Here is a 57671-nt window from a genome sequence, read left to right on the forward strand (position 1 = left end):
CACAGCCAGTCCAACCTCCGCACCGCAACAACAGACGCAGCGCCGAACTCACACTGCCCAGCAGGCCAGCCGCCTGGACACCGCCCAACCCATCCGCAGCGACATCCGCAACCTCGGCAGCACCACCATCATCACCGGCAGCACCGCGAGCGAACCCCACGCCCCCGCGCTGACGCTCATCCGAACCTGACCCCACCCGCCTCTGAGTACGCCCCGCTGTTCGCCGTTTGCTGGCGACCGCGGGTCCGCAGCACACGCTGATGGCTGCCCGCGCTCACCCGACCCCTGTGCGGGCCATTGTCAGCGTCTGCATCACAGGACTCTCGGAAGGCGACCCGGTAGCGCAAGACCTGACGCTGCGCCAGCTGTAGTCACGACATAGCCGACGCTGCAGTGCTCCGCTGGCTCTGCGCCGTACCGACGCCGCCTCTTGCTTCGCCGTCTCGCTGAATGCCATCTTGTCCATCGCCGCAATGGTTTGTGGCGGGCCTGGGTGGCAGGGAGCGGGCGGCTGGTTGGGTGGCGGGCCGATAGGGTGCTCGTGTGGACGCTGCGGGACGGCTTCGGGTCATGGTGGTGGATGACCATCCGATGTGGCGCGAGGGTGTCGCCCGGGATCTGGCCGAGGCAGGGTACGAGGTCGTCGCCGCGGTCGGGGAAGGGGCGCAGGCGATCCGGATCGCGGGGTCGGTGCGGCCCGACGTCGTGGTGCTCGACCTGCAGTTGCCCGACCTGTCCGGGGTGGAGGTCATCCAGGGGCTGCTCGCCTCGTGTCCCGAGGTGCGGATCCTGATGCTGTCGGCGAGCGGCGAGCAGCAGGACGTGCTCGACGCCGTCAAGGCCGGTGCCACCGGGTACCTGGTGAAGTCCGCGGCGCGGGAGGAGTTCCTCGCGGCGGTGCGCCGGACCGCTGAGGGTGACGCCGTGTTCACGCCCGGGCTGGCGGGGCTGGTGCTCGGCGAGTTCCGGCGGCTGGCCAGCGTGACGCGGGCCGAGGACCCGGACGCGCCGCGGCTGACCGAGCGTGAGACCGAGGTGTTGCGGCTCGTGGCCAAGGGCGTCACGTACAAGGAGATCGCCGAACGACTCGTGCTCTCGCACCGCACGGTCCAGAACCACGTGCAGAACACTCTCGGCAAGTTGCAGTTGCACAGTCGCGTCGACCTCGTGCGGTACGCGATCGAGCGGGGGCTGGACGAGTAGGGTCACACGCCGTAGATGTCCAGCAGGTAGTGGCCGAGGACGGTCTGCGTGTGCAGGTCGAGGACCAGGACCAGGAAGACGTTCGGGGTCTCACAGTTCACCAGGACGTGCTGCAGGCCGCCGTTGGGCATCTGCCACGCGTAGTTGACGCTTCCCTCGCTGAAGTCGTGCCCGCCCAGGTCCTCCTCGGGGATCGCGTCGAAGTAGGGCCAGAAGTCGAAGGGCGGCTCGTCGTCCGGGCCGATCTGCGTCGGCTCGGGCTCCATCGTCGCCTTGTACTCAGCCTCGGTGAGCAACCGCATCCAGCCAGCATGCCCCGTCACACACCGGACAGGAAGATCCTGTTACTCAGACGGGGATGAGTAGGGCACCGGATACCCGCAACCACCTTGCGGCGTCATCCTGATCAGCATGATGACGTACCCGTGCCCGTTCTGCGGCGGCCAGGCCGACCTCGACGCCGGCTGCTCCGGCTGCGGTCGCCCGCCGTTCCCTGACGCCGCGGAGGTGGTGCGGCTGGGTGCCCGCGCCGGCGAGCTGCTCGTCGAGGTCGAGGCGGCCCGCGCGGAGCTCGACGAGGCACGCTCCAAGTACCAGGCGGCGGTCCAGCGGCTGAACGCGGTCCGCGCACAGCGCAACATGCTTGCGGCACGGGTCAGCCAGGCGGTGGAGATGGCGCGCCGGGCACTCTCCGAGGCGGCAGCGGCGTCGGTACGGCCGGCGCCCGCACCCCCGCAGCCGCCGGTCCGCCCCGTGCTCGTGCCGGGCCCGGGCGGTCCGGCGGTCCACGGGCCGGCCGCGGTGCCCCCGGGCGCGGCGCCGGCGGCGGAGGCCAGCCCCCGCACGGTGCAGAACCTGCTGTTCATCCTTGGTGGCCTGCTGCTCGGCAGCGCGGCGATCGTGTTCGCGGCCGTCGCGTGGGCGAGCTTCGGGGTGCTGGGCCGGGCCGCGATCCTGGCGACGGTCACGGTCGTCACCCTCGCGGTGCCGCCGCTCGCGCTGGCGCGGGGGCTGCGGTCCACGGCCGAGACGTTCGCCGCGCTGGGGCTGCTGCTCGTGCTGCTGGACGGCTACGCCGCCTGGTACGTCAACCTCGCCGGGCTCGCCGACACGACCACACCGAGAACGTACGCGGGGCTGGTCTTCGGGGTGACCGCCGTCGTCGCCGGCGGGTACGCGCTCGCAACCGGCTTGCGGGGTCCCCGTTTCGCGGCCCTCCTCGCGGCGCAGCCGGTGCTGCCGCTGCTGGCGGCCGACCGGTCCTTCGAGGCGACGGGCTGGACGCTCACGTTCGTCGCGGTGGCGGCGCTCGACGTGCTGCTCGCCCGGACGGTGGAGAAGGCCGCCTGGGTCGGCGCCGGGATCGCGGTCGCGGCCGCCGCGCCGCTGGGACTGCTCGCACTGTCCACCGTGGACGGCGTGACCGGCGCGCTGGGCGCCGGTGGGGCGATGCTGGCCCTGGCCGCGGTCATCGTCGCCGCCGGCCTCGCCCACCGGACCACCGCGCACGTCGGCACCGCGGTGGCGGTCGGTATCGTCGCGCTCGTCGCGGTGCGGATCCTCGCGGAGGTGCTGCCGGACCACCGGGCCATCGCGTTCGCGTGCGTGCCGGTGCTGCTCGCGCTCGCCGTGACCGTGCTGCCCGACCGGGTCCGCGCGGGTGCCCGGGTCGGCGCGTACGTCGTCGCCGGCACGACCGCGGTCCCCTACGCCTACGCCGCCCTGTTCGCCGCCGGCTCGGCCGTCGACGTGGCCCTGCCCGCCTGGCACGGCCCGGCGTCCACCCTGGCGCGGATCTTCTCCTGGCAGGTGGCGGCCGCTCTGGTGCCCGTCGCCGCGGCCGTCTTCGTCCTGACCCGGTCCCGCCTGGTGGTCTGGCCGACGCTGGTGCTGCTCGCGTTCGCCGTCCCGGGCACGTTCGACGCCCCGCTGCCGGTCGTGTCCGCGCTCGACTTCGCGGTCCTGGCGGCCCTCACGGTCACCGCCCTGCGCTGGTCCGCCCGGCCCGCGCCCGCGCCTGCGCCGGTAGTCGGACTCGCCGGCCCGTCGCCTGCAACACCCTTGCAGGGGCCGGCGCCCGTCGCCGACCGGGCGCGGACGGCAATTCCGGCCGGGTGGTGGGCGGCGACGGCGCTGCCGGTGGTGGCGGCGCACGCGGTCCTCGTCGGGCTGGACACGCCCCTGGCGACGCTGCTCACCATGGCCGGGTTGACGGTGATCTGCGCGGTCTTCGCGGCGCGGAGCGGGTCGGCCAGGTTCGCGGCGCCGGGCGTCACCATCGGGCTGGCGGGGTTGCCGCTGCTCGCGGCCGCCGCGGTCCGGCTCGCCACCAACGGTGAGGCGTGGTCGGTGCCGGCGCCGATGTTCGGCGCTGCGGGCGGTCTGGCGCTGGCGACGGTCCTGGCCACCGTGGCCCTGGGCAGGTTCGCCCGGACCCGGGACGGACTCGGAGCAACGCAGGGCACGTCCGCAGCGCCGCACGGCGGGATCGGTCCGGCGCAGGGCGGGTTCGGTCCGGCGCAGGGCGGGTTCGGTCCGGCGCAGGGCGGAACTGGGGCAGTTCAGGGCGGAATTGGCGCAGCGCAGGGCACGTCCGAGGCGCAGCGCGGCGGGATCGGTTCGGCGCATGGCGAGGTCGGCGCAGCGCAGAGCGGGATCGGCGCAGTTCAGGGGGCGCCCGAGGCCCCGTTCGGCGGGAACGGCGCGGGGCAGGGGACGGCCGGGGTGGGACCGGACGGGTCGGGTGGGGTCGGCTGGGCGGGGGTGCTCGGGGTCGCGCTCGGCGGGCTGGGGGTGACGCTGGCCGCGGTCGGGTTGTCGGTGGCGGACGGGGGGCGGTTGCCGTTCGGGGTGTTCGCGGCCGGGGTGGTCCTCGCAGTGTGGTTCGCGGCGTCCGGCGCGGCCGGGTGGGGCCGGGGCCGCGACGGGGGTCCTGCCGCGGGAGGAGCGGCGGGCGCATGGTTGGTGACGGCGGTGCTTCCCGGGGTCGTCCCTGCGGCGGTCGTGCTGATCGCGGTGGTGCCGGCGGTGTTCGAGACGTTGGTGCGGCCGTACCGGTGGCTCGGGGCCGTCTGGCAGGGGGCGCCCGGCGGCGTGGGGCTGGATCCGGGCGGGCGTTGGTGGGCCGGGGAGGCGCAGGCGTTCGGGCCGGGGCCTGCCGCGGTGGCGCTCGGGCTGGTGGCGGTGCTGGCGGTCCTCGTCGCCCGGCGGACCCGGACGGCCGTGTGGACGCTCGCGGGGGCACCGCTCACCATGGCCGTTGTCCTGGGGTGCCTGGCTGTCGAGGCGCCGTGGCCGGTGGTGCCCGCGGTGACGCTCGCGGGCGGGCTCGGCACGGCGCTCGCCGCGGCGCTGGTCAGGCCCGGTGCGCGGGCGATGCGGGTGAACGTGGGGGCGTTCACGTGCTGGTTCACGGCCGGGGCCGGGTTCGCCGGGTGTCTCGCGACGAGACCGGCCACCCTTGCCGCTCTGGCGGCGGTGCTGGTGACGGGCGCGGTCGTCGGCGTGGCGGGGCGGACCGCAGCGGCAAGGACGGCCGGCTGGCTGGTCGGTGCGGTCAGCGCCGGCTGGCTGGCGTTCGCCTCGGCCCGCGCGGCGGAGCTGCCGTTGCGATGGGCCGGCTACTGGGTGCTGCTCGCGGCGGCCGCCGTCCTCGCGGCGTCGGTGGTCGTCCGCCGGCTGCGCCCGGCCGCAGCCGGCGTGCAGGACGGCGGCGCACAGGTCGTCCCTTGGCACGACGGCGCCGCACCGGCGGCCGCCCCGCATACGGGAGCCGCACCGGCACAGGCCACGCACGCATGGACCCCGCCCTCAGGGCCCGCGCACGAAGGGCCCGCGCAGGCAGGGGCCACACAAGCAGGGGCCGCACAGGCACAGGCCACGCACGAAGGGGCCGCGCAGGCAGGGATCGCGCAGACGGAAGCAGCGGCAGCGACAGGAGCAGCCGCCACGCACGTGGGTGCCGCGCAGACGGAAGCCATGCAACCGGCAGGAGCAGGCGCAGGCGCAGCGGCGGGAGCGGCGCAGGGCGGCTGGACCCAGGGCGGCGTCGGGCAGGTCCGGGACGGTCAGGGGCGGAACGCGCGGGCCCGGGAGGGGCTCGTGCTGGAGGTGGTCGCGCACGCCACGGCGGTGGTGGCGTTCCTGCTCACCAGCGGGGATCTCGCCGCGATGGCCGGGATCAGCAGCCTCTGGGGGCTCGCGCTCGGGCTGCGGGCGCTCGCCGGCGGCCCCAGGGTCGCGTTCGCGGGGGTGGCCGGGGCGGCGCAGCTGGTCGCGTACTGGTTGGTGCTGGCCTCGAACGAGGTGGCGCTGCTGGAGGCGTACACGCTGCCGGCGGGCGCGGTCGCGGCGGGCGTCGGCTGGTACGCGGCACGGAAGCGGGCGGCGGCGGGGCAGCAGCCGCTCGGGAGCTGGGTGGCGTTCGGGCCGGCGTTGTTCGCGGCGTTCGGGCCGAGCCTCGCGTCGGTGCTGGTGGTCGAGGGCGAACCCGTGCGCCGGCTGCTGCTCGGGGCCGGGGCGCTGGTCGTGGTCGTCGTGGGCGCGGTGCGGCGGCTCCAGGCGCCGGCCGTCACCGGCGGACTGGTGCTGACGGTCGTCGCGTTGCACGAGGTCGCCGTGTACTGGGACCTGCTCCCCCGGTGGGCCCCGCTCGCCGTGGCCGGGCTGGTCCTGGTGGCCCTCGCGACGACGTACGAGCGACGCATCCGCGACGTGCGACGCATCCGCGACGCGGTGAACCGGATGCGCTGAAACCTGGCGGACGGTCAGACGGTGACGATCGTCTGGGTGCGGCGGGCCTGGTCCGCCGCGCTCAGGATCCCGGTGATGAGCGCCGCGTAACGGACGTCGCACGGGTGCGGGGTGCCGGCGGCCGCGGCGATCAGGGCCGTGACCGCGTGCCCGAAGGCGTCGACGGGGGTGTCGTCGCCCCACGCGGGCAGCGTCAGGGCGCCGTGCTCGCCGAAGTACGAGAACCCGAACGACGTGGCGTCGGGGGCGGCGTCCAGGGTCAGCGACAGGGTGCTCGCGGCGCCGCTGTCGTGCCGGAGCAGGAGGTGCACGGTGTCGTGGGGCCCGTCGGCGGCGCTGAGGTCGACGACGGGGCCGAGCAGCGGCAGGATCACCGAGAGGGCGTGCGGGCCGAGGTCCCAGAGCCCGCCGTGCTCCTTGCGCCAGGTCGAGCCCGCATACGGGTTGCCGGGCTGGAAGATCGAGGCGTACATGGTGGCGTGCGCGGCGTACCAGCCGCCGAGCGCGGCGTTGTCCCGCAGGAACGCGTCGACCGCGGGGATGAAGCGGTTGGTGAAGAACACGACGGACGCGACCCCGGTCGCGTCGGCGGCCTCGACGACTGCGGCGGCGGACTCGACGGTCAAGGCGAGCGGCTTGTCGAGCAGCAGGTGCTTGCCGGCGCGGGCGGCCCGGGCGGCGAGGCTCGCCTGGATCTCGGGCGGGAGCGCGATCGCGACCGCGTCGACGTCGTCCAGGAGGGCGTCGACGTCGTCATACGCCTTGGCCCCGAAGGGCTCGGCGAGCGCGGCGGCCTTCGACGGGGAGCGGCCCCAGACGCCGGCGAGCGTGGCGCCGGGGTGCGCCGCCAGGGCCACCGCCTGTGTCTTCGCCGCCCAGTGTCCCGTGCCCAGCAAGCCGAATCGCATCGGGTCATTCTCCACGAGCGCCGCCCGCCGACGGCACGAGCCCCCGGGAAGGCCTTGTCAGTTGTGCCGGTCGATCCAGGTGTCGATGCGGGCCCACCACTCGTACAGCCAGTCGACCCGCTGCTCGTGACCGGCCGGCACCTCGGCGGCGTCGACGGACCACCAGCGCATGGTGATGGTCAGGTCCAGCGGCAGGTGCCGCCACACGTCGCCGACGGTGAGCAGCTTGTCGAGGCCGGTGTGCGCGACCCAGATGACCCCCGCCTCGGGAGCGGCGTCGAGGGCGGCGAGGGTCCCGCCGGGCCGGGGCGCGAGGACGTGCCGGAGGCGGGCGGCACGCTCGGCCATCGCGTGCAGGCCGAGGTCGCGCAGGCGCTGGATGGCGCGTTCGCGGCGGGTCGGGGTGAAGTTGCCGCCCTCGGGGAAGAGGACGAGGGCGTCGTTGTCGTCGAGGCCGGTGGCGAGCCGGGCGACGTGCGACGGGTCGCCGCCGCCGTCGATGAGGAACAGGTTGGGCAGCCGGTTGAGCATGACGTCGATGACGGGATCCCACTGCAGGGTGTGCTTGAGGACGATGCGCGGCTCCCGGTCGAACCAGTTCACCAGCGCGTGGATGAGCAGGAACGAGTCGCCCGGCCCGGCGTGCCGGCAGAAGACGAGCTCTGCCCGGCCCGGTGCCGCCACGTCCGGGTCCGTGCCCACGACCGCGACCTTGACGCCGAGCGCCCAGCGCGCCTGGTCGTACAACACGTGCAGGAACCGCCCGGTGAGGACGTAGTGCATCCGTTGGAACCGCGGGCCGCGCAGCTTCCAGCCGAACCCGCTGCCGACCCAGAGCCCGAACAGGACGACCAGCGCGACGGCCTCCAGCAGCAGGTAGACGGCGAGCATCCAGGTGACCCGCAGCGCGCGCAGCCGTCCGGACCCGAACGGTGCGGCCAGGGCCGCGACCAGCAGCCACACCGGCATCGTGGCCAGGACCGCGACGATGACCGCGAGGAACACCGGGGCCAGGACGACGCGGCGCAGCCAGCGGGGCGGCATCATGACGACAGGTACGCGCGCGTCGCCTCGTACGCGCGGTCGATGCGGGCCCGGGCCAGGGTCATGTTGCGGTAGGACAGCGGCGAGTCGTCGCGTGCAGAGCCGCCGCCGGTGGGCAGGACGTGGACGGTGACGCCGGGCGGCGCCTCGGCCACCTCGCGGGCGAAGCGGTGCCGGCGGGCGACCTCGAACGCGACCTGCGCGACCTCCCACGGCCGGCGCGGCGGGCGCAGCGGCCGTTCGATCCGGCCGACCTGCATGACGAACACGGTGCGGGCCCCCAGGGTGACGGCGCGGCCGACCGGCACGGAGTTGACGATCCCGCCGTCGATGAAGTGCTCGTCCCCGAGGTGGACGGGCGGCAGCAGGCCGGGCACGGCGGAGCTCGCCAGGACCGCCTCGACGAGGGGTCCCTTGTCGAACCAGTGCTCGGCGGCGCGTTCGATGCTGGCGGCGCAGCACTGGAAGGGCACCGGCAGGTCGTCGAAGGTGGTGTCGGCGCCGAGCTCGCGGGTCAGCAGCCGACGCAGCGGCGCCGGCGAGTGCAGGTGGGTCCGGCGGGCGAAGCGGCCCAGCTGGCGGGGCAGCGAGTCGCCGTAGACGGTGCGGGCCTCCGGCGACACCCACAGCTCGGTGAGGCGGTCGGCGACGCGCTCGTCCGGGGCGGCGGCGACGGCGGCGCCGTTGAACGCGCCGATGGAGGTGCCGACGACGAGGTCGGGGCGGATCCCGGCGTGCAGCAGGGCCCGGGCCATGCCGACCTCGACCGCGCCGAGGACGCCGCCGCCGCCGAAGACGAACCCGACAGGACCAGGGAACCGCACGCCTCCGAACGTAACGCGAAGGCGCGGACGGCGCAGAAGTCACGAAGGCGCAGAAGCTACAAAAGGCGCAGAAGCCATGAACCGGTCAGGCGCGGCTGTGCACGTACCGCGGCGGCGCCGTGCTCGTGGCGGTCGCGGGGCGGCTGCCGTTCGGCTGCCCGGTCGGGCGCGGCCCGCCGCCGCCACCGCCGTCCTCGCCCGGGGGCGGGGGCGGTGGCCGGTCGCCGTCGAACCCCCCGGGCGGCCCGCCTTCCGGGGGGACGGTGGCGGCCGGGCGGCTGCCGCTCTCCGGCGCCGGGACCAGGTCCGTGATCGGCGGCAGGCTGGCGCCGCGCCTGAGGTCGGCGTACCGGGGGTCGCAGGCGACGTCGTTGACGGTGAAGCTCGTCGCCATCGGCATGACCCCGCCGGCGCCGTTCATGCCGATGGTGAGCGCCTTGCCGGGCGGGATGGCATACGCGCCGGTGATCCGCACCCCGCCGCCGACCCGCTCCCAGCTGGCGAGGCTGCCGTCGATCTGCGTGATCTCCTGCCCGCCGGGGAGCAGGAAGTGCAGCCGCCACGGGTCGGCGGGCCGGTTGCCGGAGTTGGCGATGGTGATCCGGGCGGCGAAGCCCTTGTCGACGTTCTCGGCCGGCTCGGGCCGGCTGGAGTAGTCGACGCTGCACGCGGGGCGGGGCGCCCACGGCTTCCAGATGGCGAGCACGCCGGCGCCGACGGCGAGGACCACGGCGAACACCGACCCGGCGAGGGCGCGGCGGCTGCGGCGCCGGGCGGCGCGGCGGTTGCGCGGGACCGTCACCTCCCGGCCGAAGGTCGGCTCGGGCGCCTCCCAGTTCCGCGGGACCGGGGCCGGGGTGACGGGGGCGTGGACCTCCTGCGTGGAGGAGCCGTCCTCCCCGGGTAGGACGACGTGGATGCCGGTGGCGGCGGCGAGGGTGCTGGCGACGTACGCCGCGGGTGGCCGCGTGTCGGGGTCCTTGGCGAGGCACTGCCCGACGAGCTGGGCGATGCCGGCCGGCAGGCCGGGGATGTCCGGCAGCGGGTGCGGCGGCTCGTACACGTGGTTGGCGATCATCTGCGTCGGCGTGTCCGCGTGCCACGGCAGTCGGTCGGTGAGGCACCGGTAGACGAGCAGGCCGACGGTGTAGACGTCGGTCGCGGGGATGACGCCGCCGCCGAGGAGCCGCTCCGGTGCGAGATAGGCGGGTGTACCGAAGACGGTGCCATCCTCGTCGTCGGGGTCGAACGAGCCGGTGAGCCCGGCGACGCCGAAGTCGAGGATCTTCGCGCCGGCGGCGGTGAGCATGATGTTGCTGGGTTTGATGTCGCGGTGCACGACGTGGCGCTCGTGCGCGGCGGCGAGCCCGGCGGCGACCTGGGCGCAGATCTGGGTGGCGCGGCGCCACGACATCGGCCCGCCACGCAGCCGGTTGGACAGCAGCTCGCCCTCGAGGAGCTCCATGACGACGTACGGGCGGCGGCCGTGCCGGCCCGCGGCGAGGTCACCGGCCTCGCCGTAGTCGTGCACGGCGGTGATGTTGGGGTGCTGGAGGCGGGCGACGGCCTGCGCCTCGGCCCGGATGCGCTCCCGGTTGCCGGGTTTGTTGGCGAGCTCCTCGGCGAGCAGCTTGATCGCCACGTCGCGGTCGAGCACGAGGTCCTGGGCCCGCCAGACGACCGCCATGCCCCCGGTCCCGACCGGCGCGATCAGCCGGTACCTGTTACCGAGGACCTCGTCAGCCGTCCCGCTCACCCAACCGCCGTCCTGATCGATTCCGGTCGCTGTACCCCCAGGAACCCTAATCGCCATCCGGCTGCGGCGCGAGACCCCATATGCGAACAGCCCCGGCAAACTTCTCGCCGGGGCCGTTCAGAAATGCGACTCAGATCGTCAGAAGGTTGCCGTCCGGCACGACGATCTGCGGCCGTCCGTGTTCCAGCACCGCGGCGGCCTGCCTCGCGGCGAAGCCGGGCGCCTCGGTGATGGCGGTGCGGTACACGTCGGCGGTGTTGGCCGCGATCGTGGACCAGCCGTACTTCTGGCCGACCATCGTCCGGGCCTTCTGGGCGACCCTGCGGGCGAAGGGCTCGTCGTCCAGCAGGGTGCCGACGGACGCGGCGAGCGCGTCCGGGGTCTTCGCCGGGAAGGTCACGCCGGTCTCACCGGGCTGGACGATCTCGGCGAGGCCGCCGGTCGCCGCGACGGCGAGGGGCGCGCCGGCGGAGGCACCCTCGAGCGCCACCATGCCGAACGGCTCGTAGATGCTCGGCACGACGAGCGCGTCGGTGGCGGCCATGAGCGCGGGCAGCTCGCCCTCCCCCATGAAGCCGGCGAAGCTGACAGCGCGTTGCAGCCGCAGCCGCCGCACGTCCTCCTGGAGTTCTGCCCGGTGGGGGCCGTCGCCGGCGATGACGACCCGCAGGCCGTTGTGCCGGGCGCGCAGCTCGGGCAGGGCGGCGATGAGGTCCTGCACGCCCTTCTCGTACACCAGGCGGCCGGCGTAGCCGAGGAGGGGGCCTTCACCGGCGAAGCGGGCGCGGGCGGCGTTGACGGCGCGGGACGGCGCCTTCCAGACGCTGGAGTCGACGCCGTTGGCGACGACGGAGACGCGGGCGGGCGCCAGGTCCAGCAGCCGGGTCACCTCCCAGCGCATGTACTCGGAGCAGACCACCACCCGGCAGGCCTCGTGGCCGAGCCACCACTCGACGGAGTGGATGCACTTGTTCATCTCGTCGGGCAGCCAGCCCTGGTGCCGGCCGGCCTCGGTGGCGTGGATGGTCGCGACCAGCGGCAGGTCGAGGCACTCCTTGAGGGTCACGGCGGTGTGCGTGACCAGCCAGTCGTGGGCGTGGATCAGGTCGTACTCCCCGGTGGCCGCGGCGCGCAGGGCGGCCCGGGTCAGGGTGTGGTTGAAGGCCATCGTCCACGCCAGCAGCGTGGAGGTCGCCAGGGGGAACAGCGGCGGGTCCTCCGCCGCGCGGACGACCCGGACGCCCTCGGAGTACTCCTCCAGGGGAGCGCCGGGCGCGTGCCGGGTCACGACGGTGACCTCGTGGCCCGCCGTCACCAGCGAGGTGGCGAGGGCGTGCACGTGCCTTCCCAGCCCGCCGACGACGACGGGTGGGTACTCCCACGAGAGCATCAGAATTCTCATCGGTGTCGCCGCTTTGCCGATGGTCTGGTCCACGTGGCCGCCCCCACAGTTGAGTTGTCGATCAAAACGCCCGCCCAGGTACCCACGCGCGCCAACGCTGACACACGCAAATCGGTCTCGCGTGTGACGCGGTGGGTGGGCTTGAGACTCATCCTGCCGGGCGAGGGTTACCAGGGAGGCAAATCTCATTTCTAGGGTGTAACGGTCAACCGACATTCCGTCGGACGCGCAGGCTCTCCGCGACCGACCAGGCCTGGAACGGGCATCCTGTCGCCCGGTGCGGCGCCTGGCCGTCGGCGGTCTCGCTGACCGATCCGACGCCCCATTCGTACAGGTGCGCCTCGATTCCGGCCAGCAGCTCCCGGTCGTCGCCCCCCGGAGCGTGCCGGACCGCGTCGACGTACGGGCCGATCAGCCAGGGCCACACGGTCCCCTGGTGGTAGGCGCGGTCCCGGTCGCCGGGCGACCCGCGGTGCGCGCCGGTGAAGGCCGGGTCGTCCGCCGCCAGGGAGCGCGGCCCGAGCGGCGTGAGCAGGTCGGACAGCCGCACCGGCACGGGCGTGCCGCGCAGCGGGGCGTGCGGCAGGCTCCAGGCGAGGAGCTGGTTGGGGCGGGTCGACGGGTCGTCGCCGCCGGGGCCGTCGACCACGTCGAACAGGGGCGCCGCGTCCTGCCCGCCCGCGGGGTCCGGGATCCTGAAGCGGGCCCCGAAGCTGACCGTGGCCTGCTCGCGGAGCCGGCGCAGCCCGGTGGCGTCGCCGCCGAGCCGCTCCTTGAGCCCGGCGACGGCGGCGAGCCCGTTGATCCACAGCGCGTTCACCTCGACCGGCTTGCCGGCCCGCGGCGTGACGGGGACGCCGTCGACGCGGGCGTCCATCCAGGTGAGCGCGACGCCGGGGGCACCCTGCGTGACGAGGCCGTCGGCGGGGTCGACCCGGATGCCGTAGCGGGTGCCGGCGACGTGCGCGGCGACGACCTGCTCCAGGCCCGGCAGGATCTCCCGGGCCAGGTCCTCGTCGCCGGTGGCGGTGACGTGCCGCTCCACGGCGTGCAGGAACCACAGGGTGCCGTCGACGGTGTTGTACTCCGTCTGCCCGGTGTCGGCGGTGTTGGCGAGCATGCCCTCGGACAAGGTAGCGGCGTAGGCGCGCAGCAGCTCGCGGCCCTCGTCGCACCAGCCGGTCGCCAGGAACAGCCCCTCGTAGCTGGTCATCGTGTCGCGGCCCCAGGTGCCGAACCACGGGTACCCGGCGACGACGTCCGGCGCGCCCTGCGCACCGGCGACGACGAACGCGTCGGCCGCCAGTACCAGAGCGGCATCCACCGCATCGGAAGCGTCGTGCACCAGGGCGCGGTTGCGCTCCTCCGCACGGAGGATGATCCGCTGTGCGCCGCGGGGCTGGCCGTCGCCGGCCCACGCCTCGACCTCGAGGGCCTCGCCGGTGCGCAGCTCGGCGCGGAACTGGCCGGCGAACCAGAGGTCCTCGGCCGCGTTGAGCCCGCGGGCGGCCTCCTCGCGGGCATAGGCACCCCGGTACCACTGACCGCCCGCCTCCCAGGAAGGGCCGTGCAGCCGGAACGCGCGCTCGACCACGGCACCGTCGCCGGAGGACGCGACGACCGGCGGCGGACCGGCGGCTCCCCGCTCGCCATGGGCGTCGCGCCACGTGACGAGCGCCTTGAGTGTCAGTGTGACCGGGCCCGGCGCGCTCAGCAGCCGGTGCACGACGCCGACGTGCGGACTGCCGTGGACCATGGCGAGACCGCGCTCCAGGACGACCGGCCCGATCCGCCAGCGCCACCGCGGCAGGCCGTCGACGAGCTCGAAGCGCTCCAGGAGGGTGTGGCCCTCGGGGCTGACGACGCCGCCGTCCCACTCGTGCGTGGCGAGCGACACAGTTGCGCCGGACGGCAGCGTCAGGACAGGGTCGAGCGCGGCGAGGCCGAGGTGCCGCCGGGCCGGCTGCCCGGGCTCGGCGACCACGAGAATGCCGTGGTACCTGCGGGTTCGCAGTCCGGAGACGGTGCCCATCGCATAGCCGCCGGTACCGTCAGGAACCAGCCACTCACGCTCCGCTCCTACCGACAAATCACCGCATACCTGCGCACCGAACACCACCATGGGCACAATCTTGGTGGCAAGGAGTGGCATGACGCGAGTGACTCGCGACAGGATTATTGATCAAGGCAAGATTGGTGGACTGACAAAAGCCACAAACGCAACACGAGGACCGCGCTCAACTTGAGCGAAACATCTGCGACGGAGAATGACTTCGTGATCGAGGACGATGGGAACGCCGAACGCCGACGCCTCGCTGAGGCCGACAGCGGGGAGCGCCCATGGCGGGGCTGGGGGCCCTACCTGTCCGAGCGTGCCTGGGGCACGGTCCGGGAGGACTACAGCCCGCACGGCACGGCCTGGGACTACTTCCCGCACGACCAGGCCCGCTCCCGCGCGTACCGGTGGAACGAGGACGGGATGGCGGGCATCTGCGACGACCGCCAGACGTTCTGCTTCGCCCTCGGCCTGTGGAACGGCAAGGACCCGATCCTCAAGGAGCGGATGTTCGGTCTTGGCGGTGACCTCGGCAACCACGGCGAGGACGTCAAGGACTACTGGTGGTATCTGGACTCCACGCCCACCCACTCGTGGATGAAGTGGCGCTACCACTACCCGCAGCAGACGTTCCCCTACGACGACCTGGTCGCCGAGAACTGCCGCCGCGGGCGTAACGAGCCCGAGTACGAGCTGGTCGACACCGGCATCTTCGACGAGGACCGCTACTGGGCCGTCGAGGTCGACTACGCCAAGGCCGGCCCGACCGACATGTGCGTCCGGATCACGGTCAAGAACATGGGGCCCGAGCCGGCGAGCCTGCACCTGCTGCCGACCCTGTGGTTCCGCAACACGTGGGCGTGGGGGCTGCCCGGCCGCGACTACGAGCCGGAGATCCGCGTCAAGGACAACGGCCTGCTGGCCGAGCACCGGCTGCTGGGCCGCCTCGCGCTCACCGGCGACGGCGCACCCCGGCCGCTGTTCTGCAACAACGAGACCAACGGCGACCGCATCTGGGGCAAACCGGGCCGCGAGTACCCGAAGGACGGCATCAACGACCACATCCTGCACGGCAAGGACACGGTCAACCCCGACCTCGTCGGCACCAAGGCGGCGCTGCACTACCTGATCTCCGTGCCCGCGGGCGGCACGCACGAGATCCGGCTGCGGCTCAACCTCAACGCGCCCGGCGCGAAGGATCTCGCCCCCGCCGACCTGCGCGCCGACTTCGACATGACCATGTCCCGGCGGCTGGCCGAGGCCGACGCCTACTTCGCCGACCTCGTGCCGCCGACCGCCACCCCGGAGGAGGCGATGATCGTCCGGCAGGGCGTCGCCGGCCTGATGTGGGGCAAGCAGTTCTTCCACTTCGACGTCGCGCGCTGGCTGGAGGGCGACCCCGTCTCCGAGCCGCCGCCGGACAGCCGCCGCCACGGCCGCAACAGCCACTGGTGGCACATGAACAGCTGCGACGTGCTGTCGATGCCGGACCCGTGGGAGTACCCGTGGTACGCCGCGTGGGACCTGGCGTTCCACTGCGTGGCGATCGCCCGCGTCGACCCCGGCTTCGCCAAGGACCAGCTGCTACTGCTCCTGCGGGAGTGGTACATGCATCCCAACGGGCAGATCCCGGCGTACGAGTGGGCGTTCGGCGACGTGAACCCGCCCGTGCACGCGTGGGCGGCGCTGCGCGTCTTCGCGATCGACGGCTCCAAGGACTTCGACTTCCTCGCCCGCGTCCTGCACAAGCTGCTGCTCAACTTCACCTGGTGGGTCAACCGCAAGGACGCCGAGGGCAACAACGTCTTCGAGGGCGGCTTCCTCGGCCTGGACAACGTCGGCCCGTTCGACCGGTCCGCGGCGCTGCCCGTCGGCGGCCGCCTGGAGCAGTCCGACGGCACGGCGTGGATGGCGATGTACGCGCTGAACATGCTCGACATGTCGCTGGCGCTCGCGGTGCACGACCGGGTCTACGAGGACATCGCCGCCAAGTTCCTCGAGCACTTCGCGTACATCGCCGACGCCGCCTACGAGTTCGGCCTCTGGGACGAGGAGGAGGCCTTCTTCTACGACGTGCTGCGCACCGCCGACGGGCAGCGCATCCCGCTGAAGGTCCGCTCCGTCGTCGGCCTGCTCCCGCTCACGGCGACCACCATCATCGGCTCCTCCACGCTGCGCCGCCTGCCCGACGTCGCGGCCCGCCTGCGCTGGTTCCTCACCAACAAGCCCGAGTACGGCGACGTCGTCGGCGCGAAGAAGAGCCGCGGCGGGCAGCAGCTGCGCCTGCTGTCGATGGTCGGGCCCGACCAGCTGATCCGCATCCTGCAGCGGATGCTCGACGAGGAGGAGTTCCTCTCCCCGTACGGGCTGCGGACGCTGTCGCGCGCCCACAAGGACGAGCCGTTCACCGTGCACATCGGCGAGGCGGACTACACCGTCGGCTACGAGCCCGCCGAGTCGACCAGCGGCCTCTTCGGCGGCAACTCCAACTGGCGCGGGCCGATCTGGTTCCCGGTCAACTACATCCTGATCGAGGCGATCCGCCGCTTCTCCGAGTTCTTCGGCGACGACCTGCAGGTGGAGTACCCGGCGGGCAGCGGCAAGATGGCCACCCTCGCCGCGGTCGCCGACGACCTGTCGCGGCGCCTGGTCAACATCTTCCGCGACGACGACACCGGCCGCCGGCCCGTCTTCGGCGACGTCCCGCTGTTCCAGAACGACTCCGCCTGGCACGACCTGCTGCTGTACTACGAGTACTTCCACGGCGACACGGGGGCGGGGCTCGGGGCGGCGCACCAGACGGGGTGGACCGCGCTGGTCCTCGACCTGATCCTGACCCTGCACGCGCCGCCGCGCCCCCGCGCCACCGACTACTGAGCGGCCCTCAGGAGGGCACGCCGCAGACCTTCCAGGCGTCGCCCTCCTCGACGAGGGTGAAGACGTACCGTTTGGTCGAGCCCTCGGCGTACGTCACGTCCATCGTGATGTCCGCCGAGGTCTTGCCGTTGCTGTTCCGGACGAACGTGCCCACGACCTTGTGGCTCTGGATCTTCGGCTGCCGGCCCAGGGCCGCGACGTAGTCGTCCTGCGTGTGGTTGCCGCGCGTCTCGGCGCACGCCAGCCCGTACGCGGCGGCGAAGTCCCCGGACTCGAGGGCGCCGACGTAGGCCTCGGCGGCCGCCCGCGCCGCCGACGTCGAGTCGGCCACCTTGTTGAAGAGGAAGTAGGCGCCGACGCCGCCACCGCCGCAGCACAGCACGGCGAGCACGCCTACGACGATCAGCACGGTGCGCAGGGTGGAGTTCCTGCGCGGCGGCGGCTGGGGCACCGTGTACTCGAACTGCATGGCCATGGACGATCACGGTAGAGCAGCGGCGCGGCGCCGTGTATCCCCGCCGCGGTCAGAAGAGCCTGGCGCGGTGGCGCTCCAGGTAGGCCTCGACGTGCTCGGCGTGGTCGGGGCGGCTGAGCAGGTAACCCTGGCCCAGGCGGCAGCCCGCGGCCCGGACGACGTCCACGTGGGACTCGGTCTCCAGGCCGCACGCGACGACGTCGACCCCCAGGCGGCGGGCGAGGCCGACGACGACGTCGACGATCGGGGTGGCCGGGGCGCGCTGGCCGGCGGGCTCGCTGAACAGCACCTGGTCGATCTTCAGGACGTCGACGGGGAGGCGGCGCAGGTGGGCGAGGGCGGTCGGGCCGGTGCCGAAGTGGTCGATCGCGGTGCGGACGCCGAGGGCGCGCAGGCCGGCGAGCTGCTCGACGGCGCCGGCGTCGTCGGGCAGGGCGGCCTCGGCGACCTCGATGATCAAGGACTCGGCGGGGACGCAGTGGGTGTCGACGGCGGTGGCGACGGTGGCCAGCCAGCCGGGAGCGGCGAGCTGGCGGGCCGAGGCGTTGACGGACATCCACAGGTCGCGGCCGTCGGCGCGCCAGCGGGACAGCTGCCGGCACGCCTGGTGCAGGGCCCACTCGCCCAGCTCGTCGGCGAGGCCGAGCTCCTCGGCGACGGGCAGGAACTCGTGCGGCGGGACGGCGCCGAGCCGGGGGTGCCGCCAGCGCAGCAGCGCCTCGGCGCCGACCGGGAGGCGGGAGCCGAGGTCGACGACGGGCTGGAAGACGAGGTCGAGCTCGCCGCGGCCGACGACGCCGGGCAGCTGCTGCTCCAGGTCGGTGCGGCGGACGAGGGCGGCCTCGAAGGACTCGTCGTAGCACTCGACCCGGCCGCCGTCGCGGCCGCGGGACAGCTGGCGGGCGCGGCGGCGGGCGATGTCGGCGCGGCGCAGGACGTCCTCGGCACCGGCCGCGCCGCGCGGGTGGCCCGCGCCGCGCAGGTCGGTGACGCCGACGTCGGCGGTGAGGTGGACGGTGTGGCCGGGCAGGTGGAACGGCTCGGCGAAGGCGGTGGCGACGCGGGTGGCGAGCGCGAACGCGTGCACGAGCGGCGCGCCGGTGAGCACGGCGAAGCCGGCGCCGGCGAGGCGGGCGGGCAGGTCCTCCGGGCCGACGGCGGCGCGCAGCCGGCGGGCGGCCTCGATGAGCACCGCGTCGGCGACGGTCGGGCCGTGCAGGTCGGCGACGCTCTCGAAGCGGTCGAGCTCGGCGACGAGCACGCAGCCCGCCTCGGCCGCCGGGGCGCGGTGGGCCTCGGCGACGGCGGCGAGGAACCTGCGCCGGTTGGCGAGCCTGGTCTGGTCGTCGGTCCAGGTGGCCTCGTCGAGGCTGCGCTGCAGCTGGGCCCGGTCGCCGACGTCGCGGACGTGGACGACGACGCCGGCGACCTCGGGTGCGGCGCGCTGGTCGCTGATGGTCGACTCGGTGTCGCGCCAGTGGCCGAACCCGTCGCGCAGCCGGGCCTGCAGCAGCACGTGCTGGCGGCCGGCGAGGACGGCCCGCAGCGCGTCGCCGGCCGGCCCCGCGTCGGCGGGGTGCAGCAGGTCGGTGAGCGGGCGGCCGAGGACGTCCTGGTCGGAGAGGCCGAACTGGCGGGCCGCGGCCGGTGACTGCCACCGCACGACGAGCTCGGCGTCCAGGACGATGGCGACGTCGGTGGAGCCGGCGACGAGCGCCCGGAAGTGCGCCTCCCGGGTGGCGAGGGTCCGCGCGTACCGCCGGATGTCGCGGGCCGCGAGTCCCTCCCGGCACGCGACGGCGACCGCCGCGACGACGCCGAGACCGACGGCCACGGGGTCGAACCGGCCGCCGGTGAGCAGGTGCGTCACGGACACCGCGACGGCGAGCAGGGCCGGCCCGATGAGCAGCGGATAGCCGGCGAGGGTGCCACCGGCGTCGGCGGCGTGCGGGCGGGTCGGCGCGTCGTCGGCGCGGCGGGCGCCGGCGAGGATCAGGAACGGCCCGGCGACGAGCGCGAGCCCGGCGACGGCGAGGCCGGCGGAGACCCAGCCGGCGCCGGGGCCGAACGGCTCGCCGGGGCCGCGCAGCTCGGCGAGCAGGACGGTGAAGAGGCCGAGCCCGACGATCGACAGCGCGGACCCGCCGGCGCAGGCGAGGGCGGCGGGACGGTGCCGGACGGCGCGCAGCCCGGTGACGACGGCGACGGAGACCGAGACGCAGCAGGTGACCGCGACGGCGAGGGGCAGCGGCCCGGTGAGGACGGAGGTGGCGGCGGCGAGGACCCAGACGCTGTAGCACAGGGTGACGCCGATGCCGGCGCCGTCGAGGAGGCGGCGCAGCCGGGCGCGGACCGTGGGGGCCGTGCCGGGCAGCAGGAGCAGGCCGAGCAGGAACGTGGGCGCGGCGACGAGCGTGGTGACGGCGGCGGCGACGCCGGGCGCGGCGGTGGACGTGCTCAGCGCGACGAACCCGGTGACGGCCACGCCGACGCCGGTGAACAGGGCGCCCATGCCGAGGAACCCGGCGCCGCGGCACGGGCCGAAGTCGCTGCGACCGTGGTGGATGTGCAGCGCGAGGCGGATCAGCGACACGGCGTGGACGAGCGAGGCCACGATGACGCCGGCGGCGACGGCGCCGAAGGACAGCACCGGACCTGCGGAGGCCGCGGCACTGAACGCGGCGACCGCGGTGACCAGGACGAGCCAGAACATGCGCGGGTTGCTGACCACGGTCGTGTCGCTTTCGCGAGAGGGCGAGCACTGGGGGATTCGTGCTCAAACCGGTCAACGATCCGGGCCGCCCGAGGTTATCGGTGGGTTGTGACAATGTCCTGGACGGCGGCGAGCCGGGCCCGGCGCTGCTCGTCGGTGACCGTGCCGCGGGTCAGCTCGTCGAGCAGCAGCCCGTCGATGAGGGCGATCGCGAGCCGGGCGCGGTCCTGCGAGCCGAAGAGCTCCTCCGCCCGCTGCACGAACCCGCCGGCCAGGTCGGCCGCCGAGGGGCCGAGCTCGGCCCGGGCCTGCGGGTCGAGCATGAGCATGAAGCGGGCCCGGGTGCGGGCCGCGTCGCCGAGCACCCAGCCGCGCAGCACCGCCGGAAGGTCCGCGCCGGACGCGTCGGCGAGGTCCAGGGCCGCGATGCGGGTCAGGGCGGCGGTCAGCAGGGCGGCGCGGCTCGGGAAGTGGTAGCCGCAGGTGCCCTGGGGCAGGCCGGCGGTGGTGTCGACGGCCCGGTGGGTCAGCGCCCGGACCCCGCCGGTGCCGAGCACCTCGATCGCGGCGTCGGCCAGGAGCGTCTTGCGATCCGCGTCACGAACGTTCACACGGCGATGCTACAGGTGTAGCGTCGAGTCACTACACCTGTAGCAACTCCAAGGAATGTCGGAAGGGGACGGCCATGCGCGCGATCGTGGTGGGCGGCGGTATCGGCGGGCTGGCGACCGCCCGCGGGCTCGGGCGGCAGGGCTGGGACGTCACGGTGCTCGAGCGGCGGCCGGACCTGTCCCAGGTCGGTGCCGGCATCTCCCTGTGGCCCAACGCGATGCGGGCGCTGCACCACCTCGGCGTCGGCGACGCCGTCGAGCGGGCCGGCGGGCGGGTCCACGGCGGCGGGCTGCGCGCCTGGGACGGCCGCCAGCTCAGCCGGGTCCGGCTGCCCGAGCCGCCGGTCGTGCTGCACCGCGCCGACCTGCACGAGATCCTCCTCGACGGCCTGCCGGCGACCGTCCACACGGGACAGCACGTCACCGGGGTCGCCGGCGTCGAGGCCCTGGACGCGGACCTGGTTGTCGGCGCCGACGGCATCGGCAGCGCGGTCCGCGCCGCGTACGCCCCGCAGGTCCGCATCCGCGACAGCGGCCAGGTGTCGTGGCGGGCCGTCGTCCGGGGCGACGTCGACGGCGGCGGCGAGACCACCGGGCCGAAGGGCTGGCGCTTCGGGTACGCGCCGACCGGTCCGGGCACCGTCTACTGGTACGCCGCCGCGCCCGGCCCGCCGCGCACCGGCTCACCGGCCGAGCAGCTCGCCGAGCTCACCGGCGCCCTGGCCGGCTGGCACGACCCGATCCCCCGTCTGCTCGCCGCGACCGCCCCCGGCCAGCTGTCCCATCACCCGCTGCTCGACCTGCACCCGGTCGCCCCGATGCGCTTCGGCACCCGGGTGGCGCTGGTCGGCGACGCGGCGCACGCCATGACACCCAACCTCGGTCAGGGCGCCTGCCAGGCCCTGGAGGACGCCGTGACGCTGGCGCTCCTGCTGCCGAAGGGTGCTCCCGTCTCCGTCGCGCTCGAGGTGTACGACCGGCAGCGCCGCCCCCGGGTGGCCGCCGTCGCACGGCGGTCGTGGCAGGTCGGCCGGCTCGCCGGGGCGCGCGGCAGGCTCACCGGCGCGATGGTGCGGACCCTGTTCCGGCTGACCCCGGACCGCGTGACCGTGGCCGCCGCCGAGCGGGTCGCCGCGTGGACCCCGGACGACGTCCGGATCCCGGCGGCGGTCAGGCCGGCAGCCGCGCGCCGTTGACCTCGTCGCGGCCGAGCCACGTCCGCAGCCGGTGCCGCAGGCCCTTCCGCTCGGGCACGTCGTCGCCCACGATGTCGCCGACGACCGCGGTGATGTTGTCCGGTCCGCCGCCGCGCATCGCGAGGTCGACGAGCCGGTCGGCGCACTCGCCGGCGTCGTCGTACTCGCGCAGGACCTCCTCGATCGTCTCGGCCCGCAGCACGCCCGACAGGCCGTCGCTGCACAGCAGGTACCGGTCGCCGGCCCGCGCCGGGACCACCGAGTAGACCGGGTCGGTCGGCTGGCCCTGCAGGACCCGGCTGACCAGGGACCGCTGCGGGTGGGTCGCGGCCTCGTCGAGCGTGATGCGGCCCTCGTCGACGAGCATCTGCACGTAGGTGTCGTCGCGGGTCACCTGCGAGAACTCCTCGCCGCGCAGCAGGTAGGCGCGGGAGTCGCCGATGTGGACGAGCCCGACCCGGTCGCCGGAGAACAGGATCGCGGTCAGGGTCGTGCCCATCCCCTGCTTCTCCGGGTCCGCCTCGACCTCGTCGCGGATGCGCCGGTTGGCGTCGGAGACGGCGGTGCGCAGGGCGGTCAGCAGGTCACTGCCGGCGAACTCCTCATCGAGCGGGGTCATCGCCTCGATCGCCAGCCGGCTGGCGACGTCGCCGGCGGCCATCCCGCCCATGCCGTCGGCAACGGCGAGCAGCCTGCCACCGGCGAACATCGAGTCCTGGTTGGTGCTGCGGACCATCCCGACCTCGGTCCGGGCGGCCCACTCCAGCGTCAGGGGGCGCGGCTGCGACTCTTCCATGCCCGCCAGCGTCCCCGATCGACACACACAGCGTCTGTACGCACTTGTGCGTATCGTGGCCGCATGCCCGCCACCCCGTTCATCGGACGAGCCGAGGAGCTCACCGAGATCACGGGTGCCTGGAAGGCCCTGAAGGCCCTGACCGGCCAGCCCGCCACGGGACGGCCGGCGTCCCCGGCGCCGTCCGCGCCCCGGGTCGTGCTGGTCACCGGCGAGGCGGGCAGCGGCAAGAGCAGGCTCGCCGCCGAGGCGCTCGACCGCCTGGACCCGCCGCCACCGGTCGTGCTGGCCGGCGCCGCCCGTACCCTCGGCGCGGCACCGCACGACTGGCTGGCGTCCGTCCTCAGTGGTCACCCCCTCGACGGCGGCGTGCCGGCCGAGCTCGCGCAGCGCTCCCCCGCCCCCGGCGGCGGCACCCGGCTGGCGCCCGCCGCGATGCTGCGCGCCGCCGTCGACGTGGTCCGCCGGCTGCTCGACGGGCGCTGCGGCGTCCTCGTCGTCGAGGACCTGCACGACCTCGACCCGGCCAGCCTCACGCTCATCGGCGAGCTCGCCGCGGCCGCCGCGCTGCCCGCGCTGCTGCTGGTGACGAGCCGGCCGCCGCAGGAGGCCGCGTTCGCGCCGGCCGCCGCCCGCACGCTGCGCCGGCTCGGCGGCGCGCCGTCGGTGGTCAGGGTGCACCTGGCGCCGTTCGACGCGCGCGAGACCGCCGAGCTGATCGAGGCGCACCGCGGTGCCGCGCCGCCGCCGGAGACGGTCCGGGCGATGCTGACCCGCACCGGCGGCAACCCCTTCTGGCTGACCGAGCTCCTCACCGCCCGCGGCGACCTGGCCGGCGCCGTCACCGCCCGCGGCGACCAGGCCGGGGCGACGCTGCCCGCGCACGTCGCCGGCCTGCTGGTCGAGCCCCTGGCGGGCGAGCCGGCGCTGGTCGGGCGGGTGGCCCGCGCCGCGGCGCTGCTCGGCGACCCGGTCGAGACCGACGTCCTCGTGCACGTCTGCGAGGGCGAGATCGAGCCCGCCCTGCGCCGCCTGCTGGACCTCGGGATGCTGGTCATCGCCCCCGACCTGGCCCCCGCGGGTCCGCTGCGCTTCCGGCACCCGCTGCTGCGGGACGCCCTGGCCGGCAGCGCGCTGCCGAGCGAGCGGGCCCGGGTGCACGGCCTGGCCCGGGCCCTCGCGGTCGAGCTGGGCGACGACGCCGCCCTGGCCAGGCATTCCGCGGCGCTGGGCCGTCTCGATGAGGCGTCTGCCGCTGCTGTACGGGGAGCGCACGCCAACCTGGCCGCCGGCCTGCCGGACGCCGCCCTGGACCTGGTCCACCTCGGCCTGCGCGCCCCCGACGCGGGCGTCCCGTCGGCGGCGAACCGCCGGGAGCTGCTCCGGGCGGGCGCGCTCGCCGCGTTCGTGGCGGGCCGGTTCACGGTCGCGGAGCGGCACGCCGAGGACTGGCTGCGCCGCGCGGCGGACCCCGCCGAGGTGTCCGACGCGCACCGGCTCCTCGCGGAGGTCCGCTGGTGCCTGGCCGACCGCGCCGGCCACGTCGCCTCGCTCGCCGACGCCCGCGCCACCCTCACCGCCGCCACGACCGACCGACCCGCCCCCGCCACGACCGGCCGCCCCGCCCCCGCCGCCGCGACCGACCGCCCAGCCGCCGCGACCGACCGCGCCACCGCCGTCACCGACCGCACCGCCGCCACGACCGACCGAGCCGCCGCCACGTCGGGCAAGGCCGCCGCCGCGTCGGGCCGGGCCGACCGCGCGGCCGAGCGCGTCGGCGCCGGCCTGGTCGCGGCCGAGGGAGTCGCGGCCGGGCGGCACCACAGCGGCCGGACGGCGGCTGGGGGAAGCGCGCCGGGGCAGGTCGGGGCGGACATGGGTGACGCCGGACGGGCCGGGAGCAGCGGAGGCGGCGACGGCTCGGGGGCGGCTCAGGGAAGCGCGCCGGAGCGCGCCGGGGCGGACGCGGGTGCCGCCGAGCAGGTCGGGGCGGAACGGGTCGGGGCGGAACGGGTCGGGGCGGAACGGGTCGGGGCGGAACGGGTCGGGGCGGAACGGGTCGGGGCGGAACGGGTCGGGGCGGACGTGGGTATCGCCGAGCGGGTCGGGGCGGACGCGGGTGCCGCCGAGCAGGTCGGGGCGGAACGGGTCGGGGCGGACGTGGGTATCGCCGAGCGGGCCGGGGCGGACGCGGGTGCCGCCGAGCGGATCGGGGCGGAACGGGTCGGGGCGGACGTGGGTATCGCCGAGCGGGCCGGGGGCAGTGGAGGCGGCGACGGCCGAGGGGTGGCTGACGGTACTGGAGCGGCTGACGCGGCGGGAGCGGCTGACGCGGGCTGGATCGGGCAGGCGTGGGCGCGGCAGCTGGCGGCGGAGGCGGCGAGTGCGCTGCGGACCAATGCGCCGGGTGTGGTCGTGCCCCTCGCTGAGGCGGCGATGGTGGCCGCGGAGCGCAGCGGGGAGAGCATCGCGTCGGCCGGGGTGACGCTGGGGACGGCGCTGTCGTTCGGGGGGTGGCGGGACCGGGGGGTGGCGCTGCTGCACGCGTGCCGGCAGATCGCCGAGCATGACCGGGACCCGGTGACCGTCGGCCGGGCCGTCAACAACCTCGTGGCGGTCGGCCTGCCGGGGCTCGGCGACGTGACGGGGCGGCGGTTGTTCGACGAGGCGATGGCCGCGATCGGCCGGGCCGGGCTGGAGTTCTGCGCGGGGCGCACGACCGCGCTCGGCATCGCGCACGCGCTGCGGACCGGGGACCTCGCCCGCGCCGAGGCGCTCACCTGGTCACGGCTGCCGATCGAGACGGATCCGCTGGAGCGGGTCAGGTTCGTGGCGACGGCGGGCCTCCTCGCGCTCGAGCGCGGCGACGACCCGCTCGCGGTGCGCCTCCTGGCCCGCGCCGACGGGGAGGGGCGCGACGTGGGCCTCGTCAGGGTGCTGCGGGTGGCCGTCGCGGCCCGCGGGGCACACCCCGCCGACCCGGCCCTGGCGCTCGCCGACTGCGTCGGCCGCTGCCGGCCCGCACGGCTGGTCGAGGCGGCCCGGTGGGCCCTGCACGGCGGCGTGCCGGCCGTGACGGTCGAGGACCTCGTCGGCGACGCGGTCGGCGCGGCGCCGCAGCTCCGGCTGCTCCTGGCCGTCGCGGCGGGCCGGGACGCCGCCGCGGTCGACCTCCTGCCGGCCGCCCTCCACCACGGCGCCCCGCCCACCCCGCACCCCGCCACCGCAACCGCCCTGCGCCCCCGAGCCGCCGCCCAGCACGGCGCCCCCGCCGCTGCGCACCCCGGCACCACGGTCACCCCGCACCCCGGCACCACGGTCACCCCGCAGCCCGGCGACGCGGCCACCCGGAACACCCGGAACACCCGAACCGCCGGGCGGCACGGCGGCCCTGCCGCGGCGGACCACGGTGGCGGCGCGACGGTCGCGGACCGGGGTGGCGTGGACGGCGGGTGGCGAGGTGGGGCGGATGTCGGGGTGGTGGAGGCCGCGCCGTACGACGCCGCGGTCCACACGGCCGTCGCGCACGCGCTGCTGCGGCTCGGGAGGGCCGCTGACGCGCGGCAGCACGTGGAGCGGGCGGTGGCGCTGCTCGTGCACTGGCCCGGCTGGCGGCTCACCGAGGCGGAGACGCTGCTGCACAGCCTGCGGGCCGGCGGCGACCTGACCGCGCGGGAGATCGAGGTGCTCGGCTGCCTCGCCGCCGGCATGTCCAACCAGCAGGTGGCCAGCTCCCTGGGCATCTCGGTCCGGACCGTCACGGTGCACGTGTCCAACCTGCTGCGCAAGACCGGTGCCGCGTCCCGCACCGAGGCCGCGATGTGGGCGGTCCGCCACCGCGTCGTCACACCCAGCTGAGGACCGGCTCGGCGCCGCGGCGGGCACGGCCGCCCGGTGCGGTCAGGCCGCCGACGCGGCGCGCCGCCCCGCCCGGCGGGGCCGGGTGACACGCCACCTGGCCGGTCAGGTCAGCGACGCGGCGAGCACGCCCACGGCGGCGTCGAGCTCCTGGTATGCGGCAGCGGTGGTGATGGAGCCCTCGCGCCGGCGGTCCACCAGCTGGTTGCGCAGCCGGTCGATGCGGGGCGCGGCGCCGACCGGGTTGATCATGATGTTGTTGACCTGATTCCGGATGTCGTCCACCACGTCGGAGCGGAGCTCCCCGGCGGCGGAACGGCGGTCGACGACGTCGAGGACCGCCTGCCCGGCCTGCTGCGGGGTGAGCCGGGACGGCACCGGAGTCGGGTTCGGCGACGGCGACGCCGCGGGCGCCCCGGACGACGGGCGGCCTTGCGGGGCCGCCTGCGTGGCGGTGCGGGTCGCCGCCGGTGGGGGCTGGACCGTGACGGGCGGCAGGATGGAGACGAAGATGCTGACCGTCGGGGCCGGCGACGCGGTCTGCTCGTCGTCGCGGTTGCGCCACACATAGGTGAGGCCCACCAGTACCAACGCCGCCAACGACACGGCGAGGACCGGCACCCAGCGGCGTCCGTGCCGCTGCGCCGACGACTCCAGGGTCGCGGCGACCTCGGCGGCGGTGGGTCGCTCGGTGGGGTCGGTGGTGAGGCAGCGCAGGCAGACGGCGGCGACCGCGGGTGGCAGGCCGGGCACGTTGAGCGCCGGGCGGTGGTCGGCGGCGACGGCCCGCTCGAGCTCCTCCCACGTGGCGGCCTGCACGGGCGGGTGCCCGGTGAGCATCTCGAACAGCAGGACGCCGAGGGCGTAGACGTCGGTGGAGCCGCTGGCGGGCGCGCCGACCAGCCGCTCCGGCGCGACGTAGGGCGGGGTGCCGAAGGTCAGCGTGTCGCGCTGGCCCACGTCGGCGGCGATGCCGAAGTCGAGCAGCTTGACGCCGTCGGTGGTGAGCATGACGTTCTCGGGGGTGACGTCGCGGTGCACGACGCCGCGGCGGTGGGCGGCGTGCAGCACGTCGGCGACGGTGGCGGCGACCGCGATCGCGTCCGTCCACGGCAGCGGGCCCTCGGCGAGCCGCCCGGCGAGGGAGGTGCCGTCGAGGAGCTGCATGACGACGTACGCGGCGATCCGGCCGTGCGTGGTGACGGTCTCGCCGTAGTCGTAGACGCCGATCGCGTTGGGGTGCTCGATCCGCGCGGCGGCGCGGGCCTCGCGGCGGATCCGGTCGCGCTGGCCGACGTCGGTGCCGATGGGACCGTCGAGGACCTTGACCGCGACGGTGCGCTCCAGGGTGCTGTCCCACGCGCGCCAGACGACGGACATGCCGCCCGCGCCGACGGGTTGTTTCAGGATGTACCGGCGGGCCAGGACATCGCCCTCCCGGAGCTGACCGTCGTGCATCACGTCGCTAGCTTGACGCCCGGACGACGAGCTCGGTCGGCAGCACCGGGCAGTCCTGCACAGCCTCTGAACCGCTCAGGAGCAGCGAGGCGGCGACCGCGCCGAGCTCGGAGACCGGCTGGCGCACGGTCGTGAGCGGCGGCGTGGTGTAGGAGGCGAGGGGCGCGTCGTCGAAGCCGACGACGGCGACGTCCTCGGGGACCCGGCGGCCGGCCTTGCGCAGGGCCTGCAGCGCGCCGGCGGCCATCGCGTCGGAGGCGACGAAGAGCGCGTCGAGGCGCGGCATGCGGTCCAGCAGCCAGGCGGCGGCGTGACCGCCGGATGCGGTGGTGAAATCGCCGTACGCCACGTGGGGCACCCTACCGGCCGCCTCCATCGCGCGGCGATAGCCGTCCAGGCGGTCCACGGCGGCGGGCGAGTCGGGCGGCCCGGCGATCGCGGCGATGGCCCGGCGGTGGCGCAGGATGAGGTGCTCGACGGCCTGGCGGGCGCCGTCGCGGTTGTCGACGTCGACGAACGGGATGTCGAGGCCGTCGGCGGGGCGGCCGGTGGCCCGCAGCGGCACCCGGGACGCGGCGAGGGAGACCGCGAGGGGGTGGCTGCTGTGCCCGCCGAGCAGCAGGACGCCGCCGACGCCGCCGGTCGTCAGGAACTGGGTCGCCGACGCGATCGTGCCCCGGGTCGCGGACATCGTCAGCATCGGGATGCCGTGGCGGGTCAGCTCCTCCTCGGCGCCGGCGAGCAGCCGGGCGGAAAAGGTGTCGTGGAACAGCCGGGCCGTGGGCTCGAAGACGAGCGCGGCGACGGGGAGCCGCTGCGGCAGCCGGTCGGGCCGGCGCGGCCCGCGGTGGCGGACGTAGCCGAGCTGGGCGATGGCGTCGTGCACCGACACCCGGGCCGAGGTGCTGACCCTGACCCGGCCGGTGAGGACACGGGACACGGTTGCCGCGGAGACCCCCGCGGCGGCGGCGACCTCGGTGACGGTTGGTGGCGATGGCTCGTCAGTCATCCCGTCTCCTGTGGGAGCGATTCCTGCGGCCAGCGTCAGCCACGGTTACCCGGATGTCAACTATGGGTTTCGATCGGCTGTGCGGTTCCTTTGGTACGCCGGACATATCCGGACTTATCACATCGACACGGGCTGTGTTAATCATCGCTGGGACTTCCGTGATCGGCAGCATCTAGGGAATAGTCGGCGATTGTGTCGGAGATCGAGCTTGGCCGCAGGGTGCTGGAGCGCTTCCTGCTGGTCCGCCCGATCGCCCGCGGCGGCATGTCGCTCGTCTACGAGGCCGTCGACCTGGAGCAGCTGCGCCCCGCCGCCGTGAAGGTCCTCGCGCCGACGTTCGCCAACAACGGCCGGGCCGTGCACTCGGCCCGCCGGGAGCCGCTGCTCATGCAGCGGATGCGGCACCCCACGGTGCCGAAGATCTTCGGGTACGGCGAGCTCGACACCGGCCGGGCGACGGTGCCCTGCGTCGCGATGGAGCTGCTCAACGGCGTACCGCTGACGAAACGCCTCGCCGAAGGGCCGCTGCCGTGGCAGCACGCGGTCGAGATCGCCGCGTCGGTCGCCGAGCTTCTCGCCGTCGCGCACCGCCGCGGCATCGCGCACCGCGACCTGACCGCCGACAACGTCATGCTGACCACCGCCGGGGTCAAGATCATCGACTTCGGGCTGGCGGTGCCGTTCGCGCACCCCGCGGCCTCACGCGTCGAGCACGCGCCGGCCTGGGACGTCTACGCGCTGGGCGTCCTGCTGTACCAGATGCTGACCGGCCGCTCGCCGCACGCGCCGGGCGCCAGGCTGCTGCAGCCGGTAGCCACCCCGGTCCTGCTCGCACCCGGGCTGCCACGCTCCGTAGCGGAGCTGTGCCGCCAGTGCATGGCCAAGCGCCCGGCCGACCGGCCCGAGAGTGCCAGCGTCGCCCTGGCGCTCTGGGCGGAGTTCGCAACCGACTGGCAACACCCCGCATCCTTCACTGAGAGCTACCGCACACGGTCCGACCACTCTGCGTAGCGGTCGAGTTTTGCCTGCGTAAACGCTCTGTCAGGTCGTTGGGCGGACTTGGTCCGCGCGAGCGTATCCGACCATGCTCACCCATTGTGATTGCCCCTCGGCGCCTCCAAGCTTCTGGAGGACAAGGTGCACGACGGTTGCCGGCAAGGAGCCGCCAAGCACCGCCGGAGAGATAGCCGAGGGGAAGCTGTCATGTCAGGTACGAAGGTCATCGGCGTCATCGGGGCCGGCGGATCCACCGCCGCCTCGCTGCCCGTCACCGGAAGCCCCGTCTTCGCCATCGTCGCCGCAGGTGTCGCGCTCGTCGTCACCGGTGCCCTGATGGTGCGGGCCTCCCGCTTCAACCGCAGCGCAGCCTGACGCATGACGGCGATCCTTCTGGTCGGCTTCGCGCTCCTGACGCTCTGGCCGGCGTACAACCTGGCGCTGGTGGCCTTCACCACCCGCGACTCGGCCACCGCCGGTCGCCGTCGCCGGCGCGACGCCATCGCGCCGAACGAGCACGAGCCGCTGACCTTCTGGATCGTCGTGCCCGCCCTCAACGAGGAACGGGTTGTCGGCCGGACCGTCGGCGCCGCGCTGGCGCTGCAGGGCCCGGCAGGCACGCGCACCAGGGTGATGGTGGTCGATGACGGTTCGGACGACGGCACCCCCGACGTCCTCGCCGCCATCGACCACCCGAATCTGACGGTGCTGCGCCGGGACTTCCCCAACGCCCGCAAGGGCAAGGGCGAGGCGCTCAACGCCGCGTTCCGGGCGATCCGGGACCTGGCCCTGCGGCACGGCGAGGACCCGGCGCTGGTCGCGGTCGGCGTCATCGACGGCGACGGCCGGGGCAGCGCCAACATCCTGACCGAGGTGTCCCGCCAGATGCGCGACCCGCGGGTCGGCGCGGTGCAGACCCGGGTGCGCATCCACAACCGCAACCGCGTCCTCGGGGCCGTGCAGGACCTCGAGTTCGCCGCCATCGCCAACGCCAGCCAGCTGCTCCGCAACGCCGCGGGGACGGTCGGGCTGGGCGGCAACGGGCAGTTCGCCCGGCTGTCGTCGCTGATGCGGCTCGGCGACGCGCCCTGGTCGCACTGCCTGGTCGAGGACCTGGAGCTCGGGCTGCGCATGCACCTCAACGGCGAGCGCATCCGGTACACCTCCATCGCCAACGTCAACCAGCAGGGCCTCGTCGACGTGAAGCGGCTGCTGCGGCAACGCACCCGGTGGGCGCAGGGCAACCTGCAGTGCGTCGGCTACGTGCCGAAGCTGGTCGCCTCCCGGCAGGTCCGTAACCACGCCCTGCTGGAGATGCTGTACTACCTGCTCGCACCGTGGATGAACGCCTTCGGCACGGCCGGCGTGTTCGGCCTCTGGGGCTTCGCGATGTGGCGGCTCATCCCCGGCCACGGCGACACCGTCCTGATCCACTCCTGGACGCAGATGGGCCACGTCGCACTGTTCTGGGCGCTCGGCATGACCGCCCCGGGCCTCGTCTGGGCCACGGTCCACCGCCTCCAGCTCGGCGACGAGAAGCTCGGGCGACTGCTGGTCGCCGCCGTCGCCTACCCCTTCTTCCTCCTGCTCGGCCTGGTCTCGACCTGGCGGGCGATCGGCCGGCAGATCAGCCGGCGACAGGCCTGGGCGAAGACCGAACGCCTGGTCGAAGAGCCGGTTCTCTCGTAAAGGACGTCACGCACATGTCTCCCGAAGTCTTCCTCATCGCCGGTACCCGTCCCGAGGCCATCAAGCTGGCGCCCGTCGCCGCCGCGATGCGCGCCGCCGGCCGGCTCACCCCGGTGCTGGTCGCCAGCGGCCAGCACCCGACGATGGTGACCCAGGCGCTCGACGCGTTCGACGTCCAGGCCGACGTGACGCTGCCGTTGCAGCGGGTCACCGGCAGCCAGCCCGAGCTCCTCACCGCGATGATCTCCTCGCTCGACGCGCTCCTGGAGGAGCGCAAGCCGGCCGCGGTCATCGTCCAGGGCGACACCACCACGACGCTCGCCGGCGCCATGGCCGCGTTCTGGCGGCGCATCCCGGTCGTGCACCTGGAGGCGGGGCTGCGCTCCGGCGACCTGGACTCGCCGTTCCCGGAGGAGGCCAACCGCAAGCTCGTCGGCCAGCTCGCCGCGCTGCACCTGGCGCCGACGGCCCTCGCCGCGACGAACCTGCTCGACGAGAGCATCGCCCCGGCCAGCGTCCTCATCACCGGCAACACGGTGGTGGACGCGGCCCTGACGATCGCCGCCCGGGAGATGCCGTTCGAGGACTCCCGGATCGCCGCGGCGGTCGACGCCGCCGCGCACGGCGAGGCCCGGCTGGTCCTCGTCACCGCGCACCGCCGCGAGTCGTGGGGCGAGCCGCTGGACCGGATCCTCTCCGCGGTGCGGCGCCTGGTCGAGGCCTACCCCGACCTCCGGGTCGTCCTGCCGGCGCACGCCAACCCGGCCGTGCGCGCCCAGGTCGAGGCCGGCCTCGCCGGGGTGCCGCGGGTCACGGTCACCGACCCGCTGCCCTACCCGGCGCTCGCCCGGCTGCTGTCCAACGCCTACCTGACGCTCACCGACTCGGGCGGCATCCAGGAGGAGGCGCCGTCGTTCAAGGTGCCGGCCCTGGTCCTGCGCGAGGTCACCGAGCGCGTCGAGTCGCTGCACGCCGGTTGCGCCAAGCTCGTCGGCACGGACGAGGACCTGATCGTCGCCGAGGCGGCCCGGCTGCTCGACGACCCGGCCCTGCGTGACTCCATGACCGCCAACGGCAACCCCTACGGTGACGGGCTCGCCTCGCACCGCACCGAGCAGGCCGTCGCCGCGCTCCTGGGCCTCGCCTCGCACCCCGCTCCCATGCCGTCCACCGTCGCCGCCTGACTCGTAAGGATCTTGTACGACATGCGCAAGCTGCTCAGCTCCGTCGCCGCGGTCGCCGTCGCCGCCTCGCTCGCCCTGGCCGCGCCCTCGACCCCGGCGTTCGCCGCCGCCCCCACCGCGACCCGCTCCGGCGCCGGCGCCCCCGGCTCCAACGCCGCGACGAAGACGCTCGTCCTCTACGACAACACCGGCCCGTACTCGTGGCTCGGCGAGGACTACGGGATGATGGCGACGAACCTCGTCTCGCACTTCGGGTCCTGGACCGCGCACCCGGTCGGCAGCTACACGGCCGGTGAGATGGCGGCGTACTCCGCGGTCGTCTACGTCGGCTCCACCTACGACGAGCCGCTGCCCACCGCGTTCCTCGACGACACCCTCGCGGGCACGAAGCCGGTCGTCTGGATGTACAACAACATCTGGCAGCTGACGGCCCGCTCCGCGGACTTCGTCGCCAAGTACGGGTACACCTGGAAGGGCTACGACACCTCGCCCGTGTCGCAGGTCGTCTACAACGGCACCACGATGACCCGGGACGTGCGCAACGGCGGCGGCATCATGGACTACGTCGTCTCCGACCCCGCGAAGGCCGTCTCCGTCGGCACCGCGGTGCGCGCCGACGGCACCACGTTCCCGTGGGGCATCAGGTCCGGCAACCTCACCTACCTGGGTGAGATCCCGCTGTCGTACATCACCTCCAACGACCGCTACCTGGCGTTCTCGGACCTGCTGTACTCGGTGCTCGCGCCGCAGACCGCCGCCCGGCACCGGGCCCTGGTCCGCATCGAGGACGTCGGCCCCGACGCCGACCCGGCGGAGCTGCGCGCCATCGCCGACTACCTGTCCTCGAAGAAGGTCCCCTTCACCGTCGCCGTCTACAGCCGGTACCGCGACCCGAAAGGTGTGAACAACAATGGCAAGGCCGAGGACTACACGCTGCGCCAGCGGCCACTGGTGGTCAGCGCCCTGAAGTACATGCAGAGCAAGGGCGGCACCCTGCTCCAGCACGGCTACACGCACCAGCTCGACGCGCTCAACAACCCGTACGACGGCGTCAGCGCCAACGACTTCGAGTTCTTCATGGCGCACGTCGACGCCAACGACGCCGTCATCTACGACGGCCCGGTGAAGAACGACTCGGCGCTGAACGTCACCGCCCGGGTCCTGGCCTCCCGCGCCGACTGGGCCCTCGCCGGCCTGAAGCAGCCGACCATCTTCGAGTTCCCGCACTACGCGGCGAGCGCGCTGGACTACAAGACGATCAACACCCTGGTCGGCGTCCGCTACGAGCGCGGCCTGTACTTCCCCGGCGTCCTGTCCGGCGGCACCGTCGACAACAGCACGGCGCGCATGGTCGGGCAGTTCTTCCCGTACACCGTCCGCGACGTCTACGGCTCGACCGTCATCCCCGAGAACATCGGCAACATCGAGCCCGAGCCGTTCAACCAGCACCCGGCGGTCCTGCCCGCCGACCTGATCGCGAACGCGAAGACCAACCTGGCGGTCCGCGACGGCGTGGCGAGCTTCTTCTACCACCCGTACCTCGGCACGGCCTACCTGAAGCAGACCGTGGAGGGCATCCAGGGCCTCGGCTACACGTTCGTCTCCGCCGCCGCGATGTCCTGAAGTATTGAGTTGTCAAACGGCCGGGCTCCTTCGGGGGCCCGGCCTTCCTTGTCCCCGCCTGCACAACGGTACGGTCCCGGCGCCCCCGTCGGGAGGCGCCGCCCGGAGCAACCGGGGTGCAGGCGCGGTGCGGCCGGGCTCAGGTTCCCAGCGGGCTCAGGTCTCCAGCAGGAGGTCGGGCATGAGGCGTTCGACGGCGTACAGGTCGTAGACCCGACGGACCTCGGCGATCAGGCCGGTCGGCGTCAGCACCAGGAACTCGGCGAGGCGGAACTGCTCGGCGTCGACCGCGCAGTCGTACACGATCGCGACGCGCTGGTCGATCACGGTGCGGGAGAAGACCGACACCGAGGTCAGCGCGGCGGCGAAGCCGGTGAGCTTCTCGATGAAGTCGCCGTCGGGGTCCAGGTTGGACTCGACCCGGGCGCCGGCGGCGAGCAGCGTGAACAGAGTGCTGGTGCGGCCGGTGGTCCAGGCGGCGACCCAGCGATCGGTGACTTCCTCAACAGCCGTCGCGTCCATCACGCGCCATCCTGCCACGAAGGGCGGCGCCGGCGGAGCGGGGACGCGAAAGGCGCCCGATCTCCGGGGTTCTCAGGAAAGCGCTTTCCCCGTATCCTCGGGGGCATGTTGCGCATCGATGACGGGCTCGCGCCCAAGGATCTGCTGGCCGCGACCGGGCGGATGTGGGAGCTGTCCGCCGGGAAGATCGACGCGGTCGACGCGTCCTGCCCCCCGGGCGGCAGCCAGGGAGCGCCCGTGTTCACCGTCGAGGGGCGGTACACGGCGCGCGGCTGGACCGAGTGGACGCAGGGGTTCCAGGTGGGCTCGGCGCTGCTGCAGTTCGACGCGACCGGCGACCCGCACTTCCTGGAGCAGGGCCGCCGGCACACGTTCGGCGTGATGGCGGCGCACGTCAGCCACATCGGCGTGCACGACCACGGGTTCAACAACGTCAGCACGTACGGGACGCTGCGCCGCCTCATCCTGGAGGGCCGCGCCGACGCCGGGGACCTCGCCTTCGCCGAGCTGGCGCTGAAGGTCAGCGGCGCCGTGCAGGCCGCCCGCTGGAGCCGGACCGCGGACGGCGGCGGCTACATCTACTCGTTCAACGGGCCGCAGTCGCTGTTCGTCGACACCATCCGCTCGTGCCGGTCGCTCGCCGTCGCGCACCGCCTCGGGCACGTGCTCATGGGCGAGCACGACGAGCGGATCGACCTCCTCGACCGGCTCGTGCGGCACGCGGAGAGCACCGCCCGGTACAACGTCTACTTCGGCGAGGGCCGCGACGTGTACGACGTCCGGGGCCGCACGGCGCACGAGGCCCTGTTCAACGTCAACGACGGGCGCTTCCGGGCGCCGAGCACGCAGCAGGGCTACTCGGCGTTCTCGACCTGGACGCGGGGCCTGGCCTGGGCGATGCTCGGCTTCGCCGAGCTCCTCGAGTTCCTCGCGTCCGGCGACGAGCCGGTCGACTCCGACCTGTTCCGCGCGGCGGCGCAAGCCACGTGCGACTTCTACATCGAGCACTCCCCCGCCGACGGGATCCCGTACTGGGACACGGGCGCGCCGGGCCTCGCGCAGCTGGACGCCGACGCGCCCGCCGACCCGTACAACGCGCACGAGCCGGTCGACTCCAGCGCCGCCGCGATCGCCGCGCAGGGCCTGCTCCGCCTCGGTCGCGCGATCGGCGACGACAGGTACACCCAGGCGGGACTCACGGTCGCGAGGACGTTGCTGCAGGAGCCCTACCTGTCGACGGACCCGCGGCACGAGGGGCTGCTGCTGCACTCGGTGTACCACCGCCCGAACGGCTGGGACCACGTCGCGCCGGGCCAGTCGGTGCCGAACGGCGAGTCGAGCATGTGGGGCGACTACCACCTGCGGGAGCTGGCGCTGTACATCGGCCGGCTGGTCGACGGGCCGTACTACACGTTCTTCGGCGACACCCCCTCCTCCGACACCCCCTCCTCCGACACCCACGACGGCGGCCTCGACGGCGCCCTCGGCGGCGACGGGGTGCGGCGGTGAGCGCGGCGCTGGTCACCGGGGCGTCCCGCGGGATCGGCCGGGGCATCGCCCTCGCCCTCGCCGGCGCCGGCTTCGACGTGGTGGTGAACTACGCGTCCAACCTCGCCGCCGCCGAGGACACCGCCGCCGAGATTCTCCGGCGGGGCGCCAAGGCCGCCCTCGTCCGTGCGGACGTCGGCGACGCCGAGGACCGTGCAAGGCTCGTGCAGGAGGCGCACGACGCTTTCGGCGGCCTCGACCTCCTGGTGAACAACGCGGGCGTGGCCCCGAACGTCCGCGCCGACCTCCTGGAGGCGACCGAGGAGTCGTTCGACCGGCTCGTCGGCATCAACCTCAAGGGCCCCTACTTCCTCACCCAGCAGGTCGCCCGCCGGATGATCGACGCCGGCGTCCGCGGCAAGATCGTCACGATCTCGTCGATGAGCGCCTACACCGCGAGCGTCAACCGCGGCGACTACTGCGTGACGAAGGCCGGCCTGGGCATGATGACGAAGCTGTTCGCGGCCCGGCTCGCCGAGCACGGCATCACCGTGTTCGAGGTGCGGCCCGGCATCATCGCCACCGACATGACCGGCGCGGTGAAGGAGAAGTACGACAAGCTCATCCTCACCGACGGCATCACGCCGATCAGGCGCTGGGGCACCCCCGAGGACGTCGGCCGCGCCGTCGTCGCCGTCGCCACGGACCTGCTGCCGTTCTCCACCGGCCAGGTCATCGACGTGGACGGGGGCTTTCATCTGCGGACGCTGTAGCGCGCGCCCGCAGCAGCTCGTGCACCGTCTCGATGTCCGCCGGGGCGGTGCGCGACGCCAGCCAGTACATGACGCCGGTGGGCAGGAAGAAGACCTGGAACGCGGCGAGCCCGACGGCGAGGTTCGTCGGCGGCGGGAAGCTGCGCGCGAGCGCGGCGAACACCGCCCCGACGAGCCCGTTCCCGGCGGCCCGCCCGACCCCGTTGACGAGGTTGCCCAGCGAGTACACGGTGCCGCGGTGCTCCGGCGGGTTCACGTCGGCGATCAGCGCGAACCAGTTCGGCGAGTTCGCCGACGTCAGCGCGAGCGCCAGCAGGGCGCACAGGAACGCCGCCAGCAGGCTCGGCGTCGTGAACAGCGCCTCGAGCACCAGCGTCGTCGCCGGCCGCCCGTCCGGCGCGGGCAGCGTCAGCGGGGCGAAGAACAGCAGCACGTACAGCGGAACCCCGGCGAGGATCCCGATCGCGGCGACCTTCGCCCGGCCGCCCCGGTCGCGCCGCTGCCAGCGGTCGCCGATCATCCCACCCACGACGGACAGCACGCCGCCGAGCTGGAAGAGAATTGCGAGGACGCCGCCGATCGCGATCGCCTGCTGCTCGTCGTAGCCCTGCGCCTCCGCCTTCGCCTGGAACAGCCGCGGCAGCCAGACGAGGGACCCGAACGCGGCCTGCGCGGTCAGCCCCTGCAGGATCAGCCACACGTTGGTGCGGCGGGCGACGATGCCGGGCAGGTCGGCGCGGGAGATCCGGTGCTCGTACTCCTCACCGGCGGCGAACACCGCGGCGAGGTCCGGTTCGCTCTGCCCGCGCCGGATGTCGGCGGTCGTGAAGTACGCCGCGGACGCGAGGACCCCGAGCACCGCGAGGACGTAGAACGGCCGCCGCCAGTCCGCGCCGCCGAGCTGGCTCGCGACGAGGACGCCGGCGAGGGTGCCGACGCCCTGCGACAGGCCCCACAGGCTCATCACGAGACCGCGGCGGCGGGGCGAGATCAGGTCGCTGACGACGGAGAACCCGACGGAGCCGACCGCGCCGAGGCCGACCGCCGCGACCAGCTGCGCGGCGAAGAACGTCCAGTAGCCGCCGGCGAGGACCGTGGCGACCGTGCCGCCGGCCCAGATCAGGGTGCCCGCCATGAGCACCGGTTTCCGGTCGGTCCGGTCGCCGGTGTACGCCCAGCCGACGGCGGCGACCGCGGTCACGAGGTACCCGACCGCGGTCACCACGCCGAGCGCTCCCTCGCCGACGCCGAGGGAGCGGCTGATCGGCGAGTAGAGCGGCGGCACCAGGCTGATCGCCACGTTGTCCAGCGACGCCAGCACGATGAAGACGGCGACGCTGTAGACGCGGTGGAAACTCACCCGCGGACGGTAACCCGTCGCGCCGGTCGGGGCGACGTCAGCCCGTCTCGCCGGCGACCGCGAACGTGCGCAGCTTCTGCACCGCGAGCGCCGTCATCCCGACGGTGAACACGCCCGCCATGACGAAGCTCACCGGCACCGACACGGACCCCGCGAGCACGTCGGTCGGGGCGAGCCAGTCGACGATCGTCTTCACGTACTGCTGGATGCTGAGCTTCGCCGTGCCGGACAGCAGGTTGCCCAGCAGGCCCTCCCACAGCACCACGTAGACCAGGCCGAGCAGCACCGGCCGGCGGGTGATCACGCTGATCGCCAGGAACAGCGAGCAATAGGCGAGGGCCCCGACGAACGCGCCGACGACGAGGGCGAACGCGAGCGGCGTGGACTCGGCGAGCAGCCCGACGATGAACAGCGGCACGGCGGCGAACCCGCCGGTCACCCCGACCGCCACGGCCAGCTTGGTGAACACGATCTCCGAGCGCGGGATCGGCTTGGACAGGATGTGGGTGATCGTGCCGTCGTCGATCTCGGAGCCGAGCACGCCGGTACCGACGATGAGCGCGATCACCGGCAGCACGGCGGCGAAGCCGAGGCCGACGATGACCGGCTCACCCCATTCGGACGGCGGCTCCCCGAAGGCCCGGGCCGCCGCCGCGAAGCCGGCGAGGATGATCGGCAGCGGCACCAGCAGCCAGATCCGGCGGCGGCCGAGCAGTCCGCGCAGCGTGATGCGGGCGATGGTCGGATTCATCAGGCACCCACCAGGTAGGAGAAGACGCTTTCCAGGGACTCGTCGGCGGGCAGCAGCTGCCGCACCCGCACGCCCTCCTTGAGCGCGATGCGGGGCAGCGCCCGGGTGAAGGTGCCGTAGTCGGACGCGCGGACCTGCAGGCCCGTCGCGTCGATGTCGACACCCGCGACGGACGCCTCGCCGATGAGCGCCACCGCGAGGCGGCGGTCGTCGCTGGAGCGGATGGAGAACACGTGCGGCCGGTTGGTCATCAGCCGGCGGATGGTGCGGAAGTCACCGGAGGCGGCGAGCCGGCCGGCGACCATGACCTGCACGGTGCCGGACACCTGCTCGACCTCCTCCAGGATGTGCGAGGAGAACAGCACGGTGCGGCCGTCGTCGCCCATCTTGTGCAGCAGGTCCATCATGTGGAAGCGCTGGCGCGGGTCCATGCCGTTGAACGGCTCGTCCAGCAGCAGCACGCCCGGGTCGTGCACGAGCGCGGCCGCGACCCGGATCCGCTGGCGCATGCCCTTGCTGTACGTGTCGATCCGCCGGTCCTGGGCCGGCTCCATCTCCACCATCGCCAGGGCGCGGCGGGCGGCCTCCTCCGGGTTCGCCAGGCGGAACAGCCTCGCGCTGGCGACGACGAACTCCTTGCCCGTGAGGAAGCCGTGCACCGCCTCGCGCTCGCTGACGAGGCCGAGCGTGCGGTACACGTCGGGGTTGCGCCACGACGGCGCGCCGTCGACGGTCAGCGTGCCCTTCGACGGGGCCAGGAAGCCCGACATCATGTGCAGCAGCGTGGTCTTGCCGGCGCCGTTCGGGCCCAGCAGGCCCGTGACGCCCGCCCCGAGGGTCATCGTCACGTCGTTGACGGCGACGACGTTGCCGTACCAGCGGGACACATGCTGAAGATCGACGGTGCCCATCAGGCGGCCACCTTCCGGTAACGAAGCAGCAGCAGGCTGACACAGCCGGCGAGCACGACGGCGGTGCCGACACCGTACGCGGGACCGTAGTCGCCGATCGGGACGCCGTCGGGCACCTTGCCGAAGATCCACTGCTCGAGGCCGAGCAGCAGGGTCATCGGGTTGACCAGGAACGCGAGGTAGCTCAGCGCGCTGCCCTCACCACCGATGACGTTGAGGATGCCGACCATCGGCGCGGTGATGATGAACACGCCCACGATGAACGCCGCCGCGAACGCCCGCCGGCCGGTGAGCGACGCGACCAGCAGCGCGATCGACGCGAGGACCAGCGCCCGGATGACCGCGCCGGCGAGGCCCGGACCCATGTCGCCGAGCTCCTTCAGGGCGCCGGAGAACCCGTCGGTGCGGGTGAACACCGCCCCGATGTAGATGAGCAGCTGCGGCACGGCGAGCAGCACCAGCACGACCGTCGCCAGGGCCGCGTACTTCGTCAGCGCGTAGTCGGAGCGGCTGAGCGGCCGGCTGAAGTACAGCGGCAGCGTCCGGTCCCGCAGGTCACGGGAGACCAGCTCCGGCGCGACGATCGCCAGGAACAGCATCACCGGGAACGTGATGTTGGCCGCGTACGCCCGGTAGCTCATGAGCGGCTCGCCGGTCAGCGACCGGACCGCGATCGCGATGACGGCGACGCTGAGCGCGATGCCGATCACCAGCCACGGGAAGATCTTCGCCTTGGCGCCCCGGCCGATGCCGAACGCGGTGCGCAGGCTCTGCTCGTAGAGGGAACGGTTGGCGTACCAGCGACCGAGCCTCGGACCCGTGTAACGCTGGTAGCCGATGTCGTGGATGACGCTAGTTGGCTGCGCCATGGCCGGCCTCCTGCGGTGCGGATCCTTTGACGGACGGGGTCTGGAAGAGCTCAGCGACGCGGTGGCGGCGCTGGTCGAGACGGTGCAGCGGCAGGTCCAGCTCGGCGACCGCGACGAGGATGCGGTCGTACACGTCGTCGCTGTCCATCGGCACCATGAGCGAGGCGCCGTCCCGGGACACCGGCAGACCCTGCTCGCTGAGCCGGGCGACGAGTTGCTCGACGCCCTCGCTCACCTCGACGGTGAGCACGTCGCGGCTGGTCGTCATGTCCGACACCGTCGCGGAACGCAGCAGCTTGCCGCCGTCGATCGCGATCAGCGACGTGCAGATCCGCTCGACCTCGCCGAGCAGGTGCGAGCACACGACGATCGAGATGCCGAACTCGGTGCCGATGCGGTGCACCAGCTCCAGCATCGCGTCGCGGCCGGCCGGGTCGAGGCCGTTGGTCGGCTCGTCCAGCAGCAGCAGGTCCGGGTCGTGGGCGAGCGCCTGCGCCAGCTTCACCCGCTGCTTCATGCCGGTGGAGTAGCCGCCGATCTGGCGGTACCGCTCCTCGTAGAGCCCGACGTGCCGCAGCGCCTCGGAGGCCCGCTCCCGGGCCGCGTTGGCGGGCAGGCCGCTCATCCGCGCCAGGTGGGTCACGTACTCGGCGGCCGAGGTCTCGCTCGGCAGGCAGTCGTGCTCGGGCATGTACCCGACGCGCTGCCGCACCTCCACCGACTGCGTCGCCGGGTCGAGCCCGAGCACCCGCAGCTCACCCCCGGACGGCTGGAGCAGACCGAGCATGATCTTGATGAAGGTCGACTTGCCGGCGCCGTTCGCGCCGACCAGACCGATGATCCCCGGCTCCACCGCCAGGGAAAGTTCCGAAAGGGCGGTGACGCCACCCCCGTAGCGCTTCGTCAGCGCACGCGTCTCGATGAGTGCCACGACGCCGACCTTACGGACCGTGAACCCTGAGGACTATCCGGAACGCACCTGAAAGCGGCCACCTAGGGGTTCAACCTGAGATTTTCCTCAGCTTCGCTCAGATCCTTCTCAGGTTCCGGCCCCGGTCCTCCTCAGGTTCGGTTACTGGCGGTCGACGTCAGAGCGTGGATCTGCCCCTGTACCGCGTCCGGCGCAGCATCGAGTGGGCCGGCCTGATCAGCCGGTCGGTCTCGGTGCTGTGGATCGTCGTGTCCATCGCGGTGATGTCGCTGCCGACCCTGACGACCATCTGGGTGCTCCCGCTGATCCTCACCAACCTCGTCGCCGTGTACGCGCTGCGCAGCGTCGCTCACCCTCGGTACCGCGCGCTCAACCCGCTCCTGGTCGCGCTGGACACGGCCACGTGCATCGGCGCGGTCCTGGCGACCAGCCGCTGGGCCTCCGACGTCGGCCTCTGGCCAATCTTCGTCATCGCCATCGTCATCGGCGCCTTCCGCTGCCAGCTCGCCGGCGCCCTGCTGACCTGGCTCGCGACCGCCGCCGGCGGGGTCGCCCTCTACGTCTGGGCCGACCAGATCGCCGGCCGGCCGATGCCCGCCGACCTCGTCACGATGGCGCCCGCGCTGCACCTGGTCGTCGCCGTCCTGGCCGGCCTGCTGTCCCGGGGACACCGCAACCAGCTCCGGCAGCTCGGCGAGGCCCGCGCGAAGCTGCGCCACCTGGCACTCCACGACCCGCTGACCGGCCTGGGCAACCGCAACCTGCTCGACGAGCACACCCGCACCGCGCTCACCCCCGGCACCCCCGCGTCGGTGCTGGTCCTGGACCTCGACGGCTTCAAGGCCGTCAACGACACCCTCGGCCACGCGGCCGGCGACGAGCTGCTGCGGATCGTGGCCGCCCGCCTGCGCACCCACGCCCGCGAGGGCGACCTGGTCACCCGCCTCGGCGGCGACGAGTTCGTGGTCCTGCTGCCGGACACCCCGGCCACGGCGGCGGCCGAGGTCGCGGCCCGGCTGCGCGCCGCGCTGCTCGACCCGATCACCATCGACGGCCGGCCGGTCCACATCGCCGCGAGCATCGGCGCCGCGACCGACACCGACACCACCCTCGACGCCCTGCTCCGCGCCGCCGACGCCGGCATGTACCGCGAGAAGGCGACCCACCGCCTCCACCCCGTCCCCGCCATGCACGCCGCCTGACGTGGTGGAGGCATCACGCCACTGCGAGGTGCGTGCCCGGCAGTTCTACTGGCACTCTACACACGCCGGAAAAATCGATCTCCGACATCTCGCGCTCCGCAGTCCGCACCTTACCAACCGTGACGCGGGCGTCTCGGCGGGCGTGAGGGAGGCATCTCGGCCGGCGTGACGGGGGCGTCTCGTCGGGTGTGACAGCACTGTCGAGGGCGGCGCGGGGGTGGGGCCGTGTCGTATTCTCGGGGCATGTCGTGGTCGTTGACCACTCTGCTTGCCGCGTGGTCCTCGGTGACCTCGCCGGCTGACGCCGTCGCTGTGGCGACGGCGGTGCTCGCGGCGCTCGCGATCGTCCTCGCGGCGCGACTGCTCACCGGCGCGCCCACGGCGGCGCGGCGGGTGATGCCCGTTCCCGCCCGGGCCCGGTCCCGGCGGGCGCAGCCCACCCGGGCCATGGACCCCGACGCGGCCGGCCGGCCCCGGCCACGCGCGCCCGGACAGCGGTAGTCCGACTCCGAATCCGACTCCGTTCGTCCACTTCCGCGCGCCCGTATGCCCTGCCGACCCGTGCGGCGGCCGGCGCGTGCGTGCGCGCGTCCAAAGCCGAAGGGCTCCCACCGTGCTGCACCATGTCCTCAGCCTGCTCGCCACCTCCACCGGGTCCGTCGCCGCCGCCATCGCCATCGCCACCCTCGCCGTCCGGGCCGCGCTCCTGCCGCTGAGCCTCCGGGCGTACCGCGCCGAAAAGGTCCGGGCCAAGCTCGCGCCGCAGCTGGCGAAGCTGCGGGAGCGGCACGGCAAGGATCCGGTCGTCCTCGCCGAGAAGACCACCGAGCTCATGCGGGCGGAGGGGTCCGGGCCGCTCGCCGGCCTGCTGCCGATGCTGGCTCAGGCGCCGTTCATCTGGCTGCTGTACCGCGAGTTCACCGGCGACGCCGTCCGCGGGCACACCCTGCTCGGCGCCGACCTGACCGCCCGGCTGCTCGACCATCCGGCGATCGCCGCCGGGTGGCTGATCGCCGCCGCGCTCACCGCCATCGCCGTCTGGAACGTGCGGCAGCTGCCTGAAGGCTCGCCCGTACTGGTCCGCCTGCTGTCGTTCGGGACTGTGGCGTTTTCCGTGATCACACCCGTCGCGGCCGGGATCTACCTGGTCACGTCGGGGGTCTGGACCGCCGTCGAGCGGGCCGTCGCCCGGCATTGAGACCGGCGGCCTTTTGCACGTACACGTGCGAAGTTTTTTTCGTTTGTATAAAAGTTCGGTTGCCACTAGCGGAAGGCGGACACGCGTTCTACGCTGCCAAATCAGCGACAATCGGCGATGTCGCCCACAAGATCGTCACACAATTCCAACCGCCTTTGGAGGGCCCGGTGCAAACGGGTGTGTGGCTGGTAGGCGCGCGCGGCTCTGTCGCCGTCACCAGCATCGTCGGTGCCGCCGCAGTGCGCGCCGGGCTCACCGAGCCGATCGGTTGTGTCACCGAACATCCCGTGCTGCGCAGCGACGCGCTGCCGGGGTTCGGCGACCTCGTCTTCGGCGGGCACGACATCGCCACCATCTGCGTGGTGAAGAAGGCGGAGGCCCTGGCCGAGGCCGGGGTCGTGCCCGCCAGGCTGGTCGCGACGCTGCACTCGGAGCTGGCGGCGGTGGACGAGGAGATCCGTCCACTGCCGCACGGCACCGCGGCCGAGGTCGCCGCCGCCGTCACCGCCGACCTGCTGGACTTCCGGCGGCGGCACAACCTGGCCCGGGTGGTGGTCGTCAACGTCGCCTCGACCGAGGCCTCCGTCACGCCGCACCCCGCGCACGCCTCGCTGGACACGCTGCGCGACGCGCTGGACACGCTGCCGCCGAGCTCCCTGATGGCGTACGCCGCGTTCGAGGCCGGCTGCTCGTTCGTCGACTTCACCCCGTCGACGGGCGCCCGCCTGCCCGCGCTGCACGAGCTGGCGCAGGCCCGCAACGTCGTGTACGCGGGTCATGACGGCAAGACCGGCGAGACGCTGATCAAGTCGGTGCTGGCGCCGATGTTCGCGATGCGCAACCTGCGGGTGAAGTCCTGGTCCGGCACCAACCTGCTGGGCGGCGGCGACGGCGCGACCCTCGCCGAGCCCGCCGCCAACGCGGCCAAGTCCGCCAGCAAGCAGCGGGTCCTCAGCGAGACCCTCGGGTACCAGCCCGACGGCCACACCCGCATCGAGTACGTGCCGGACATCGGCGACTTCAAGACGGCCTGGGACCTCATCACGTTCGCCGGCTTCCTCGGTACGCCGATGCGGATGGAGTTCACCTGGCACGGCTGCGACTCCGCGCTCGCCGCGCCCCTCGTCCTGGACCTCGCCCGGCTCGCCGCGGCCGCCCACGCCGCCGGCCGGGCCGGGCCGCTGACCGAGCTGGCGTTCTTCTTCAAGGACCCGCTCGGCGAGGTCGACCACGCCCTCGGCGCCCAGTTCGAGGCCCTCGCCGCGTTCGTGCGGTCGCTGTGAGCCCGGCCCGACCCGCCCGGCCCGACTGGCGGACCCTGGCCGAGCTGGTCCGTGCCCCCGCGGCGCTGAGCGTGCCCGGCGACGTCGTCGCCGGCGCGGCCGCCGCGGGCACCCTCGGGCCGCGCACGCCGGTCCTCGCCGGGTCGTCGGTCCTGCTGTACTGGGCGGGCATGGCGGCCAACGACTGGGCCGACCGGGACCTGGACGCCACCGAACGCCCCGAGCGGCCGATCCCCTCGGGGCGCATCACCCCCGGGACCGCGTTCGGCGTCGCCGCCGGGCTGACCGCCGCCGGGGTGGCCCTCGCCGGGCTCGCCGGCGGCCGTCGCGCCCTCGCCGTGGCCGTGCCGCTCGCCGGCGCGGTCTGGGCCTACGACCTGAAGCTGAAGAACACCCCGGCGGGGCCGGCCGCGATGGCCGCCTGCCGCGCCCTCGACGTGCTGCTCGGTGCGAGCGGCGGGCGGCTGCGCTCGGCCGTGTACCCCGCGGCGACGGTCTTCGCCCACACGTACACCGTGACCGCACTGTCCACGGCGGAGGTCCACGGCTCCACGCCGGCGTTGCCCGCGGCCACGCTCGCCGGATCCGCCGCGGTCGCCGCCGCGGCGGCACTGCCGGCGCGGCCCGTCGGCCGGTGGTCCTGGATTCCCGCCGCGCTGTCGGGCTGGTACGCGAAACGCTACGGCGAGGCGCAGCTGAAGGCGCTGGAGAAGCCGACGGCGGGCAACATCCGCGCGTCCGTCGGCGCCGGCATCGTGAACCTGCCGACGCTGCAGGGCGCGCTCACCGCCCGGGCCGGCGCGCCCCTCGCCGGGATCGCCGTCGCGGCCGCCGCGCCGCTCGGCCGGCACCTCGCGAAGCGGCTGTCACCGACATGAGTCTCCGATTCGGGTACGGCACCAACGGTTTCAGCAACCACCGGCTCGACGACGCGTTGACCGTCATCGCCGGGCTCGGCTACACGGGCGTGGCGCTGACCCTCGACCACCATCATCTGGACCCGTACGACGCCAACCTCTGGCGGCACGTCCGCTCGCTCGGCCACCGCCTCGCCGAGCTCGGCCTCGGGGTCGTCATCGAGACCGGCGCCCGTTTCCTGCTCGACCCGTGGCAGAAGCACGCGCCGACGCTGCTGGACGACGAGCCCGAGGCCCGGATCGACTTCCTGAGCCGGGCCGTGCGGATCGGCTCGGACCTCGGCGCGGAGGCGGTCAGCTTCTGGGCCGGCGTCCGCCCGCCCGGGGTGGCGCCGGACCTCGCGTGGCGGCGGCTCGTCACCGGCAGTGCCGAGGTCCTCGCCGCCGCCGAGGGCGTGGAGATGATGCTCGGCTTCGAGCCCGAGCCGGGCATGCTGGTCGAGTCGATCGACGACTGGGAGCGGCTGCGGGCCGACCTCGGCGCGCCCGTCCACTTCGGACTGACCCTCGACATCGGTCACTGCCGCTGCCTGGAGCCGATCTCCGCCGAGGACTGCGTGCGCCGGGTCGCCGGGTCGCTCGTCAACGTGCAGATCGACGACATGCGCCGCGGCGTGCACGAGCACCTCGAGTTCGGCACCGGCGAGGTCGACTTCCCGGCGGTGCTGCGCGCCCTCAACGAGACCGACTACGGCGGCCTCGTCGCCGTCGAGCTCCCCCGCCACAGCCACGCCGCGCCCGCGGTGGCCCGTGACTCCCTCGCCTTCCTGCGCGCCGCCGAAGCGCAGTCACTGGACCGATTCCAGGAGGTGCCATGAACCTGTACGACTCCCTCACCGCCGAGCTGACGGACACGGTGTGGCTCGACACGGCCCTGGAGACCGTGGCCCGCCAGCCGTCGGCGATCGGCCGGCAGTTCCCCGCCGCGGGCCGCCGCTGCGGCCGGTGGGCCCTCGCCGGGCTGCCCGGGTGGACGGTCGACGACGCCGCCCGGGTCCTCCTGCTGACCCGGCTGCCCGCAAGCGCCTTGCAGACCGAGCTGGAGCCGCTCTACCGGTACGGTGACGCCGCCGAGAAGCGCGCGGTGCTGCGGGCGCTGCCGCTGCTGCCGGTGCAGGACTCGTTCCCGGGGATCCTGCTCGACGCGTTGCGCACCAACGACACCAGGCTCGTCTCCGCCGCGCTCGGGCCGGCCGCCGCGTGCCTGCCCGCCGCCGCGTGGCGCCAGGGCGTGCTGAAGGCCGTCTTCATGGGCCTGCCGCTCGCCGACGTCGCCGACCTCGACACCCGCGCCGACGCGGAGCTCGCCACCATGCTCGCCGGGCTCGTCGAGGAGCGGCACGCCGCCGGCCGCGCCGTCGCCGACGACGCCACCGCGCTGCTACACCGCCTCCAGGAAAAGGTCTCGTGATGCGCATCTTCGACCCGCACATCCACATGACGTCACGCACCACCGACGACTACGAGCGGATGGCCGCCGCCGGCGTCCGGGCGCTGGTGGAGCCGGCGTTCTGGCTCGGGCAGCCGCGCACCAACGTCGGCTCGTTCACCGACTACTTCGACTCCCTCGTCGGGTGGGAGCCCTTCCGGGCCTCGCAGTTCGGCATCCGCCACCACTGCACGATCGCGCTCAACCCGAAGGAGGCCAACGACCCGCGCTGCCGGGACGTGCTGTCGGTGCTGCCGCGGTACCTGGAGAAGGACGGCGTCGTCGCGGTCGGCGAGATCGGCTACGACTCGATGACGCCGGAGGAGGACGAGGTGTTCGCCGCGCAGCTCGCCCTCGCCGTCGAGCACGACCTGCCGGCGATGGTGCACACCCCGCACCGCGACAAGGCCCGCGGCACCGACCGGACCATCGCCGTGGTCCGCGAGTCGGGGATCGACCCGGGCCGGGTCGTCGTCGACCACCTCAACGAGGTCACCGTCGCGCGGGTCGCCGAGAGCGGCTGCTGGATGGGGTTCTCCATCTACCCGGACACGAAGATGACGCCGTCTCGGATGGTGTCGATCCTGCAGGAGCACGGCATGGACCGGGTCCTGGTCAACTCGGCGGCCGACTGGGGCCGCTCCGACCCGCTGCTGACGCTGCGGACCGGCGAGGCGATGCTGGCCGCCGGGTTCAGCGACGACGACGTCGACCGGGTGCTGTGGCGCAACCCCGTCGAGTTCTACGGGCAGTCCAAACGCCTCGACGTCTCGGACCTCGCCTCCGCCGACGCCACCTTCGAGGGGAACTCGATCCTCCGCGGCGGGTCGTGATGCGGCTGCGGCACCCCGACGGCCAGGTGGTCCACCTGGCCTACGGGACCAACGTCCACCCCGCGGAGGACCTGCCCGGGATCCTGACGCAACTCGATGTCTACGCGGCGCGGGTCAGGTCGTGCCTCGACACGCCCGTGCTCGGCCTCGGGCTGTGGCTCGCCGCCCCGGTGGCCGCCGCCCTCGCCGGCGACGCCGAGCTGCGCCGGCGGCTGCGCCACGAGCTGGACGTCCGCGGGCTCGAGGTGGTGACCCTGAACGGGTTCCCGTACGAGGCGTTCCAGGCGCCGGTGGTGAAGAAGGCGGTGTACCTGCCGGACTGGGCCGACCCGCGGCGGCTGCGGTACACGATGGACCTCGCCCGGGTCCTCGTCGACCTGCTGCCCGACGACGCGGAGCGCGGCTCGATCTCGACGCTGCCGCTCGGCTGGCGCGACCCGTGGGACGGCCCGCAGGTCGCCGCCGTCCACCGGGCCCTGGACCAGCTCGCGTACGGGCTGTCGTTCCTGGACCGGCCGATCCGGGTCGCGTTCGAGCCGGAGCCGGGGTGCGTCATCGAGAACACCCTCCAGGCGACGGTGCACCTGGCCCGGATCGACCCCAGGTACCTCGGGGTCTGCCTGGACCTCGCGCACCTGGCCTGCGCGTGGGAGGACCCGGTCACCGCGGTGCAGCGGCTCGCCCGCACCGGCCTGCCGGTCGTGAAGGTGCAGGTGTCGGCGGCGCTCGCGGTCGACGACCCGTCCGTGCCCGCGCTCGCCGACTACGTCGAGCCGCGGTTCATGCACCAGACCCGCTCCCGTGGCTGCGCGGCGTCCTTCGACGACCTCGACGAGGCCCTCGCCAGCGGCGACGGCGGCCCGTGGCGGGTGCACTACCACGTGCCGCTGCACGCCTCGCCGGAGCCGCCGCTGCAGGCGACCACCGACGTGCTGCGGGCCGGCCTCGCGGCGCTGCTCGGCGGGCCGGTCGCCGGCTGCGACCACCTCGAGGTCGAGACCTACACGTGGGGTGTGCTGCCGGAGTCCCAGCGCCCCACCGGCCCCGAGCAGCTCGCCGCGGGGATGGCCGCCGAGCTCGCCTACGCCCGCGACGTCCTGCACGACCTCGGTCTCAAAACGTTGGAGCCTCGATGAGCAAGCCCCTGCTGGTCCTCGACGTGGTCGGGCTGACGCCCAGGCTGCTGCCGCACATGCCGCACCTGTCCGCCGTCGGCGCCGCCGTGCCGCTGCGCCCGGTCCTGCCCGCGGTCACCTGCTCGGTGCAGTCGACGTTCCTCACCGGGGCGATGCCCTCCGACCACGGTGTCGTCGGCAACGGCTGGTACTTCCGCGACCTCGGCGAGATCTTCCTGTGGCGGCAGCACAACGCGCTCGTCGGCGGCGACAAGCTGTGGCACGCGGCCCGCCGGGCCGAACCCGGCTACACGGTCGCGAACGTCTGCTGGTGGTACGCGATGGGCGCCGACGTCGACTGGACCGTCACCCCGCGCCCCATCTACTACTCCGACGGGCGCAAGGAGCCGGACTGCTACACGTTCCCGCCGGCGCTGCACGACGAGCTCACCGCCCGGCTGGGCGAGTTCCCGCTCTTCACCTACTGGGGTCCCGGCGCCGGCATCCCGTCCTCGGAGTGGATCGCCAGGGCGGCCGAGCAGATCATGGTCGAGAAGTCACCCGACCTGACCCTGGTGTACCTGCCGCACCTCGACTACGACCTGCAGCGCTTCGGCCCGTCCTCGCCGGAGGCCGCCGCGGCCGCCACGGCGCTGGACAACGTCGTCGCTCCCCTGCTGGCCGCCGCTGCCGCCCGGGACGTGACCGTCGTCGTCCTGTCCGAGTACGGCATCACCGAGGCCAGCCGGCCCGTCGACGTCAACCGCCTCCTGCGCGCCGAGGGCCTGCTCAACGTCTACACCCAGGACGGCATGGAGTACCTGGACCCGTGGACCTCACGGGCGTTCGCCGTCTCCGACCACCAGATCGCCCACGTCTACGTGCGCGACGAGGCGGACCTGCCGGCGGTGCAGAAGCTGTGCGCGGCCCTGCCCGGCGTCGGTGAGGTCCTCGACGCCGCCGGCAAGGCACGGACCGGGCTCGACCACGAGCGGGCCGGCGAGCTGGTCCTGCTCGCCGAGCCCGACGCGTGGTTCACCTACTACTACTGGCTCGACGACGCCCGCCGCCCCGACTTCGCCCAGCTCGTCGAGATCCACCGCAAGCCCGGGTACGACCCGGCCGAGCTCCTCTTCGACCCGGCCGCTCCCGGCGCGGCGAAGGCCCGTGCGGGGGTCGCGCTGGCCCGGAAGAAGCTGGGGCTGCGGTACATGATGAACGTGGTCGGCCTCGACGCCGGCGCCAAGGCGGTCAAGGGCTCCCACGGCCTTCTCCCCGCAACCGTCGAAGACGGCCCGGTCTGGATGTGCGGCGACCCGTCGCTGTCCCTGGACTCGGTCGACGCGACGGAGGTGAAGGGCCTGCTGCTGCGCCTGGCCGGCCTGGCCTGACCGCTCCGGTGCTGAGGTGGACGACCCGGTCGTCCACATCTGCCTCCCGGCGGGCCGTTCGAGGAGCCGGCGGTCAGCGGACGAGGAGCCAGGCGCCCTGGGCGACCGTCCAGCGGCGGCTGCGGAACGGGCCGGTGAGCTCGCCGTCGGCGTTGACGTGGAACGGGTCGCCTTCGATGCGGATGTCGCGGCCGCGGAGGTGGATGACGTCGTCGCGGCCCGGGTGGCGGCCCTTGCGCAGGGCGAGGGCGTAGCCGACCCGGGCGAGCGGGCCCACGGCGAACGACACCGTGACGTCGGCGAGGCCGTCCGTCGGGTCCGCGTCGGGGGCCAGCTCGCCGGTGCCGCCGGCGATGGTCGGGGCGTTGGACAGGCCCGCCATCAGGACGCGGCGGCGGCCGCGGGACACCACCGTGCCGTCGACGATGACGCGCAGGCGCCAGCCCCCGGCGGTGAACCCGGCGAGGACCGCGCCGATCGGGAACGCGGCGATCTTCAGGTGCTTCTTGAGGGGGCGGGCCTTCAGGGCCGCCTCGGCGCCGGCGCCGACGTGGACCGCGTTGATGACGACGCCGTCGCCGTCGGCGACGACCAGGTCGATCGGGCCGGCGATGCCGGCGGCGGCGATCCGGGCGGCGGCGTGCAGGTCGTCGACGGGGATGCCGGCGCCGCGGGCGAAGTCGTTGCCGGTGCCGAGGGGGATGAGGGCGACCTCGCAGGTGGCGGCCTCGCCGCGGCGCAGCAGGGCGCCGACCATCGTGTGCAGCGAGCCGTCGCCCCCGACGACCACCAGCCGCCGGCCGCGCCGGGCGTCGAGGATCCTGTCGACGTCGCCCTCGTGGCCGCAGGTCATGGTCTCGACGTCGCCGGTCTCGCGCAGGACGCCGAGGACGGATTCGACCGCCTCGGCCTCGGTCCGGCCGGCGAGCTCGTTCGTGACGACCAGCACCCGCCCACCATACGGCGGAGACGGGCGGGCGGGAGTCGTACACCGGCGGCAGAACGAGGCAGGAGTCAGCTGCCGGCGCGGACCCAGGCGGCGATCTGCGTGCGGGACTCCAGGTTGAGCTTGCTCAAGATGTTGGAGACGTGCACGGCGGCGGTGCGGGGGGAGATGTAGAGGCGGCGGGCGAGCTCGGCGTTGGTCAGGCCTTCCGCGAGCAGCACCGCGACCTCGCGCTCGCGGGGTGTCAGCGCCTGGTCGCCGGCGACGGGGGCGGCGAGGCCCAGCCGGCCGCGGAGGGCGGAGAGCTCCGCGACGCGCCAGCCGGACCAGCGGGCCAGGAGGGGCTCGGCGACGCGGACGTGCTGGCGGGCGGCTTCGAGGTCGCCGAGGGCGAGCAGGCAGCGGGCGGCGCCGACGTGCCCGGAGCCTTTCGTGGCGGGCAGGAGCATGGACGGTTCGGCGACGGCGCGGCGGTACCCGGCGAGCGCGGCCTTGTGATCGCCCGCGGCCTCGGCGATCTGGGCGTCGGCGAGCCAGCGCCACGCGTCGTCGAAGAACGGGTCGTCGATGGCGGCGGCGACCGGGCGCAGCTCGTCGACGGCGAGGCCACCGACGAGGCCGGCGGAGATGAGGTCGTGGGCGAAGTCGCGGCCGGTGACGCCGGTGGCACGGACGGCGTCGAGGACGGCGCGGAGCAGCTCGCGGGCCTGCTCGGTCTGGCCGCGGCGGGCCGTCAGGTGGAACTGCAGGCCGGGCACCGACGTCTGGGTCAGCATCGTGTACGTGTCGGTGGCCTCGACCATGCCGCGGATGACGGCGTCGGCGCGGTCGAGCTCGCCGGCCTCCAGGAGCAGGCCGGCGAAGAAGACGCCGTGGTAGTCGATGCCGTTGCGGGTGCGCAGCAGGCCGCGGTCGCGGCGGCGGGCGGACTCCAGCTCGGCGAGGGCGCCGCCGAGGTTGCCCTCCTGCACGGCGAGCCGGGCGCGGCCCTGGAAGTACGCGGCGACGGCGAGGGAGTCGAAGCCGGCCCGCTCCGCGAAGGTGCGCATGCGCTCCAGCGCCGCGGCCCAGTCGGCGGGGCCGCCGGGCAGGAGGTTGTACAGGTTGTTGAGCGACCGCGCGGCGAGCAGCCACTCCCCCGCCTGCTCGGCTTCCTGGGCCGCCTCGTTGAGCAGCTTGATGCCGTCGTCGACGCCGGCGGCGAAGTTGACCAGCGCGGAGCCCTTCTCGACCTTGCCGGCGAGCCAGACGCCGGGCAGCCCGAGCCGCTCGCCGAGGCCGATCGCCTTGTCGGCCCATTCGATGGCGCACTCGGTGTTGTCCATCAGCATGTACGCCTGCGCGATCGCCGCGTACGCGTACGCCTTCGAGGGCCCGTCGCCGAGGTGCTCGATCTCGGCCCGCAGCTCCTCGGCGCGCTCCTGCATGCTGCCGCTGCTGCCGACCTCCCAGCTGAGCCGCACGAGCAGGCGCAGCGCGTCGGCGCGCTCGTCGCCGGTGCCGGCCGCGGCGAGCCAGCGCCGGCCGAGCTGCTGCGCGTCGTCGAGGAGCCCGGCGAGCCAGGCGGCGCGGGCGCCGCACGACAGCAGCTCCACGTCGTCGGGCAGCTCGTCGAGGCCCATCTCGGCCAGTTGCAGCGCCTGGTAGGGCGAGCCCATCGCCAGGTACTTGGAGAGCCCGCGCCGGGCGGCCTCGACCATGTCGAGGTAGCGGCCGGCGCCCCGGGCGTGGTGCGCCACCAGGGCGTAGTCCTTGCTGCCGGTCGACAGCAGCGTCTCCAGGGCCAGCTCGTGCAGGCGGCGACGCTGCCGGGCGAGCAGCTCGTCGGCGAGCGCCTCCCGGGTGAGCGCGTGCCGGAAGCTGAACTCGTCGTCGCCGGTCTCCACCATCAGCCCGCGCCGCACCAGGTCGCGCAGGGCGTCGATGAGCTCCGGCTCGCTGTGGCTCGTCACGGCCGCGAGCAGGTCGAACGGCACCTTGCGGCCGAGCACGGCGGCGGCCTCGACGATCCGCTTCTCGGTCGGGTCGAGGTCGTCGAGCTGCCGGCGCAGGGCCTCCGCGACGTTCCACGGCAGCGGCCGGTCGCACAGCGTGTCGAGGTCCTCGTCGCCGTTGGCCTTGATCAGCTCTTCGAGGAAGAACGGGTTGCCGCCGGTGCGGTTGTGCAGCGACAGCGCGGTCCTGTACGCCGGTGGCCGCCCGGTGACGGACTTGAGGAACTGCGACGTCTCGGCGAGGTTGAGCCGCTCCAGCCGCACGTTGGTCACCATGTACCGCCGTTCGAGGCGGGTCAGCAGGTCGGCGAGCGGGTGCCGGCGGGTGACCTCGTCGGGCCGGTACGTGCCGACGAGCAGCCTGGTGCCGGGCAGGTCCGCGATCCGCTCGAACAGCGCCACGCTCTCCGAGTCGGCCCAGTGCAGGTCCTCGAACACCACCACCGACGGCCCGGGCGTCGTCAGCTGCCGCACGATCTCCAGCCCGGCCTGGATCCGGTCGATCATGGACCGCGACGCGTCGGTGACCGTCACGAGCAGCTCCGGGTCGAGCCCGGCCGAGCGGTGGCTGCTGTCGATCGCGTCGAGCAGCACCTCGAACGGCCGGCTGAGCGTGCCGGGATCGGCCTGCCCGTCGAGCACCGGCACCGTCTCGGGCAACCCCGTGATCAGCTCCTGCACCAGACGGCTCTTGCCGATGCCCGGCTCGCCGCCGAGCATGGCGATGGAAGGCTCGGACCCGTCGAGAAGCCGGCGCAACCTGCGCAGCTCGTCGTCGCGGCCGACCATCACCTGGCTCACTCCGCTACGGCTGGCCCGCACGCAACCAGCCTACCGGCGGGCGGCCTGTGCGTCGGCTGTGACGCACGCGACCTGCGCCACCATGGCCGGTCGTCCTCGCCGGCCAGCCGACGGCGCCGGCCCAGGCCGAGCAGGCTCTCCTGACGGTGCTGGACCTGGACGAAGAGGAACACTGGGTGCATCATGGTCGACTCCTTGGCTCGGTGATGTCTCCATCCTGGTCGTGTAAGGAGCCGTTTCCATCTGTACCTGTTACGTATCTTGAGCGCCGCGGCGATACCTAGCCGGGCCGGCCGCACGTAGTCACCCGCTACGCCTGAGGAAGAAGTCCATGGCTCGGGTCCGCCGCCGAGGGGTGGACGCGCGGCAGCCCCGGACCGGTCGACGTCCGCGCCACCCGGAGGGATTGGGTGGCCGGGACGCGAGGTCCGGGGCTGCTGGGTTACGCCGGTGCGGGCCGGTCAGGCCGCGCTGCCGGAGCGGTCCGCTCTGCGGCGGAGCTTCACTCGGCTTGACCAGTGTTTGGCCTCGTCGAGCATGTGCAGCTGGCGCTGGCGGACGAGCTCGGTCAGAAGGATCGGGTGGACGTTCACTGCTGGCTCCTCTGGATCGTTGTGACACCATCGTCGCGCGGTAAGGTCCGCGCAACATCGGTAACACTTACCTAAACGCCTCCGGGCGACATACGTAGTCGGCCGGGCGACCGACGTACGTACACGTAGGTGACAGTGCCCCGGGTTTCTGGGTAACCGGTCGGCATGATGCTCATCGGCACGTCGGGCTGGCAGTACCGCGACTGGAAGGGCCGCCTGTACCCGGCCGACCTGCCGCAACGGTGCTGGCTGGAGCACTACGCGACCGCGTTCGGCACGGTGGAGGTCAACAACGCGTTCTACCGGCTGCCCGAGCGGTCGACGTTCGAGGCGTGGCGGGAGCGGACCCCGGACGACTTCGTGGTCGCGGTGAAGGCCAGCCGGTACCTGACGCACGTACGCCGGCTGCGCGACCCGGACGAGCCGGTGCGGCGGCTCATGGACCGGGCCGGCGGGCTCGGCGGCAAGCTCGGCCCGGTGCTCCTGCAGTTGCCGCCGACGCTGAAGCTCGACGTGGCGGCGCTGGACGCGACGCTGGCCGCGTTCCCGGCCGGCGTGCGGGTGGCGGTCGAGCCGCGGCACGAGACCTGGTGGGTGGACGAGGTGCGGCAGGTCCTCGACGCCCGCGGGGCGGCGCTGTGCTGGGCGGACCGCCACAGCCGGCCGGTGACCCCGCTGTGGTCGACCGGCGGCTGGTGCTACCTGCGGCTGCACGAGGGCCGCGCGGCGCCGTGGCCGCGGTACGGCCGGTCCGCCCTCGACACCTGGGCCGGCCGCCTGGCGGACTCCTGCGCGGACTCGTACGTCTACTTCAACAACGACCCCGGTGGCGCCGCCGTCGAGGACGCGGTCACGTTCGCCCACCTGGCCGGCCGCAGGGGCCAGGACACCTCCCGGGCCGGAAGTCTGGCCGGCCACGGGCGCTGAACCGCCCCTGCCCGAGCGGGGACGCACACCGGCGCCGAGGACGGAGGCCGAAGGACGGTGGCCGGAAGCGGGGAGCCGGAGGCGGGGTGAGGGCGGGGGCCGCCGTACGCTGTCGCGATGGCCAAGTTCCTGTGCGTGATCATGCTCCTGATCGCGTTGTTCGCGTTCCTGATCTGGCAGCGCAACCGGCTGCTGCGGCGCGGCCACCGCGACCAGGACTGACCGGCGACGCCCGCGACCAGGACCGGTCGGCAACGCCCGCGACCAGGACCGATCAGCCTCCGGCCGCGGCGAGGCCCGTCGGCGCCGGCCGCGGGAGCGGGGTCAGCAGGGGTCCAGGTCGAGGGACTCGGTGGTGGCGGCGACGAAGAGGCCCGGCTTCGGGCCGCCCGGCAGCGTGAACAGCGTGCTGCCGACGGTCACCACCGCCAGGCCGTGCCGCGGGTTGGGCATCGGCGGCAGGGCGCGCCACCGGTCGGCGGCCGGGTCGTAGAGCTCGACCTGCGGAAACGTCGCCTTGCCCTCGCCGCCGGCGGCGATGACCCAGCCGTGGCAGGTGCCGGTCGCGGCCAGGCCGCCGCGCGCGGTCGGCAGGTCGGGGCGCTTCGTCCACGCGCCGGTGGCCGGGTCGAACGACTCGACGGCCGCCAGGAGCTGCCCGCCGACGCGGCCGCCGACGGTGTAGAACCGGCCGCCCGCGGCCGCGCCGCCGAGGTGCTCACGCGGTGTGGGCGGGCCAGGTGCGGAGCGCCACCGGTCGGCCACGGTGTCGTACACGAGCATCGACGCGGCCAGGAGGTCCTTGCCGGGGCCGATCCCGCCGGCCACGAAGATCGACGTGCCCAGAACGGCGCCGGCGCCGGCGCCGCGCGCCTCGGGCAGGTCCGCGACCGACTCCCAGCGCTGCGCGCCGGCGGGCAGGCGGAACGCCGCGGCGCTCGGGGTGCCGTCGGCGAGGAACCCGCCGAACACGTAGACGGCCCCTCCGGCCGCGGCGGCCATCGCGT

At 73.9% G+C, this 57671-nt stretch carries 46 protein-coding genes and 1 pseudogene (1 of these 47 only partly in view); 24 read left to right on the plus strand and 23 right to left on the minus strand.

Annotated features, from left to right (window positions below; genetic code table 11):
- Both AB0J72_RS41975 and AB0J72_RS41980 read left to right on the plus strand, forming a co-directional pair.
- A partial coding sequence (locus AB0J72_RS41975; RefSeq protein ID WP_363409938.1) for a hypothetical protein occupies nt 1-190 on the plus strand: 190 nt, incomplete at its 5' end.
- Between the two features lie 380 nt (nt 191-570).
- Nucleotides 571-1203: a response regulator transcription factor gene (locus tag AB0J72_RS41980; RefSeq protein WP_363410093.1), complete on the plus strand. Its 633-nt coding sequence runs from the start codon at nt 571-573 to the stop codon at nt 1201-1203.
- A 2-nt stretch (nt 1204-1205) separates the two neighbouring features.
- Here the strand turns inward: AB0J72_RS41980 and AB0J72_RS41985 are convergent, their stop codons facing one another.
- Nucleotides 1206-1505, minus strand: coding sequence for a hypothetical protein (locus AB0J72_RS41985; RefSeq protein WP_354902956.1), 300 nt, complete (start codon nt 1503-1505; stop codon nt 1206-1208).
- A gap of 109 nt (nt 1506-1614) precedes the next feature.
- Here AB0J72_RS41985 and AB0J72_RS41990 point away from each other — a divergent pair, with 109 nt between their 5' ends.
- Nucleotides 1615-5955 carry a hypothetical protein gene (locus AB0J72_RS41990; RefSeq protein WP_363409941.1) on the plus strand — a complete coding sequence of 1447 codons (4341 nt, stop codon included), beginning with the start codon at nt 1615-1617 and terminating at the stop codon, nt 5953-5955.
- Nucleotides 5956-5969: 14 nt separating this feature from the next.
- On the opposite strand, the gene AB0J72_RS41995 is transcribed toward AB0J72_RS41990, so the two are convergent.
- From AB0J72_RS41995 to AB0J72_RS42020, 6 genes are all read right to left on the minus strand, one after another.
- The gene (locus AB0J72_RS41995) at nt 5970-6863 is read right to left on the minus strand and encodes a Gfo/Idh/MocA family oxidoreductase (RefSeq protein ID WP_363409944.1); all 894 of its coding nucleotides are present in this window, start codon (nt 6861-6863) and stop codon (nt 5970-5972) included.
- Nucleotides 6864-6920: 57 nt separating this feature from the next.
- Complete coding sequence (locus AB0J72_RS42000; RefSeq protein ID WP_363410096.1) at nt 6921-7907, minus strand: 1-acyl-sn-glycerol-3-phosphate acyltransferase; 987 nt, start codon at nt 7905-7907, stop codon at nt 6921-6923.
- On the minus strand, nt 7907-8731 hold the full coding sequence (locus AB0J72_RS42005) for a patatin-like phospholipase family protein (protein WP_360566903.1): 825 nt from the start codon (nt 8729-8731) through the stop codon (nt 7907-7909). Before AB0J72_RS42005 ends, AB0J72_RS42000 begins: the two co-directional genes overlap by 1 nt.
- Nucleotides 8732-8816: 85 nt before the next feature.
- Nucleotides 8817-10487, minus strand: coding sequence for a serine/threonine-protein kinase (locus tag AB0J72_RS42010; RefSeq protein ID WP_363409947.1), 1671 nt, complete (start codon nt 10485-10487; stop codon nt 8817-8819).
- 130 nt (nt 10488-10617) lie between these two features.
- Nucleotides 10618-11889, minus strand: a complete 1272-nt coding sequence (locus AB0J72_RS42015; protein WP_363409950.1) for a glycosyltransferase family 4 protein — start codon at nt 11887-11889, stop codon at nt 10618-10620.
- A gap of 205 nt (nt 11890-12094) precedes the next feature.
- Nucleotides 12095-14017, minus strand: coding sequence for an amylo-alpha-1,6-glucosidase (locus AB0J72_RS42020; protein WP_363410099.1), 1923 nt, complete (start codon nt 14015-14017; stop codon nt 12095-12097).
- A 147-nt stretch (nt 14018-14164) separates the two neighbouring features.
- On the opposite strand from AB0J72_RS42020, the gene AB0J72_RS42025 reads away from it, so the two are divergent.
- Nucleotides 14165-16822 (plus strand): glucosidase, encoded by a 2658-nt coding sequence (locus AB0J72_RS42025; protein WP_363409953.1) that lies wholly within the window; start codon nt 14165-14167, stop codon nt 16820-16822.
- 7 nt (nt 16823-16829) lie between these two features.
- Here AB0J72_RS42025 and AB0J72_RS42030 read toward each other — a convergent pair whose 3' ends face one another.
- The 3 genes from AB0J72_RS42030 to AB0J72_RS42040 form a co-directional block, all read right to left on the minus strand.
- Complete coding sequence (locus AB0J72_RS42030) at nt 16830-17297, minus strand: hypothetical protein (protein ID WP_363409956.1); 468 nt, start codon at nt 17295-17297, stop codon at nt 16830-16832.
- A gap of 49 nt (nt 17298-17346) precedes the next feature.
- Entirely contained in the window at nt 17347-20010 is a 2664-nt protein-coding gene (locus AB0J72_RS42035; protein WP_363409959.1) for an EAL domain-containing protein, read from the minus strand.
- Nucleotides 20011-20105: 95 nt separating this feature from the next.
- Nucleotides 20106-20621, minus strand: coding sequence for a TetR family transcriptional regulator (locus AB0J72_RS42040; protein ID WP_363409962.1), 516 nt, complete (start codon nt 20619-20621; stop codon nt 20106-20108).
- Nucleotides 20622-20695: 74 nt separating this feature from the next.
- On the opposite strand from AB0J72_RS42040, the gene AB0J72_RS42045 reads away from it, so the two are divergent.
- On the plus strand, nt 20696-21817 hold the full coding sequence (locus AB0J72_RS42045; protein ID WP_363409965.1) for an FAD-dependent oxidoreductase: 1122 nt from the start codon (nt 20696-20698) through the stop codon (nt 21815-21817).
- Between the two features lie 73 nt (nt 21818-21890).
- On the opposite strand, the pseudogene AB0J72_RS42050 reads toward AB0J72_RS42045, so the two are convergent.
- Nucleotides 21891-22613: pseudogene (locus AB0J72_RS42050) on the minus strand (protein phosphatase 2C domain-containing protein); the annotation flags it as partial.
- A gap of 63 nt (nt 22614-22676) precedes the next feature.
- Here AB0J72_RS42050 and AB0J72_RS42055 point away from each other — a divergent pair.
- Nucleotides 22677-26471 carry a LuxR C-terminal-related transcriptional regulator gene (locus AB0J72_RS42055; RefSeq protein ID WP_363409968.1) on the plus strand — a complete coding sequence of 1265 codons (3795 nt, stop codon included), beginning with the start codon at nt 22677-22679 and terminating at the stop codon, nt 26469-26471.
- A gap of 105 nt (nt 26472-26576) precedes the next feature.
- On the opposite strand, the gene AB0J72_RS42060 is transcribed toward AB0J72_RS42055, so the two are convergent.
- Together AB0J72_RS42060 and AB0J72_RS42065 are read right to left on the minus strand one after the other, a co-directional pair.
- The gene (locus tag AB0J72_RS42060; RefSeq protein ID WP_363410102.1) at nt 26577-27929 is read right to left on the minus strand and encodes a serine/threonine-protein kinase; all 1353 of its coding nucleotides are present in this window, start codon (nt 27927-27929) and stop codon (nt 26577-26579) included.
- Nucleotides 27930-27936: 7 nt separating this feature from the next.
- Nucleotides 27937-28938 carry a substrate-binding domain-containing protein gene (locus tag AB0J72_RS42065; RefSeq protein ID WP_363409971.1) on the minus strand — a complete coding sequence of 334 codons (1002 nt, stop codon included), beginning with the start codon at nt 28936-28938 and terminating at the stop codon, nt 27937-27939.
- Nucleotides 28939-29130: 192 nt separating this feature from the next.
- Here AB0J72_RS42065 and AB0J72_RS42070 point away from each other — a divergent pair, with 192 nt between their 5' ends.
- The 5 genes from AB0J72_RS42070 to AB0J72_RS42090 all read left to right on the plus strand — a co-directional run bounded on the left by AB0J72_RS42070 (nt 29131) and on the right by AB0J72_RS42090 (nt 34430).
- Nucleotides 29131-29949, plus strand: coding sequence for a serine/threonine-protein kinase (locus AB0J72_RS42070; protein ID WP_363409974.1), 819 nt, complete (start codon nt 29131-29133; stop codon nt 29947-29949).
- A 192-nt stretch (nt 29950-30141) separates the two neighbouring features.
- A complete protein-coding gene (locus tag AB0J72_RS42075; protein WP_360566883.1) occupies nt 30142-30309 on the plus strand; it encodes an LPXTG cell wall anchor domain-containing protein in 168 nt (55 codons plus the stop codon).
- A 3-nt stretch (nt 30310-30312) separates the two neighbouring features.
- A complete protein-coding gene (locus AB0J72_RS42080; RefSeq protein ID WP_363409977.1) occupies nt 30313-31623 on the plus strand; it encodes a glycosyltransferase family 2 protein in 1311 nt (436 codons plus the stop codon).
- A gap of 14 nt (nt 31624-31637) precedes the next feature.
- Nucleotides 31638-32807, plus strand: coding sequence for a UDP-N-acetylglucosamine 2-epimerase (non-hydrolyzing) (gene wecB / locus AB0J72_RS42085; protein ID WP_363409980.1), 1170 nt, complete (start codon nt 31638-31640; stop codon nt 32805-32807).
- Nucleotides 32808-32828: 21 nt separating this feature from the next.
- Nucleotides 32829-34430: a polysaccharide deacetylase family protein gene (locus AB0J72_RS42090; protein WP_363409983.1), complete on the plus strand. Its 1602-nt coding sequence runs from the start codon at nt 32829-32831 to the stop codon at nt 34428-34430.
- 156 nt (nt 34431-34586) lie between these two features.
- Here the strand turns inward: AB0J72_RS42090 and AB0J72_RS42095 are convergent, their stop codons facing one another.
- Nucleotides 34587-34955, minus strand: coding sequence for a hypothetical protein (locus tag AB0J72_RS42095; protein WP_363409986.1), 369 nt, complete (start codon nt 34953-34955; stop codon nt 34587-34589).
- A gap of 102 nt (nt 34956-35057) precedes the next feature.
- On the opposite strand from AB0J72_RS42095, the gene AB0J72_RS42100 reads away from it, so the two are divergent.
- Nucleotides 35058-36461, plus strand: a complete 1404-nt coding sequence (locus AB0J72_RS42100; protein WP_363409988.1) for a hypothetical protein — start codon at nt 35058-35060, stop codon at nt 36459-36461.
- Nucleotides 36458-37213 carry a 3-ketoacyl-ACP reductase gene (locus tag AB0J72_RS42105; RefSeq protein WP_363409991.1) on the plus strand — a complete coding sequence of 252 codons (756 nt, stop codon included), beginning with the start codon at nt 36458-36460 and terminating at the stop codon, nt 37211-37213. The genes AB0J72_RS42100 and AB0J72_RS42105 overlap by 4 nt, the downstream gene beginning before the upstream one ends.
- On the opposite strand, the gene AB0J72_RS42110 is transcribed toward AB0J72_RS42105, so the two are convergent.
- From AB0J72_RS42110 to AB0J72_RS42130, 5 genes are read right to left on the minus strand one after another with little or no spacing between them, the layout of a single operon-like run.
- Nucleotides 37173-38573 (minus strand): MFS transporter, encoded by a 1401-nt coding sequence (locus AB0J72_RS42110; protein WP_363409994.1) that lies wholly within the window; start codon nt 38571-38573, stop codon nt 37173-37175. The two genes, AB0J72_RS42105 and AB0J72_RS42110, sit on opposite strands and share 41 nt — an antisense overlap.
- A 37-nt stretch (nt 38574-38610) precedes the next feature.
- The gene (locus AB0J72_RS42115; protein ID WP_363409997.1) at nt 38611-39324 is read right to left on the minus strand and encodes an ABC transporter permease subunit; all 714 of its coding nucleotides are present in this window, start codon (nt 39322-39324) and stop codon (nt 38611-38613) included.
- Nucleotides 39324-40235 carry an ABC transporter ATP-binding protein gene (locus AB0J72_RS42120; RefSeq protein WP_344512891.1) on the minus strand — a complete coding sequence of 304 codons (912 nt, stop codon included), beginning with the start codon at nt 40233-40235 and terminating at the stop codon, nt 39324-39326. Before AB0J72_RS42120 ends, AB0J72_RS42115 begins: the two co-directional genes overlap by 1 nt.
- Complete coding sequence (locus AB0J72_RS42125) at nt 40235-41104, minus strand: ABC transporter permease subunit (protein WP_363410000.1); 870 nt, start codon at nt 41102-41104, stop codon at nt 40235-40237. The genes AB0J72_RS42120 and AB0J72_RS42125 overlap by 1 nt, the downstream gene beginning before the upstream one ends.
- Nucleotides 41088-42035: an ABC transporter ATP-binding protein gene (locus AB0J72_RS42130; protein ID WP_363410003.1), complete on the minus strand. Its 948-nt coding sequence runs from the start codon at nt 42033-42035 to the stop codon at nt 41088-41090. Before AB0J72_RS42130 ends, AB0J72_RS42125 begins: the two co-directional genes overlap by 17 nt.
- Nucleotides 42036-42199: 164 nt before the next feature.
- Between AB0J72_RS42130 and AB0J72_RS42135 the strand changes: the two genes are divergently transcribed.
- From AB0J72_RS42135 to AB0J72_RS42180, 10 genes are all read left to right on the plus strand, one after another.
- Nucleotides 42200-43237 carry a GGDEF domain-containing protein gene (locus tag AB0J72_RS42135; RefSeq protein ID WP_363410006.1) on the plus strand — a complete coding sequence of 346 codons (1038 nt, stop codon included), beginning with the start codon at nt 42200-42202 and terminating at the stop codon, nt 43235-43237.
- Nucleotides 43238-43480: 243 nt separating this feature from the next.
- Nucleotides 43481-43738, plus strand: coding sequence for a hypothetical protein (locus AB0J72_RS42140; RefSeq protein WP_327005273.1), 258 nt, complete (start codon nt 43481-43483; stop codon nt 43736-43738).
- Nucleotides 43739-43850: 112 nt separating this feature from the next.
- On the plus strand, nt 43851-44435 hold the full coding sequence (gene yidC / locus AB0J72_RS42145; RefSeq protein ID WP_363410009.1) for a membrane protein insertase YidC: 585 nt from the start codon (nt 43851-43853) through the stop codon (nt 44433-44435).
- A gap of 167 nt (nt 44436-44602) precedes the next feature.
- Entirely contained in the window at nt 44603-45718 is a 1116-nt protein-coding gene (locus AB0J72_RS42150; protein ID WP_363410012.1) for an inositol-3-phosphate synthase, read from the plus strand.
- Complete coding sequence (locus AB0J72_RS42155) at nt 45715-46596, plus strand: SCO3242 family prenyltransferase (RefSeq protein ID WP_363410015.1); 882 nt, start codon at nt 45715-45717, stop codon at nt 46594-46596. Before AB0J72_RS42150 ends, AB0J72_RS42155 begins: the two co-directional genes overlap by 4 nt.
- Nucleotides 46593-47453, plus strand: a complete 861-nt coding sequence (locus AB0J72_RS42160; RefSeq protein WP_363410018.1) for a sugar phosphate isomerase/epimerase family protein — start codon at nt 46593-46595, stop codon at nt 47451-47453. Before AB0J72_RS42155 ends, AB0J72_RS42160 begins: the two co-directional genes overlap by 4 nt.
- Complete coding sequence (locus AB0J72_RS42165) at nt 47450-48046, plus strand: EboA domain-containing protein (RefSeq protein ID WP_363410021.1); 597 nt, start codon at nt 47450-47452, stop codon at nt 48044-48046. Before AB0J72_RS42160 ends, AB0J72_RS42165 begins: the two co-directional genes overlap by 4 nt.
- Entirely contained in the window at nt 48046-48897 is an 852-nt protein-coding gene (locus AB0J72_RS42170; RefSeq protein WP_344512871.1) for a TatD family hydrolase, read from the plus strand. The genes AB0J72_RS42165 and AB0J72_RS42170 overlap by 1 nt, the downstream gene beginning before the upstream one ends.
- On the plus strand, nt 48897-50033 hold the full coding sequence (eboE, locus tag AB0J72_RS42175) for a metabolite traffic protein EboE (protein ID WP_363410024.1): 1137 nt from the start codon (nt 48897-48899) through the stop codon (nt 50031-50033). The genes AB0J72_RS42170 and eboE overlap by 1 nt, the downstream gene beginning before the upstream one ends.
- On the plus strand, nt 50030-51403 hold the full coding sequence (locus tag AB0J72_RS42180; protein ID WP_363410027.1) for a nucleotide pyrophosphatase/phosphodiesterase family protein: 1374 nt from the start codon (nt 50030-50032) through the stop codon (nt 51401-51403). The genes eboE and AB0J72_RS42180 overlap by 4 nt, the downstream gene beginning before the upstream one ends.
- Before the next feature lie 73 nt (nt 51404-51476).
- On the opposite strand, the gene AB0J72_RS42185 is transcribed toward AB0J72_RS42180, so the two are convergent.
- The 3 genes from AB0J72_RS42185 to AB0J72_RS42195 all read right to left on the minus strand — a co-directional run bounded on the left by AB0J72_RS42185 (nt 51477) and on the right by AB0J72_RS42195 (nt 55737).
- On the minus strand, nt 51477-52352 hold the full coding sequence (locus AB0J72_RS42185) for a diacylglycerol kinase family protein (RefSeq protein ID WP_363410030.1): 876 nt from the start codon (nt 52350-52352) through the stop codon (nt 51477-51479).
- A 65-nt stretch (nt 52353-52417) separates the two neighbouring features.
- Complete coding sequence (locus AB0J72_RS42190; protein WP_363410033.1) at nt 52418-55165, minus strand: AAA family ATPase; 2748 nt, start codon at nt 55163-55165, stop codon at nt 52418-52420.
- 440 nt (nt 55166-55605) lie between these two features.
- Entirely contained in the window at nt 55606-55737 is a 132-nt protein-coding gene (locus AB0J72_RS42195) for a hypothetical protein (RefSeq protein WP_363410036.1), read from the minus strand.
- A 165-nt stretch (nt 55738-55902) separates the two neighbouring features.
- Here AB0J72_RS42195 and AB0J72_RS42200 point away from each other — a divergent pair, with 165 nt between their 5' ends.
- Complete coding sequence (locus AB0J72_RS42200; RefSeq protein ID WP_363410039.1) at nt 55903-56664, plus strand: DUF72 domain-containing protein; 762 nt, start codon at nt 55903-55905, stop codon at nt 56662-56664.
- A gap of 324 nt (nt 56665-56988) precedes the next feature.
- On the opposite strand, the gene AB0J72_RS42205 is transcribed toward AB0J72_RS42200, so the two are convergent.
- Nucleotides 56989-57671: the 3' portion of a kelch repeat-containing protein gene (locus AB0J72_RS42205; RefSeq protein ID WP_363410042.1), read on the minus strand. The gene runs 292 nt beyond the window's last position; the window shows 683 of its 975 coding nt (coding positions 293-975); its start codon lies off the right edge, out of view; the stop codon is at nt 56989-56991.

It is taken from the genome of Dactylosporangium sp. NPDC049742 (genome assembly GCF_040674675.1).
In the GTDB taxonomy this organism is placed as follows: Bacteria; Actinomycetota; Actinomycetes; order Mycobacteriales; family Micromonosporaceae; genus Dactylosporangium; species Dactylosporangium maewongense.

What these genes read in the sequence shown, in the direction of transcription:
- AB0J72_RS42170 (WP_344512871.1), top strand. Translation starts at nt 48,046, where the DNA reads ATGCGCATCTTCGACCCGCACATCCACATGACGTCACGCACCACCGAC.
- AB0J72_RS42080 (WP_363409977.1), top strand. Translation starts at nt 30,313, where the DNA reads ATGACGGCGATCCTTCTGGTCGGCTTCGCGCTCCTGACGCTCTGGCCG.
- AB0J72_RS42180 (WP_363410027.1), top strand. Translation starts at nt 50,030, where the DNA reads ATGAGCAAGCCCCTGCTGGTCCTCGACGTGGTCGGGCTGACGCCCAGG.
- AB0J72_RS42090 (WP_363409983.1), top strand. Translation starts at nt 32,829, where the DNA reads ATGCGCAAGCTGCTCAGCTCCGTCGCCGCGGTCGCCGTCGCCGCCTCG.
- AB0J72_RS41985 (WP_354902956.1), bottom strand. Translation starts at nt 1,505, where the DNA reads ATGCGGTTGCTCACCGAGGCTGAGTACAAGGCGACGATGGAGCCCGAG.
- AB0J72_RS42045 (WP_363409965.1), top strand. Translation starts at nt 20,696, where the DNA reads ATGCGCGCGATCGTGGTGGGCGGCGGTATCGGCGGGCTGGCGACCGCC.
- AB0J72_RS42015 (WP_363409950.1), bottom strand. Translation starts at nt 11,889, where the DNA reads ATGAGAATTCTGATGCTCTCGTGGGAGTACCCACCCGTCGTCGTCGGC.
- AB0J72_RS42060 (WP_363410102.1), bottom strand. Translation starts at nt 27,929, where the DNA reads ATGCACGACGGTCAGCTCCGGGAGGGCGATGTCCTGGCCCGCCGGTAC.
- AB0J72_RS41980 (WP_363410093.1), top strand. Translation starts at nt 571, where the DNA reads ATGGTGGTGGATGACCATCCGATGTGGCGCGAGGGTGTCGCCCGGGAT.
- AB0J72_RS42125 (WP_363410000.1), bottom strand. Translation starts at nt 41,104, where the DNA reads ATGGCGCAGCCAACTAGCGTCATCCACGACATCGGCTACCAGCGTTAC.
- AB0J72_RS42065 (WP_363409971.1), bottom strand. Translation starts at nt 28,938, where the DNA reads ATGACTGACGAGCCATCGCCACCAACCGTCACCGAGGTCGCCGCCGCC.
- AB0J72_RS41990 (WP_363409941.1), top strand. Translation starts at nt 1,615, where the DNA reads ATGATGACGTACCCGTGCCCGTTCTGCGGCGGCCAGGCCGACCTCGAC.
- AB0J72_RS42100 (WP_363409988.1), top strand. Translation starts at nt 35,058, where the DNA reads ATGTTGCGCATCGATGACGGGCTCGCGCCCAAGGATCTGCTGGCCGCG.
- wecB (WP_363409980.1), top strand. Translation starts at nt 31,638, where the DNA reads ATGTCTCCCGAAGTCTTCCTCATCGCCGGTACCCGTCCCGAGGCCATC.
- AB0J72_RS42030 (WP_363409956.1), bottom strand. Translation starts at nt 17,297, where the DNA reads ATGGCCATGCAGTTCGAGTACACGGTGCCCCAGCCGCCGCCGCGCAGG.
- AB0J72_RS42000 (WP_363410096.1), bottom strand. Translation starts at nt 7,907, where the DNA reads ATGCCGCCCCGCTGGCTGCGCCGCGTCGTCCTGGCCCCGGTGTTCCTC.
- AB0J72_RS42075 (WP_360566883.1), top strand. Translation starts at nt 30,142, where the DNA reads ATGTCAGGTACGAAGGTCATCGGCGTCATCGGGGCCGGCGGATCCACC.
- AB0J72_RS42160 (WP_363410018.1), top strand. Translation starts at nt 46,593, where the DNA reads ATGAGTCTCCGATTCGGGTACGGCACCAACGGTTTCAGCAACCACCGG.
- AB0J72_RS42120 (WP_344512891.1), bottom strand. Translation starts at nt 40,235, where the DNA reads ATGGGCACCGTCGATCTTCAGCATGTGTCCCGCTGGTACGGCAACGTC.
- eboE (WP_363410024.1), top strand. Translation starts at nt 48,897, where the DNA reads ATGCGGCTGCGGCACCCCGACGGCCAGGTGGTCCACCTGGCCTACGGG.
- AB0J72_RS42140 (WP_327005273.1), top strand. Translation starts at nt 43,481, where the DNA reads ATGTCGTGGTCGTTGACCACTCTGCTTGCCGCGTGGTCCTCGGTGACC.
- AB0J72_RS42165 (WP_363410021.1), top strand. Translation starts at nt 47,450, where the DNA reads ATGAACCTGTACGACTCCCTCACCGCCGAGCTGACGGACACGGTGTGG.
- AB0J72_RS42115 (WP_363409997.1), bottom strand. Translation starts at nt 39,324, where the DNA reads ATGAATCCGACCATCGCCCGCATCACGCTGCGCGGACTGCTCGGCCGC.
- AB0J72_RS42035 (WP_363409959.1), bottom strand. Translation starts at nt 20,010, where the DNA reads ATGTTCTGGCTCGTCCTGGTCACCGCGGTCGCCGCGTTCAGTGCCGCG.
- AB0J72_RS42200 (WP_363410039.1), top strand. Translation starts at nt 55,903, where the DNA reads ATGATGCTCATCGGCACGTCGGGCTGGCAGTACCGCGACTGGAAGGGC.
- AB0J72_RS41995 (WP_363409944.1), bottom strand. Translation starts at nt 6,863, where the DNA reads ATGCGATTCGGCTTGCTGGGCACGGGACACTGGGCGGCGAAGACACAG.
- AB0J72_RS42055 (WP_363409968.1), top strand. Translation starts at nt 22,677, where the DNA reads ATGCCCGCCACCCCGTTCATCGGACGAGCCGAGGAGCTCACCGAGATC.